Source organism: Hymenobacter translucens (genome assembly GCF_020685205.1).
Taxonomy (GTDB): Bacteria; Bacteroidota; Bacteroidia; order Cytophagales; family Hymenobacteraceae; genus Hymenobacter; species Hymenobacter translucens.
On sequence record NZ_JAJERB010000002.1, the window covers coordinates 57,672 to 113,544 of the forward strand.

The 55,873-nt window shown below is 61.7% G+C and carries 53 protein-coding genes and 1 tRNA gene (1 of these 54 running past the window's edge); 28 read left to right on the forward strand and 26 right to left on the reverse strand.

Features of this window, described 5'->3' with window-relative positions; all coding sequences use genetic code 11:
- From LJY25_RS03930 to LJY25_RS03960, 7 genes are all read right to left on the reverse strand, one after another.
- On the reverse strand, positions 1–796 hold the 5' portion of the coding sequence (locus LJY25_RS03930) for a glycoside hydrolase family 16 protein (protein ID WP_227606934.1). It extends 77 nt beyond the left edge of the window; 796 of the gene's 873 nt are visible here — the first part of the coding sequence; the start codon lies at positions 794–796; the stop codon falls past the left edge of the window.
- A 31-nt stretch (positions 797–827) separates the two neighbouring features.
- Positions 828–2,093: a PKD domain-containing protein gene (locus LJY25_RS03935; RefSeq protein ID WP_227606935.1), complete on the reverse strand. Its 1,266-nt coding sequence runs from the start codon at positions 2,091–2,093 to the stop codon at positions 828–830.
- A 19-nt stretch (positions 2,094–2,112) separates the two neighbouring features.
- Positions 2,113–3,597: a RagB/SusD family nutrient uptake outer membrane protein gene (locus LJY25_RS03940; protein ID WP_227606936.1), complete on the reverse strand. Its 1,485-nt coding sequence runs from the start codon at positions 3,595–3,597 to the stop codon at positions 2,113–2,115.
- A 107-nt stretch (positions 3,598–3,704) separates the two neighbouring features.
- Positions 3,705–6,827, reverse strand: a complete 3,123-nt coding sequence (locus tag LJY25_RS03945) for a SusC/RagA family TonB-linked outer membrane protein (RefSeq protein ID WP_227606937.1) — start codon at positions 6,825–6,827, stop codon at positions 3,705–3,707.
- A gap of 423 nt (positions 6,828–7,250) precedes the next feature.
- Positions 7,251–9,323, reverse strand: a complete 2,073-nt coding sequence (locus tag LJY25_RS03950; protein ID WP_227606938.1) for a 7TM diverse intracellular signaling domain-containing protein — start codon at positions 9,321–9,323, stop codon at positions 7,251–7,253.
- Between the two features lie 124 nt (positions 9,324–9,447).
- Positions 9,448–11,334, reverse strand: coding sequence for a cellulase family glycosylhydrolase (locus LJY25_RS03955; RefSeq protein WP_227606939.1), 1,887 nt, complete (start codon positions 11,332–11,334; stop codon positions 9,448–9,450).
- Between the two features lie 104 nt (positions 11,335–11,438).
- On the reverse strand, positions 11,439–12,347 hold the full coding sequence (locus tag LJY25_RS03960) for a glycoside hydrolase family 16 protein (protein WP_227606940.1): 909 nt from the start codon (positions 12,345–12,347) through the stop codon (positions 11,439–11,441).
- A gap of 485 nt (positions 12,348–12,832) precedes the next feature.
- On the opposite strand from LJY25_RS03960, the gene LJY25_RS03965 reads away from it, so the two are divergent.
- Positions 12,833–13,492 carry a sce7726 family protein gene (locus LJY25_RS03965; protein ID WP_227606941.1) on the forward strand — a complete coding sequence of 220 codons (660 nt, stop codon included), beginning with the start codon at positions 12,833–12,835 and terminating at the stop codon, positions 13,490–13,492.
- An 11-nt stretch (positions 13,493–13,503) separates the two neighbouring features.
- Here LJY25_RS03965 and dinB read toward each other — a convergent pair whose 3' ends face one another.
- Together dinB and LJY25_RS03975 are read right to left on the reverse strand one after the other, a co-directional pair.
- Positions 13,504–14,583: a DNA polymerase IV gene (dinB, locus tag LJY25_RS03970; RefSeq protein WP_227607617.1), complete on the reverse strand. Its 1,080-nt coding sequence runs from the start codon at positions 14,581–14,583 to the stop codon at positions 13,504–13,506.
- A 94-nt stretch (positions 14,584–14,677) separates the two neighbouring features.
- Positions 14,678–14,750 (reverse strand) — tRNA-Met (locus LJY25_RS03975).
- Positions 14,751–14,983: 233 nt separating this feature from the next.
- Between LJY25_RS03975 and LJY25_RS03980 the strand changes: the two genes are divergently transcribed.
- Positions 14,984–15,823 (forward strand): alpha/beta hydrolase, encoded by an 840-nt coding sequence (locus tag LJY25_RS03980; RefSeq protein ID WP_227606942.1) that lies wholly within the window; start codon positions 14,984–14,986, stop codon positions 15,821–15,823.
- Between the two features lie 80 nt (positions 15,824–15,903).
- Here the strand turns inward: LJY25_RS03980 and LJY25_RS03985 are convergent, their stop codons facing one another.
- A complete protein-coding gene (locus LJY25_RS03985; RefSeq protein ID WP_227606943.1) occupies positions 15,904–17,712 on the reverse strand; it encodes a BamA/TamA family outer membrane protein in 1,809 nt (602 codons plus the stop codon).
- A gap of 129 nt (positions 17,713–17,841) precedes the next feature.
- On the opposite strand from LJY25_RS03985, the gene hemW reads away from it, so the two are divergent.
- The 5 genes from hemW (at position 17,842) to LJY25_RS04010 (ending at position 21,952) form a co-directional block, all read left to right on the forward strand.
- Positions 17,842–18,975, forward strand: a complete 1,134-nt coding sequence (gene hemW, locus LJY25_RS03990; RefSeq protein ID WP_227606944.1) for a radical SAM family heme chaperone HemW — start codon at positions 17,842–17,844, stop codon at positions 18,973–18,975.
- A 200-nt stretch (positions 18,976–19,175) separates the two neighbouring features.
- On the forward strand, positions 19,176–19,595 hold the full coding sequence (locus LJY25_RS03995) for a hypothetical protein (RefSeq protein ID WP_227606945.1): 420 nt from the start codon (positions 19,176–19,178) through the stop codon (positions 19,593–19,595).
- Positions 19,596–19,709: 114 nt separating this feature from the next.
- Positions 19,710–20,381, forward strand: coding sequence for an alpha/beta hydrolase (locus LJY25_RS04000; RefSeq protein ID WP_227606946.1), 672 nt, complete (start codon positions 19,710–19,712; stop codon positions 20,379–20,381).
- Between the two features lie 49 nt (positions 20,382–20,430).
- Positions 20,431–21,195 carry a cyclase family protein gene (locus tag LJY25_RS04005; protein ID WP_227606947.1) on the forward strand — a complete coding sequence of 255 codons (765 nt, stop codon included), beginning with the start codon at positions 20,431–20,433 and terminating at the stop codon, positions 21,193–21,195.
- A 73-nt stretch (positions 21,196–21,268) separates the two neighbouring features.
- Positions 21,269–21,952, forward strand: coding sequence for a hypothetical protein (locus LJY25_RS04010; RefSeq protein ID WP_227606948.1), 684 nt, complete (start codon positions 21,269–21,271; stop codon positions 21,950–21,952).
- A 73-nt stretch (positions 21,953–22,025) separates the two neighbouring features.
- Here the strand turns inward: LJY25_RS04010 and rpmA are convergent, their stop codons facing one another.
- Positions 22,026–22,301 (reverse strand): 50S ribosomal protein L27, encoded by a 276-nt coding sequence (gene rpmA, locus LJY25_RS04015; RefSeq protein ID WP_227606949.1) that lies wholly within the window; start codon positions 22,299–22,301, stop codon positions 22,026–22,028.
- Between the two features lie 122 nt (positions 22,302–22,423).
- Entirely contained in the window at positions 22,424–22,729 is a 306-nt protein-coding gene (rplU, locus tag LJY25_RS04020) for a 50S ribosomal protein L21 (RefSeq protein WP_227606950.1), read from the reverse strand.
- A 480-nt stretch (positions 22,730–23,209) separates the two neighbouring features.
- On the opposite strand from rplU, the gene LJY25_RS04025 reads away from it, so the two are divergent.
- Positions 23,210–24,169, forward strand: coding sequence for a ribonucleoside-diphosphate reductase small subunit (locus LJY25_RS04025; protein WP_227606951.1), 960 nt, complete (start codon positions 23,210–23,212; stop codon positions 24,167–24,169).
- Positions 24,170–24,288: 119 nt separating this feature from the next.
- Here LJY25_RS04025 and LJY25_RS04030 read toward each other — a convergent pair whose 3' ends face one another.
- Entirely contained in the window at positions 24,289–24,708 is a 420-nt protein-coding gene (locus tag LJY25_RS04030) for an endonuclease domain-containing protein (RefSeq protein WP_227606952.1), read from the reverse strand.
- A gap of 396 nt (positions 24,709–25,104) precedes the next feature.
- Here LJY25_RS04030 and LJY25_RS04035 point away from each other — a divergent pair, with 396 nt between their 5' ends.
- Together LJY25_RS04035 and LJY25_RS04040 are read left to right on the forward strand one after the other, a co-directional pair.
- Positions 25,105–27,483, forward strand: coding sequence for a ribonucleoside-diphosphate reductase subunit alpha (locus LJY25_RS04035; protein ID WP_227606953.1), 2,379 nt, complete (start codon positions 25,105–25,107; stop codon positions 27,481–27,483).
- Between the two features lie 601 nt (positions 27,484–28,084).
- Complete coding sequence (locus LJY25_RS04040; protein ID WP_227606954.1) at positions 28,085–28,546, forward strand: hypothetical protein; 462 nt, start codon at positions 28,085–28,087, stop codon at positions 28,544–28,546.
- Between the two features lie 97 nt (positions 28,547–28,643).
- Here the strand turns inward: LJY25_RS04040 and LJY25_RS04045 are convergent, their stop codons facing one another.
- On the reverse strand, positions 28,644–29,225 hold the full coding sequence (locus LJY25_RS04045; RefSeq protein ID WP_227606955.1) for a hypothetical protein: 582 nt from the start codon (positions 29,223–29,225) through the stop codon (positions 28,644–28,646).
- Between the two features lie 450 nt (positions 29,226–29,675).
- Here LJY25_RS04045 and LJY25_RS04050 point away from each other — a divergent pair, with 450 nt between their 5' ends.
- Complete coding sequence (locus LJY25_RS04050; protein ID WP_227606956.1) at positions 29,676–30,125, forward strand: hypothetical protein; 450 nt, start codon at positions 29,676–29,678, stop codon at positions 30,123–30,125.
- 420 nt (positions 30,126–30,545) lie between these two features.
- On the opposite strand, the gene LJY25_RS04055 is transcribed toward LJY25_RS04050, so the two are convergent.
- Positions 30,546–30,734: a nuclear transport factor 2-like protein gene (locus LJY25_RS04055; protein WP_227606957.1), complete on the reverse strand. Its 189-nt coding sequence runs from the start codon at positions 30,732–30,734 to the stop codon at positions 30,546–30,548.
- The gene (locus tag LJY25_RS04060; RefSeq protein ID WP_227606958.1) at positions 30,731–30,946 is read right to left on the reverse strand and encodes a hypothetical protein; all 216 of its coding nucleotides are present in this window, start codon (positions 30,944–30,946) and stop codon (positions 30,731–30,733) included. Before LJY25_RS04060 ends, LJY25_RS04055 begins: the two co-directional genes overlap by 4 nt.
- Before the next feature lie 122 nt (positions 30,947–31,068).
- Between LJY25_RS04060 and LJY25_RS04065 the strand changes: the two genes are divergently transcribed.
- Both LJY25_RS04065 and LJY25_RS04070 read left to right on the forward strand, forming a co-directional pair.
- On the forward strand, positions 31,069–31,641 hold the full coding sequence (locus tag LJY25_RS04065; RefSeq protein ID WP_227606959.1) for a GNAT family N-acetyltransferase: 573 nt from the start codon (positions 31,069–31,071) through the stop codon (positions 31,639–31,641).
- A gap of 91 nt (positions 31,642–31,732) precedes the next feature.
- The gene (locus LJY25_RS04070) at positions 31,733–33,082 is read left to right on the forward strand and encodes a TPM domain-containing protein (RefSeq protein WP_227606960.1); all 1,350 of its coding nucleotides are present in this window, start codon (positions 31,733–31,735) and stop codon (positions 33,080–33,082) included.
- A gap of 126 nt (positions 33,083–33,208) precedes the next feature.
- Here LJY25_RS04070 and LJY25_RS04075 read toward each other — a convergent pair whose 3' ends face one another.
- From LJY25_RS04075 to LJY25_RS04095, 5 genes are all read right to left on the reverse strand, one after another.
- Entirely contained in the window at positions 33,209–34,546 is a 1,338-nt protein-coding gene (locus tag LJY25_RS04075; protein WP_394799949.1) for a Gfo/Idh/MocA family protein, read from the reverse strand.
- Positions 34,547–34,838: 292 nt separating this feature from the next.
- Positions 34,839–35,162 (reverse strand): hypothetical protein, encoded by a 324-nt coding sequence (locus LJY25_RS04080; protein WP_227606962.1) that lies wholly within the window; start codon positions 35,160–35,162, stop codon positions 34,839–34,841.
- A gap of 254 nt (positions 35,163–35,416) precedes the next feature.
- Positions 35,417–35,737 carry a hypothetical protein gene (locus LJY25_RS04085; RefSeq protein WP_227606963.1) on the reverse strand — a complete coding sequence of 107 codons (321 nt, stop codon included), beginning with the start codon at positions 35,735–35,737 and terminating at the stop codon, positions 35,417–35,419.
- 507 nt (positions 35,738–36,244) lie between these two features.
- Positions 36,245–36,502, reverse strand: a complete 258-nt coding sequence (locus LJY25_RS04090) for a hypothetical protein (RefSeq protein ID WP_227606964.1) — start codon at positions 36,500–36,502, stop codon at positions 36,245–36,247.
- A gap of 483 nt (positions 36,503–36,985) precedes the next feature.
- The gene (locus LJY25_RS04095; protein WP_227606965.1) at positions 36,986–37,240 is read right to left on the reverse strand and encodes a hypothetical protein; all 255 of its coding nucleotides are present in this window, start codon (positions 37,238–37,240) and stop codon (positions 36,986–36,988) included.
- A 317-nt stretch (positions 37,241–37,557) separates the two neighbouring features.
- Between LJY25_RS04095 and LJY25_RS04100 the strand changes: the two genes are divergently transcribed.
- The gene (locus LJY25_RS04100) at positions 37,558–38,412 is read left to right on the forward strand and encodes a pirin family protein (RefSeq protein ID WP_227606966.1); all 855 of its coding nucleotides are present in this window, start codon (positions 37,558–37,560) and stop codon (positions 38,410–38,412) included.
- A 38-nt stretch (positions 38,413–38,450) separates the two neighbouring features.
- Here the strand turns inward: LJY25_RS04100 and LJY25_RS04105 are convergent, their stop codons facing one another.
- Entirely contained in the window at positions 38,451–39,518 is a 1,068-nt protein-coding gene (locus LJY25_RS04105; protein WP_227606967.1) for an NADH:flavin oxidoreductase/NADH oxidase, read from the reverse strand.
- A 134-nt stretch (positions 39,519–39,652) separates the two neighbouring features.
- On the reverse strand, positions 39,653–40,807 hold the full coding sequence (locus LJY25_RS04110) for an FAD-dependent monooxygenase (protein ID WP_227606968.1): 1,155 nt from the start codon (positions 40,805–40,807) through the stop codon (positions 39,653–39,655).
- 135 nt (positions 40,808–40,942) lie between these two features.
- On the opposite strand from LJY25_RS04110, the gene LJY25_RS04115 reads away from it, so the two are divergent.
- The 5 genes from LJY25_RS04115 to LJY25_RS04135 all read left to right on the forward strand — a co-directional run bounded on the left by LJY25_RS04115 (position 40,943) and on the right by LJY25_RS04135 (position 45,547).
- On the forward strand, positions 40,943–41,572 hold the full coding sequence (locus tag LJY25_RS04115) for a TetR/AcrR family transcriptional regulator (protein WP_227606969.1): 630 nt from the start codon (positions 40,943–40,945) through the stop codon (positions 41,570–41,572).
- Positions 41,573–41,586: 14 nt separating this feature from the next.
- Positions 41,587–41,982 (forward strand): NUDIX hydrolase, encoded by a 396-nt coding sequence (locus LJY25_RS04120; protein WP_227606970.1) that lies wholly within the window; start codon positions 41,587–41,589, stop codon positions 41,980–41,982.
- A 148-nt stretch (positions 41,983–42,130) separates the two neighbouring features.
- Positions 42,131–43,165: a Gfo/Idh/MocA family protein gene (locus tag LJY25_RS04125; RefSeq protein ID WP_227606971.1), complete on the forward strand. Its 1,035-nt coding sequence runs from the start codon at positions 42,131–42,133 to the stop codon at positions 43,163–43,165.
- Positions 43,166–43,295: 130 nt separating this feature from the next.
- Positions 43,296–45,011 (forward strand): serine hydrolase domain-containing protein, encoded by a 1,716-nt coding sequence (locus LJY25_RS04130; protein WP_227606972.1) that lies wholly within the window; start codon positions 43,296–43,298, stop codon positions 45,009–45,011.
- 107 nt (positions 45,012–45,118) lie between these two features.
- Entirely contained in the window at positions 45,119–45,547 is a 429-nt protein-coding gene (locus LJY25_RS04135) for an SUKH-3 domain-containing protein (RefSeq protein ID WP_227606973.1), read from the forward strand.
- 4 nt (positions 45,548–45,551) lie between these two features.
- On the opposite strand, the gene LJY25_RS04140 is transcribed toward LJY25_RS04135, so the two are convergent.
- Positions 45,552–46,085 (reverse strand): GNAT family N-acetyltransferase, encoded by a 534-nt coding sequence (locus tag LJY25_RS04140; RefSeq protein ID WP_227606974.1) that lies wholly within the window; start codon positions 46,083–46,085, stop codon positions 45,552–45,554.
- A 148-nt stretch (positions 46,086–46,233) separates the two neighbouring features.
- Here LJY25_RS04140 and prfA point away from each other — a divergent pair, with 148 nt between their 5' ends.
- The 4 genes from prfA (at position 46,234) to LJY25_RS04160 (ending at position 50,089) form a co-directional block, all read left to right on the forward strand.
- Complete coding sequence (gene prfA, locus LJY25_RS04145) at positions 46,234–47,307, forward strand: peptide chain release factor 1 (protein ID WP_227606975.1); 1,074 nt, start codon at positions 46,234–46,236, stop codon at positions 47,305–47,307.
- A gap of 119 nt (positions 47,308–47,426) precedes the next feature.
- Positions 47,427–48,923: a hypothetical protein gene (locus tag LJY25_RS04150; RefSeq protein WP_227606976.1), complete on the forward strand. Its 1,497-nt coding sequence runs from the start codon at positions 47,427–47,429 to the stop codon at positions 48,921–48,923.
- Between the two features lie 100 nt (positions 48,924–49,023).
- Positions 49,024–49,449 (forward strand): secondary thiamine-phosphate synthase enzyme YjbQ, encoded by a 426-nt coding sequence (locus LJY25_RS04155; RefSeq protein WP_227606977.1) that lies wholly within the window; start codon positions 49,024–49,026, stop codon positions 49,447–49,449.
- 184 nt (positions 49,450–49,633) lie between these two features.
- Positions 49,634–50,089 (forward strand): hypothetical protein, encoded by a 456-nt coding sequence (locus LJY25_RS04160; RefSeq protein WP_227606978.1) that lies wholly within the window; start codon positions 49,634–49,636, stop codon positions 50,087–50,089.
- Positions 50,090–50,122: 33 nt separating this feature from the next.
- Here the strand turns inward: LJY25_RS04160 and LJY25_RS04165 are convergent, their stop codons facing one another.
- The gene (locus LJY25_RS04165; protein WP_227606979.1) at positions 50,123–50,710 is read right to left on the reverse strand and encodes a hypothetical protein; all 588 of its coding nucleotides are present in this window, start codon (positions 50,708–50,710) and stop codon (positions 50,123–50,125) included.
- Positions 50,703–52,256, reverse strand: coding sequence for a 2,3-bisphosphoglycerate-independent phosphoglycerate mutase (gene gpmI / locus LJY25_RS04170; RefSeq protein ID WP_227606980.1), 1,554 nt, complete (start codon positions 52,254–52,256; stop codon positions 50,703–50,705). The genes LJY25_RS04165 and gpmI overlap by 8 nt, the downstream gene beginning before the upstream one ends.
- A 140-nt stretch (positions 52,257–52,396) precedes the next feature.
- On the opposite strand from gpmI, the gene LJY25_RS04175 reads away from it, so the two are divergent.
- From LJY25_RS04175 to LJY25_RS04195, 5 genes are all read left to right on the forward strand, one after another.
- Positions 52,397–52,795, forward strand: coding sequence for a DUF4783 domain-containing protein (locus LJY25_RS04175; protein ID WP_227606981.1), 399 nt, complete (start codon positions 52,397–52,399; stop codon positions 52,793–52,795).
- A 121-nt stretch (positions 52,796–52,916) separates the two neighbouring features.
- The gene (gene nadC, locus LJY25_RS04180; RefSeq protein WP_227606982.1) at positions 52,917–53,777 is read left to right on the forward strand and encodes a carboxylating nicotinate-nucleotide diphosphorylase; all 861 of its coding nucleotides are present in this window, start codon (positions 52,917–52,919) and stop codon (positions 53,775–53,777) included.
- Positions 53,778–53,893: 116 nt separating this feature from the next.
- Positions 53,894–54,520 (forward strand): hypothetical protein, encoded by a 627-nt coding sequence (locus LJY25_RS04185; protein WP_227606983.1) that lies wholly within the window; start codon positions 53,894–53,896, stop codon positions 54,518–54,520.
- A gap of 58 nt (positions 54,521–54,578) precedes the next feature.
- Positions 54,579–54,956, forward strand: coding sequence for a hypothetical protein (locus LJY25_RS04190; protein WP_227606984.1), 378 nt, complete (start codon positions 54,579–54,581; stop codon positions 54,954–54,956).
- A 132-nt stretch (positions 54,957–55,088) separates the two neighbouring features.
- Positions 55,089–55,829 (forward strand): class I SAM-dependent methyltransferase, encoded by a 741-nt coding sequence (locus LJY25_RS04195; protein WP_227606985.1) that lies wholly within the window; start codon positions 55,089–55,091, stop codon positions 55,827–55,829.
- Positions 55,830–55,873: the final 44 nt, after the last annotated feature.

Genomic DNA, 55,873 nt, shown 5'->3' on the forward strand with positions numbered 1-55,873 from the left:
CGTCGAAGTCCCCGCCCACGGCCACGTTCAGAATCAGGTAAAACGGGTTGTTGAACGGGTAAGGCGATGCATCGGCCGGCGTGATGGTGTAGGTCTGCACCCCGTCTACATACCAGCGCAGCTGATTCTGGCTCCGAATCAGCGAGAATGTGTGAAAGTCGCCGGAGAAGTCGCCGGTGGGCAGGTTGTACGTGGTGCCCTTGTACTGCCGGGTAGCGGGCGAAGTGCCGTAGTGCACGGTACTGATGTTCACGTTGGGCGCGCTGCCCCGCAGTTCCATAATGTCGATTTCGCCGCAGGCCGGCCAGCCGACCTGCGTATCGTTGACGCCCAGCATCCAGATGGCCGGCCAGATCCCCTTTCCCTTCGGCAGCTTGGCCCGCACGTCGAGCCGCCCGAAGCCGTAATTGATCTTGTTTTTGGTTACGATGCGGGCCGAAGTGAACTGCTTGTTGCGCAGCTGCTCGCGCCGGGCCTGAATGTGGAGCTGCCCCGAGGTCAGGTACAGGTTGTTGGACGAGTTAGTGGTCGCCTGCTTCTCGTTGTTGAACCAGTCATCCATCACCTCGTAGCTCCACTTCTGGGGATCAAGCCCCCCGCCCTCAAACTCGTCGCTGGCCGTTGCGATGAGCTGCGTGTAGGCCGTATAGTCGCGCGCTTCGGCATTAGGCTCCGGCTTCGTGGGCTGCGGCAGCGGCTTTGGCGTTTCTTGCGTGCAGCCCGCCAGGGCCAGCACCAGCCCGAGGCCGGCACTGGCCCGCAACGGGCGACGCAGGTAATCAAAAATTGTACGCATCAGTTGGGAAAAGGGGAATGTATTCGGCGCTCTACTTTACGCGCAGCTTCATCGTGTGCACTACTGAGCCCGAGGGCGGTCCTACCCGCAGCACCATCGTCTGGTTGTCGATGGAGATAATGCGGTAGATGCGGTTGGCGCCGTCGGTGACGCCAATAAAGGAGCCCGCCTGGGTTAGCTCGAACTGGGCGATGCCGGCACCTGTGGCCGGGCCAAAGGTATAGGCGGTGCTGCCGGAGCGGGGCGCGGCGCAGGCACCCGGGCTGCCGGCCACAAAGGTTTCGGCCTTGGCATTGTAGGTGTACTGGTTGGCCATCGTGAAGGTAAACTCGTCATCCGACTGGCAGGCGGGCAGGGAGTTGGGCGGACCGCCGGGGTAGTAGCCGGTCGGGTCGGCGTCGCCGGGGCCCACTACAATCACGGCATTGGCCGCGTCGTCCAGCACCCAGGTGCGGGTGGAGCCCCCGGTGAGCAGCTGCTTGGCGCGGTCGAGGGCCGAGAGCTGGGGCATTAGCGTTACTTCGGTTTTGGTGCCGTCGGGGTTGGTGCCTTGCAGGCGCAGCTTGGCCGGGGTAGCCTCCACGATGTCGTAGGTCTTGTTTACGACGGAGTCGGGCAGGCCAATGAAGGCGCGCTTGCCCTGCAGCACAATCTGCCCCAGGCTGCCGTTGGGCCGGAAGATAAAGTCGGACGTGGTGTTGCGCGGGGCGCCGCAGGTACCCGAGAAGGTACCGCCGGCGGCATCATACACGTAGGCAAACGAGCTGACGAACGAGAACTGGTCGTCGGCCTGGCAGGCGGGCAGCGGGGCGGCAGAAGACGACAGCACGGCCCCGGTAGAGGAAAGGCGCTTGATGGCCCCGGCCTGGTCGCTGAACGTCCAGGAGGTGGAGCCGCTGGCGCTACAGGCGGTGAGCACGCTGAAGGCGTTGTTTGAGCAGATCGAGGGAATGGTGATGGTCTGGGGGGCCACGTTGGTGCCGCCGCGCCCGCCCACAATCAGCTTCACGGCGTAGGTGCCGGGGCGCTTGTAGGTGTGCCGGGCGTTGGCTCCGCTTTCCAGCGGCGACCCGTCACCGAAGTCCCACTGGTACACGAAGCCGTTGTCGCTCTTATTCGTAAAGGTGGCGACGACCGGGTACTCGGTGGTGTTGAGCTGCACGGTGAACCCGGCCGTGGGCACGGGTCCTTCCAGCTCGGGCTTATCCAGCTCGCAGGCGCCCAGCGTGAGCAGCCCTCCCAGCAGCAAAGCAGCCGACCGGAGGTACTGGGAAGAGGTTGTGGAAAAGAAGGCCATAGTTTTCGGAGAAGAAGGCTTAGTAGCCGGGGTTCTGAGTCAGGTTAGGGTTGGCGTCGCGCTCGGTCTGCGGAATGGGCAGCAGCACGTTGAAGGGCTTGATGCCTTTCGGCTGCAGGGCCGTGAGCAGCTTGCCGGTGCGCTTGAGATCAAACCACCGGTCGTTTTCGAAGGCCAGCTCGTAGCGCCGCTCCCGCAGCACCGCGTCGTCGAAGTTGGGCGTAGAGGCAGTCAGGTCGCGGGGCGAGGCGGTGTTGATGTCGAGCCCGAAAGCGCGGCGCCGCACCTTGTTGATGGCCTCGAGGCCTTCGGGCGTGGGGCCCACGGCTTCGGCCAGGATCAGGTAGATTTCAGCGTAGCGGAGCACGGGAATGTTCAGGCCCGAGTCCCAGATGTTGGTGTTGGTCTTGCCCACAAACCACTTCTTCACGCCGTAGCCGTTGGGCGAGCCGGGCAGGGTGGCGGGCTGGGCCGGCTGGGTGCTGCCGGCCGGATAGGCGTCGCCGGGCTTCCAGATGGTCACGTCGCGGCGCTGGTCGCCGGTTTCGTAGCCGTTCACGAACTCTGCTTCCGGGATGTTGAAGCCGTAGCCGCCCTGGGGCGTGAGGCCCTGGCCCCGGGGGCCGAAGAACTCGTTGCCTACGAAGCCCAGCCCGTCGAACGTGTAGCCGTTCAGGCCCGACACGTACTGCACCTCAAACAGCGACTCTTTGCCGTTCTCGTTGGCAATCTTGAAGTTGTCGCCGTAGCTGGCCCACAGGCTGAAGCGGCCGGAGGCAATAACTTCCTTGGCGCGCTGGGCGGCGCCGGCCTTGTTGCCGCGGGTAAGCTGCACCTTGGCCAGCAGGCCGGTGGCGGCCCACTTGGTCGCCCGGCCCAGGTCGGCCCCGCTGTACGATTCGGGCAGGTTGCCGATGGCTGCTACCAGGTCCTGCTCGATCTGGTTGTAGACCTGATCGGCCGGCGTGCGCGGAATGTTCACCTGCGCCAGGCTGGTGGGCGGCACCGTTATCAGCGGCACGTCGCCGAAGGCCCGCACCAGATCGAAGTAGTACTTGGCCCGCAGAAACTGGGCTTCGCCGATGCTGCGCTTCCGGATGGCCTCGCTCATGTCGGTGATACCGGGCACCCGCTGAATCACGGTGTTGGCGCGGCCGATGCCCACGTAGCAGCCGCCCCAGAGGCGGGAAGTCAGCGGGTTAGTGGCCGGGATGTTGAAGTTGTCGAGCTGCTGCTGCTCGATGCCGTCGCCCCCGCCCCCGCCGCCGGTGGTGGAGTTGTCCGACATGATGTCGCCGATGCCCCAGAGGGCGTAGTTGTACTGCCCGCCCTTGCCCAGCTCGCTGTACACGGCGTTGGTGGCCTGGATGGCGTCGGTTTCGGTTTTGTAGAAGTTTTCTTCGGTCACCGAGTCGTTCGGCGACACGTCCAGGAATTGTTCGCCGCAGCCCGCCAGCAGGCCGGTAAGCAGAAAAGCACCCAGGGTTTTCTTTGCTGATATCATCGTTAAAGAGAAAGTAGAGGTGGGGTTTGGAGGGCTTAGGTCTTAGGACCTTAGGGCTTAGCCGGTTCTGGCTTCAGTCGTGTTACTAAGACCTGAGTTCCTAAGACCTAAAAGCCGAAGTTCACGCCGGCCAGAAACACGCGGGGCTGGGGGTAGATGCCCCGGTCCACGCCGCTGGCGCCCACTTCGGGGTCGTAGCCGGTGTACTTGGTCAGGGTCAGCAGATTCTGGGCACTCACGTACAGGCGGATCTGGGAAGCGGCGGCCCGGCTGATCAGGGTCTGGGGCAGGCTGTATCCCAAAGTCAGCAGCTTAACGCGCATGTAGGAGCCGTCTTCCACGAAGTAGCTGCTCACGCGAAGGTTCTGGTTCGGGTCGCCAGCAATGGCGCGGGGCACGTCGTTGCTGGTTCCCGGACCGGTCCAGCGGTCCAGCACCCGCGAGATGGCGCTGCCGTTGCCGTAGAGGCCACCCTCGGTGTAGAAGCGGTTCAGGTTGTAGATTTCATTGCCCTGGGAGCCCTGCAGGAAGATGTTCAGGTCGAAGCCGCGGTAGTTGAAGGTGTTGGTCAGGCCGTAGGTGAAGTCAGGCACCGGGCTGCCGATGTAGGTGCGGTCGTCGGCGTTGATAAGCCCGTCCGGAACCTTGTTCGGGCCGCTGATGTCGCGGAAGCGCAGGTCGCCGGGGGCCGCGCTGGCCTGGGTGGCGTGGGCTTTCACTTCTTCGGGCGTCTGGAACAGGCCGTCGGCCTGGAAGCCGTAGAACGCACCGAAGGGCTGGCCTTCGTTGTAGCGGACAATCACGCCGCTGCGGGAGCTGTAGCCGTCGTAGGGCAGGCCGGCACCCAGCTCCTCCAGCTCCGACTTGTAGGCCGACACGTTCAGGGTGGTGGTCCAGCTCAGGGAGTTGCCCAAGCCGCGGAAGTTGTGCGAGGTCAGGGCAAAGTCGACGCCGCGGTTATAGGCGGAGGCGGCATTGGTGTTGATCTGCTCGTAGGTGCCCGATACCAGCGACACCGGCACCGGCGCAATCAGGTTCGGCGACTTCCGGTTGTAGAGGTCGAGGGAGGCCTCGATGCGGTTGTCGAGCAAGCCCAGGTCGATGCCCACGTTCACCTGGGTGTTGTTTTCCCAGTTCAGGTCGGTGTTAGCCAGGCGGGTGGGCGCAGCGCCGATGTTAACCGCGCCGGTAGGTCCGAAGGGATACTGAATGCCCGAGTTGATGACGAACAGGTACTGAAAGGCACCGGCGTTGAGGGCGTTGCCCACCCGACCGTAGCCGGCCCGCACCTTGAGGTTGCTCACCACGCGGCTGTCCTTCAGAAACTCTTCTTCCGACACGCGCCAGCCGGCCGATACGCCGGGGAAGAAGCCGAACTTCTTGCCCTGGTCAAAAGCCGAGGTGCCGTCGTAGCGGGCAATGGCTTGGAACAGGTACTTGCCGGCAAACTCGTAGTTAACCCGGCCGAAGTAGCTGGCCAGCCGGGCGGGCGGGTTCTGGTAGCCGTTGGCCGACCGGAACTCGTTGATAGGCCCGCTGCTCACGTTCTGCAGGTCGTTGCGCAGGTAACCCGAGCGGACTGCTTCCACAAACGTCCGGTCAAACTGCTGAGCCGACTGGCCCGCCAGCACCGTTACCTGGTGCTTGTCGGCGAACAAGTGCTCATAGGTGGCCGTGTTTTCAATCAGGAAGCTGGGCGCATACGTCATGTTCGACGTGGCTCCGGCCAGGGTGTAGCGCTGGGAGTTGGCTACCAGGGGCCGGAAGGCGTTGTAGCTGTCGAAGATCAGGTCGGCACCCACGTTGGTGCGGAACTTCAGGCCTTTGAGCGGCTCCAGCTCGGCGAAGAAGGTGGTAATGGCCCGGTTGCGGGTAAACTTCTTGTTGTCGAGCAAAGCCACGGCCAGCGGATTCTCCTCCACGAAGTTGTCGACGTTGCCCTGGGGCTCGTACCAGGAGCCGTCGGCGCGGTAAGGCGCGATGGTCGCCGAAATCTGGGAGGCAAAACTGATGACGCCGTACTCCCCGCCGCCGGCATCCACGCGCCGGTCGTTGAGGTGAGTCAGGGCAATGTTGTTGCCCAGCTTCAGCATCCGGCCCAGCTGCACGTCGCCGTTGGCCCGCAGCGTGAACCGCTCAAAGTTCGACCCGACGATGGTGCCGTCCTGCTGAAAATAGCCGGCTGATACGGAGTAGCGCGCTTTCTCACTGCCGCCCGAGGCCGACAGGTTGTAGTTCTGGATGGCGGCCCGGCGGAAAATCAAATCCTGCCAGTTCGTACCCTCGCCCAGACTTTTGGGGTCGCGTAGCTTGTCCACCACGATGGGCTGGCCGGCGGCGAGGCGGTTTTCGTTGTTGATGACGGCGTATTCCTCAGCGTTGAGGAAGTCGAGCTTGCGCCACACCTGCTGCACGCCGCGGTAGGCATCGAGGGTCACGGTCGCCTTGCCGGCCTTACCGCGCTTGGTGGTGATGATAACGACGCCATTGGCAGCCCGCAGGCCGTAGATGGCTGTAGCCGAGGCATCCTTCAGCACGTCAATGCTTTCGATGTCGTTGGGACTGATGGCGTTCAGCTGGTTTTCGTCGCCGGAAGGCAGCGGGTAGCCGTCGAGCACGTAGAGGGGCGCGTTGTTGCCGGCCGAGGTTAAGCCCCGGATACGTACCGACGTTCCGGCAGCACCGCCCGGGTCGCCCCCGTTGGAAGTAACCGTGACGCCCGCTACCCGGCCCTGCAGCGCCTGGGTGGCATCAGCCAGAGGCTGCGCCTTGATTTCCTGGGCCGAAACCGACGACACGGCACTGGTTACGTTGCCGCGCTCCTGCGTGCCATAGCCTACTACTACCACTTCGCTGAGCTTCTGCAGGTCGTCCTGGAGCTGTACGCTCAGGTTGGTGGTGGGGCCGGTGATGGCAATTTCCTGACGCACGAAACCAACCGAGCTGATGACCAGTGTGCTGCCTTCCGGCACATTTAGAAAGAACGTGCCGTCGCTGTTGGTGCTGGTACCGATGGTGGTTCCTTTGACCAGCACGGTAGCACCCGGCAGCGGGGAGCCGTTGCTTTGCGTGACGCGCCCCGATACGCTGATGTCGGCGGCCGTGCGCAGGCCGGCGGCCGGACCGGCCGGATGGGCAACCACGACAGGGGCGGCCAGCGTCAGTAGCCCACAGGCCACAAACGGTACCGCGCGCCGGAGTGCCAGGTACGAGTAATGGTTTCGGATCATTGGCTGAAAGGAATTGATTGTGGGAGATTGAGAATGCCCGACCAAAGCCGGACAAGAAGAAGCGGTAGATGGCGGCGCCCACCCGGGACCGGTTGAGCTGCGGGCCCCGGAGCACCAGGCGTCAGTGGGCGTTGTTACCAATAGATGCGGAGGGCTGGCTTCCCGAAGAAGTGGAGAAGCCAATAGAGGACCGGACCAACCGGCTAGGGAACGGCCAAATATAGGCGTCCTTTTTTCGTAAAATCAAGTGCAAAACCGCGCTCAACAGCGCCCAAACGGCGATTTTCGCTTACATCGCACGTTTTTCTGTACGCTTAGATCACCCACTTCTCGGCGGTAATTCACGCCCACTGCAATCGTTTGCAGGTTTGCCGGTCAGCTGGGCTGACGGGTAAGAAACACTCGAAAAAATGGGCTTTCTGCCTACTTTTTTTCAAGATTTTTTGCTTTGCCTGATCCGGCCTCCACTTTCCGTCCCGCGGCCGACTCCATCACTGCCTCTTCGCCCTCAACTTCTTCTGCTTCAGCCCCCGTATCGTCAAGCAAAAGCCGGGTCCAGCTGTCCTCTTCGCTGGCTTCTGCCGCCTGCCGACGCATGGCTTCCAGCACTTTCTGACTAAAGCTCCAGCACGTGGCCCGGCGCAGATCCAGCACCCGGGAAAGCTCCTGGGCCGAGTAGCTGCCCTTATGCGTATGCAGCAGGAACACGGCGTAGAAGGCCTTCACGATGGAGAACTTGCACTTCTGCAGCAGGGTGTACGCCGTGGCCGACTCCACGTACCGGCAGCGGGTACAGCGCCGGGAAAGCGGCTCCCGGCCTTCGCAGTAGTTGTCGTGCCCGCACTTGCGGCAGGTGTAGCCCCGGGCCCACTTCAGGTCAGCCAGGTAGGTGAGGCAAGCTTCCTTGTCGGGGTAGATCTGGCTGAACTCGCCGAAATCCACTTCCTGCGACAAGACCCGGGCCGTCTGGGCGCGCTGCAGATCCTGCTGCAGGTCCGTGTTCAGCTTTTCGATGGCCGCCGACTGCAACGCCAGCAGTCCGTTGGCCTGCAGCAGCTCCCGGTTCTGGGCGGCAATGGTTTCGCCCTGGCGGCGCAGCTCCTCGGTGCGCTGGGCGACCAAGCCTTCCAGCTCGGTATTGAGCTGGTCTTTCAGCTCGTCGTTCTGGCGCAGCTGCTCGACGAGCTGTTCCTGCACCTGGTGCTTTTTGCGAAGCTGCTTCACCAGGCGCTCCTGGGCTTTCAGCGTGGCGTCCTGGATACCCTTGATTTTCTCGCCCAGGGCATAGGACAGCACGACTACTTCCATCACGAAGGCGGCATTCATGCTGTACACCGTGAAGGTGTTGGTAAACGTATCAATGCCAAGCTTGCGCAAGATCAGGAAGCCCACGCTCACCACGACCAGGGTGTGCGAAAACACAAAGAACCGGGCCGGCCGGAAGCCCTGCTGCCACACCCGCAACGCTGCGTAGAACAGCATGCCATAGGGCAGCAGATACAGCCAAAAGCTTAGGTCCGACTGCCACCACAGGGCATCAATCAGCAGGGCGGCGGCGCTGAAAAGCACCACGTTCCGCACCCAGGGGTCGTAGCGGGGCAGGCGCTGCGGGGCATCGAGAAACTGGCGGGCGTAGTAGCTGAACGTGAGCAGCAGCAGCGGGGCTGAGCTGATAATAACCAGCTGATTAAACCACGGATAATCCGGCCACAGATACTGAAAGCCCAGTCCGTCTTCCGACAAAAACACGAGGCTGCAGCTGAGCACGTAGAGCACGTAGCGCAGGTAGGTCTGCTCGTGGGTGAAGAAGAACAGGCAGAGGTTGTACACCACCATGATCAGCAGAATCCCATAGAAGCCGCCGAGCAGGCCATATTCCTGCTGAAACCGCTCTACCAGGCCCTGTTCAGTGCGCAGCCGGCACAGAAAGCTGGTTTTGGAATTGGCCTCCAGCCGCAGGTAGAACACCGCGCTCTGGTCGGCCTGCAGGGGCAGGCGGAGCAGAAAGTTCTTGTAGCCGTAGGGCCGGGAGCCGAAGGGCCGGTCAGCGCCGGTGTGCACCAGCCCCCGGGTGGTCTGCGGGTTAGGATAGAAAAGTACGTCGCTCAGGTGGGAATCGTACAGTTCCAGGTACCAGTGCTGGGGCTGCGGCCCCTTCGGCTGCACCACCAGCCGCAGCCAGTACGCCGCGCCCGGGTGCTGCATGTTCGAGGAGATGGTGGAGCCCGCCACGAACCGCCCGGCATGCGCTGGCTGCTGCACATCCTGAAGCGTGAGCTTGCCCGAAGGGTCTTCGAGCACGCTGTAGTTGCGGGGCTCAATAAACAACTCTTCCATATCGGCCCGTACCGTCAGGGGCTGCTCGGGCCCGGCGGCTGGAGCAGCGGGGGCGGCCGACCAGAAGAGCAACGCGAGCAGTAAGCTGATGAGCCCGGCGCCAAAGCGGCCCGGGACGGCACAAACGGAAACGGTGGGCAGGGTCGGGAATGGGCGCATGGTAGCCTACAAGGTAAATAAACTACCCGCAACTGGGCTAACCTGGGCTCCGGCCCTTACTGCGGGCAAATGGAAGAATAGGCAGGCAGAAACAGCTGGTCATAACGCCGGCCAGCACCGGAGGCTACTGCCCGCTACCACTGCCGGCTGTAACCGACTCGAAGCGCAGCCAGCTAAGCACGGCCCCGGGCTGCTCGATATGCAGCCGCAGGGTATGCGTGCCCGCGGCCAGAGTTACCGGCTGACCATCTACCGTCTGCCAGCCGGGAAACCCGGCCGGGATGGGGAAGGCACTTACTGTTCTTTCGTTCAGCTTCAGCAGTACCCGGGCGGGGGCATTTGCTTCATTGCTCGCCCGCAGCTGCACGGCATAGGTTCCGGCTTTCGGCACCGTCACGGTATAGCTCAGCCACTCGCCGGCAGTAGTGTTCCCGACCCCGAAGCCATTGGAGCCCGGGTCGGTGACGGGCTGCACGTCGACGCCGTCGTTGCGGTAGGCCCCGCCGCTGTTGGTGGGTTTCAGCTCCCGGTAGTCGGTGCGAACCGAGTAGTCATCCTGGTAGGCTACCCCGCTGCGGCCCAGGTCGTAGTTGGCAGCAAAGATGGTTCCGGGCAGGGCATTGGCGGCAAACGGCTGGCGGGCACCGGCGGGCTGCGTTAAAGCAAATACCGCGTCCCGGTTTACGATGCAGTTACGAAACTGACTGTTGCGTAGCAGGGCAGCCCGTCCTTCCGCCGTCAGGATGCTGCCATAGGAGGGCACCCGCAGCAGACTGCTGGTGGCATCCACGCGCTTCAGGTTCCAGTGGCACCACCCAATGCTTTGGGCGTTGAGGCCCTGTACCGCGGCGGCAAACCACTCGTTGGAATTTTCCCCCGTCTCCCCCACCCACACCGGCACCTGCCACCGGTCCCGAAAGGCCGCCAGGTTACTTATCAGGTTGATCTGGTTCGGGTTCGGGTCGGTAGCCCCGGGGTCATTCGGGCACCAGTAGCGGTGGGCATTGTAAACGAGGTTGGTTTTGTCGGGTATCCGGAGCTGGTCAGGCGTCAGGCTGGTGTACTCGTTGCCGTAGCCGTTGCCTTCCAGCAAAATCAAATGCCGGTCCTGCTGGGCTCGCACCGCGTTTATCAGTCTGGCATAGAGAGCACTCAGCTCCGTGTTATTGGCCGACAGGCCGTGCGCCGGGTTCAGGTTGTGGGGCTCGTTGATCAGGTCGTATAGGGCCACCCGGGCATCCCGGCGGTAGCGGCGGGCCAGCTGCTCCCACAGCCGCACCGTAATGTCCTGGTAGATCAGCCGGCCTTGGTCGTCGCGGCGCTTCCAGAGGTCCAGCGGCACGAAGCTGTCATTGATGTTGGCGTCGGTACCCTGCCCCCCGGGGGCCGCGTGCAGGTCCAGAACCACGTACAGGCCATTGGCCCCGCACCAGTCGAGCACGTTGTCGATATAGCGGAAACCGTCGAGCCGGGGGTCGGTGAAGAGCGTATTGGCGTCGTACCAGCGGCTGAGCGAGGCCACGTACGCCTGCTGAGCACTGGCGCTGTTCGGGCGCTGCAAGGCGGTTGTCCGGGCCCGGCGCTGCTCCCGGGTCAGAAACAGGTCGTAGTGAAACGGCAGGCGCACGCAGTTAAAGCCCTGCCGGGCAATAAAGTCGATGTCGGCTTTGGTCACGAAACCCGCCCGGTAGTTTTGGTAGAACTCCTCGACCTGCGCTTCCGGCAGTACCCGCAGCAGCCCCTGCTGAATCCGGCGCTGAGCGCCCAGCGTGTCGGTTTTCAGGATGTAGCTTTCCTGCAGCAGCCACCCGCCCACGTTCACACCCCGCAGCACGACCGCCTTTCCCTGTGTGGTCACAATGGCCGATCCTTTGGCCTGGAGCAGGCTTAGCTGCTGCGCCGAAGCCGGCAGCAGCCCGGCAGCCCAGCTCAGCAGCGCAGCCGCCCACATCCGGCGGACGAGGCCACGGAGACCGGGGCGGAAGGCAGTTGGTGGGGATACGTTTTTCATACAGGCCGGCATTGGGAGCTGCTTTCCCTTCCAGGATGACGCGAGAAACAGGATGGGGAAGCCCCACCCTGTTATCTCACATTCACTTCACTCACTTCAAATGCTTATTTCTTGCTGCTTTTTCGGGCGGGTTTGATTGCCGTGGCCGGAGCTCGATCGGCAGGCCCCTGGTACACGCGCACGTAATCCACCTGGGTGGCCACGGGATAGTCGGCCGGGCTGGGATTGTTGCCTTTGCCAGTGAACTCCGTGTCGGGGCCGCCCACGGCGACATTCAGAATCAGGTAGAAGTTACCGTCGTTGAACGGCCAGGCCCCGCCGGTCGTGGTTTTGGGCGTCACGGTATGGTAGAGCGTGTCGTCGATATACCAGCGGATCTGCTCGGGCCCCCATTCCACGGCGTACACGTGAAAGTCGGCCGACAGATCAGCTTTGCCGACGTACTGCTTGGTGGTGTAGTGCCAGCCGGCTGCGTCGTAATGCACGGTGCCCCCAAACCCGGTGGGGTTGCGGTGCTTGGCTTCCATAATATCGATTTCGCCGGTGCGGGGCCAGGTGCTAGGGTCGGGCAGCATCCAGAACGCGGGCCAGATGCCCTGGGCCGAGGGCAGCTTCATACGGGCCTCCATTCGTCCGTACCGGAACGTCTGCAGGGCCCCGGACGCTGTTTTGGAAAGCAGCTTGGCCGAGGTGTAGTTGTAAGAGCGGCTGCCTACGGTCGAGGGCTCGTAGCGCGTGTTAATGGTGAGCAGCCCCCCGGCTACGCTGGCATTGGCCGGGCGGTAGACCTGCAGCTCGTTATTGCCGAAGTTGCAAAGATTGGTTTCGCACCCGTCGCCTTCGTACACCCGCCAGCGGCTCAGGTCGCCGGGCGTAGTGAACTCATCTGCCCACACCAGCTTTCGGTCCTGTTTCTGGGCGTGCGCGGCACCCGGGGCCAGCAGTCCGAGCAGGCCGCTCACTACTGCTACAGTACGGCAACGTCGCCAGCCGGCGGAAAGCCTGGTTTTCATTCTGGTTGTGGTAGGGTGAGCAGTAGGGCGGAGGCCGTCGGTCCGGAAACCGGGTAGTAGCTGTCAGGCTGACTGGCGAGGCACCTCCTGTATCCGAAAGCTGCCATCAGCGCCTGTTGCTTTGTTTAAACGAGCAGCAGGTGTGACCAAAACTAGAGTCGTTGTCAGCTAAAAGCAAGCCCTGAAAACCTTGCAGACGAGGCAGAATTGCGGTTTCCGGCTGCGGTTGTACGCTTATAGCACACGCTAAAAGGCCGGCAACAAGCTGCGCATCGTTGGTGAGCGGCTGCCCGCTCACGCTGCCTGGGCGGATAACAAACAATAAAAAAATTCACAAAGAGGTCGGTTATTTTTCGTTGCCCGCCCCTGGGGTAGCTATCAGCGTCGTTTGCCTGGCCGTTCAAAGCAGAACGGGGGTTTGTTCCTGGGCCCTGCTCCAGAAAAAACGTCAGTGAAAATCCGATTTCCCGGGCGTTTTTTGCAGGATGAATGACCCGGCAATCCGCGCCCTGCTTTACCCCCGGCTTACCGGCGGTGTCTTCGTGGATGAGCTGCCCACCGGCACCACCCGTGCCGACGTCGTCCACATCACCCCCGACTTCATGCACGGCTACGAGGTAAAGGGTGACCACGACACGCTCGTGCGGGTCCCGAACCAGCTGCAGTGCTACCGCGAGGTGTACGACTTTGTCACGTTTATCGTCACGGCCCGGCACTTGCCCAAGCTGCTGCCCTTGCTGCCGGAGTGGGTAGGCATTCTGATTGCCTCGGAGCATGGGCTGGCGGAGCACCGCCCGGCGCTGTACAATTCTTCCGTCGAAAAGGCCCCGCTGGCGGCTTTGCTGCTGCAGGAGGAGGTCAAGCAGTTTCTGATGAGCTGCGGACTACCCGGCGTGAGCCGCCTGCGCAACGCCGACATCGCCAAGTTTCTGCGCAATGCCCACTTTCTTCCCCTCTCCCAGCTGGCCCGGTACGTACGCGAACAGCTGACGCTGCGGCTGCCTACCCGCCTGCAGATACGGGCCGAGCGCAAGGCGGAGCGCCAGAGCCGCCTACCCCGGGCCCGCAAGCCCCGCCGCAAAGCCAAAGCCGCGAAACGGGCAAAAGCGCCCGTTCGGGGCGCCCAATCCCGGGCAGCTGCCTGAGCGGGCGGTTTTTAGAAAGGCAGCGCCAGCTGCCGGCCGGCCGACTCTTCCGCGCTGTCGAGGCTGGACAGGGACACGCCCAGCAGGCGCACCCCCTTTGGTACAGGCAGCACGGAGGCAACAAGCTCCTGGGCAATAGCGTCGAGCCAGGGACGGTGGGTGATAAGCGCCAGACAGGTGCGGCTGCGGGTAATCTGCTGGAAGTCGTTGTACTTGATTTTCACCGTCACGCTCCGTCCCCACACCCCGGCCCGCAGGCAGTACTCCCACACGGTGTCCAGGGCCGGCTGCAGCGCATCGGTCAGTTCCTCGGGCGTCGACAGATCGTGTTCGAAGGTGGTTTCGGAGCCGATGCTCTTGCGCAGGCGGTCCGCTACCACAGGCCGGTGGTCGATGGCGCGGGCAATGGTGTAGTAGTAGCTCCCGGCCTTGCCGAAGTGCTGCCGCAGCCACTCCTCCGGTTGCTGCCGCAGGTCGAGCCCCGTGAAGATGCCCATTTGGTTGAGCCGGGTCGCCGTTACGGGGCCGATACCGTGGAACGCGCCTACCGGCAGGGGTTCCACGAAAGCCGGCCCCTGCCCCGGCGCAATTAAGTACTGCCCGTTGGGCTTGCGAAAATCAGAGGCCAGCTTGGCCAGAAACTTATTGTAGGAGATGCCCGCCGAGGCGGTAAGCCGGGTTTGCTCGAAAATGGCCGCCCTGATTTCCTGGGCAATCCGGGTGGCGGACGGCATCTGCTTCAGGTTGGTCGTCACATCCAGGTAGGCCTCGTCGAGCGAGACCGGCTCGATAAGCGGGGTATATTCAGCGAAGATGGCGCGGATCTGCCGGGAAACGGCCTTGTACACGTCGAAGCGGGGCTTCACGAAGATCAGGTCGGGGCATCGGCGCAGGGCGGTGGTGGAAGCCATGGCAGAGCGCACGCCAAACTCCCGGGCTTCGTAGCTGGCGGCGGCCACCACGCCCCGCTGCCGGGGGCTGCCCACCGCTACCGGCCGCCCGCGCAGCTCGGGGTTGTCGCGCTGCTCGACGGAAGCGTAGAACGCGTCCATGTCGAGGTGTATGATCTTTCGATTCGCGTCCTGCTCCACCAGCTTGCCGACCAACGCCCACGGGCGGATTTGCTTATCACCCGGAAAACAAAAAAGCGGACTAACTGCCTGCTTGGCAACTAGTCCGCTTAGGTAGCGGGGACAGGACTCGAACCTGTGACCTTTGGGTTATGAGCCCAACGAGCTACCAACTGCTCCACCCCGCACTGTTTGGTTCTGCAAATGTACGAGGGTTTTTCATATTTCAGTGCTTCTGGCCTGCAAAACGGACCGCTCACTGGCTTTGCCTCTGATAATCAGCCTGTTTTTTTCGTTTACCTGCGTTCTTCGCTTCTTCCGGCGGCTGCCCAAAGCAGAAACGACCCCTATGCTACCTTTATCCAGCGCCTGCCAGCCTTAGCTGGGCGGCGGAATGCTCAGCCTGGTAATCCCTATCCCTATGCCGATCGGTCGCACAATTTTCGTTACGATGCTCGCCTGCCTGTTGCTGCTGAGCGCCCAGGCTCAGCCGTCCGGCGCCAGACAGGCCCCGCTTGTCATCGGGCAAACCTTCACCATCGATTCCAAGGCCCTTGGAGAAACGCGGCGCATCAACGTGTATCTGCCGGCGGGCTACGTTGAGTCCAAGACCCTGCAGCTGCCGGTGCTGTACATGCCCGATGGCGGCATGGCCGAGGACTTCCTGCACGTGGCCGGGCTGGTTCAGGTTTCGGTGGGCAACGGCACGATGCGGCCGTTTATCCTGGTCGGCATCGAGAACACCCAGCGCCGCCGCGACCTGACCGGACCAACCACCAATGCCGAGGACAAGAAGATTGCACCCAAGGTGGGCGGATCGGCAGCCTTCCGGCAGTTTATCCGGCAGGAGCTGATGCCGGAGGTGAAAAAGCGGTACCGCACCACCCCCGAAACGGCTATTGTGGGCGAGTCGCTGGCGGGGCTGTTCGTGGTCGAAACGCTGCTGCTTGAGCCCGACCTGTTCACCAGCTACCTGGCCTTCGACCCCAGCCTGTGGTGGAACAACGAGCAGCTCGTCAACGACGCCGGAGCATTGGTGAAAAAGAATGCCGGTAAGCCGAAAACCCTGTTCGTGGCTACCAGCAACCAGAAAGAGCTGGAAGCCGCCATGCAGCGCCTGACGAAAAGCCTCGGCGGCGCGGGCATTACCCTGCACTACGAGCCCATGCCCCAGGAAACCCACGCTACCATCTACCACCCCGCAGCGCTGAAAGCCTTCCGCACGGTGTTTAAGCCCGAGCCAGCTGCCGGAACCCGCTGAGACTAGTTGCTCGTTGTTAGTTGTCCGTTGTTAGTATCGTTCTGACAACTAACAACGGACAACTGACAATTCACAAATACCTAAAACCGGCTGGTGATGCCGAAGTGAATCTTGGAGGCGTTCAGGGAAAAGTTCTGCTCCCGGGTGCGGCCCACCGAGTACACAAACTGAAACATACCGGCCCCGGTCCGGAAGCTAAGGCCGGCCCCCAGCCCGGTGGGCAGGTCCTCGAACGGGTCCTGGGGCAGGCTGCGCCGCAGGTAGGCCTGATCGGCAAACAGGAACACATAGGCGTCGGAGCCGGTGAACTGCCGGAACTCCACCGTGCCGATGGCGTAGCTGCTGGCGTAGAATTCCAGCTCGTTGAAGCCCCGTAAGGTGCTCAGCCCACCCACCCGGAACAGGTCGTTCAGAAACAGCCGCTCATTAAGCAACGCCTCGCCCCGCACCCGGGCAAACAGCACCCCGTTCTTGCCCACTTTGAAATACTGCTCGACCCGCCCGCCCAGGCTGATCTGGGTGGAGCGCAACGCCACTTTGTTGTAGAGCGAATCGACTATTTCGGGGTTTTTGGTAATCTGCTTGGTGCCAATGCCCGCCTGGGTCAGCACCAGCAGGCCCCGGCGCGGAAAGGCGGCATCGTCGAGCGTATTCCAGGCGTAGTCGAAGCCGTAAGAATTGTAGGTGTAGTCGATGTTGTCGGGCAGGGCTTGCAGGCGGTAGCGGGTGGTATCGGACAACAGGCGGGAACTGCGCCGCTCGGTGAAAAAGGTGACGCGCCCGGCCCGGGCCGTGGGGTAGGTTACCTGCAGCCGGGGCCGGATGGTCAGAAAGTCGTTGCCTTCCTTATATAAGTTGAAGCTGCCGCCCAGCTCCAGCGGGGTGCCAAAGAAGTTGGGATGCAGGTAGTGAGCATCCAGGAGCTGAGAAGCTACGTCGGTTTTGCGCCATTGCAGCCCAACCTGTTTGCCACCCCCGCTCAGGTTGCGCAGGTTGATGGTGACGTCGCCCGTTAGCTGCACCTTGTTTTCCCCGGCCAGCGGGTTCGGGTTGGGCAGTACGCCCACGATGGCGTCGAACTGGTTGGCGGAGCGGTCTTCCACCAGCAGGTACACCCGGGCCCGGCCCAGGGAAAAGCGCACTTCGGGCTCGGCTTTGAGGTGGAGGTAGGGCAGCTGGCGCAGGAGCTGCGCCGCCGCGTCCACCCGCTGCTGGCTGTAGGGCTGGCCGGGCGTAATCTGCAGAAACTTGGTCAGAAACCGCTTCTTCGTTTTGGTGCGGCCTACCAGCTCCAGGGAGTCGAATACGATGACGGGGCCCCGGTCCAGCACGACCCGGCCCTCCACGCCCCCGCTACGCAGGGCTACCGAGTCGAGGCGGACGGTAGCGAAGGGGTAGCCCTGGTTTTCGGCTTCGGCCAGTACCCGCTGCTGCAGACGGGCCCATTCGGTGGGCTGGAACGGCGCGCCCCGAAACAGCTTTTCGCGGAAGCCCGCCCGCTGCAGCAGGTCGTCGCCGAGGTTACCGTTGCGCAGCCGGGCCCAGCGGAACTGCTCCCCCACGTACAGCCCTACCTTCAGCGTGTCGCGGCCCCAGCGCAGCGTGTCGGCGGAGGCGGTCAGGTAGGCATCGGCCTGCAGCGCCAGCACCAGGTCGCGCACGTTGCGCAGAGCAGTAAGCGAATCAGGAGCCGAAGCCGGGGTGCGGTAGCGGCGCAGCACGGCCCGGTCCGCGGCTTCGGCGACGAGCTGAATAACCTTGGGCCGCCCGGAAACCGGGGCCGGCCGGGGCCCCGGGGGCGGAGAAGGGCTGGACTGGGCCCACACCAGAACCGGGCTGCCGGGCAGCAGCAGGGTCAGCCAAAAGAAAACGAGGGTGCGGGCGTACATTTGGGAACAGAAACGCAAAAAAGCGTTTTTAATTTCCAACGGTGCCGCTTCCGGCTTTTCGGCCGTCCGGCAGCGTCCGGCGGCGGCCTGCTTTTACGTTAGCCGGCTTCCTGGCACCCGTTTTTCCTTATGCCCGGCCTCTACCTTCACATTCCCTTCTGCAAGCAGGCCTGCCACTACTGCGACTTCCACTTCAGCACGTCCATGGCCCTGAAAAGCCGACTGGTAGACGCGCTGGTCCGGGAGCTGGAGCTGCGCCGCGACTACCTCGGTTCCCGGCCCACGCTGCAAACCATCTACTTTGGCGGGGGCACGCCGTCTTTGCTGACCGGGCCTGAGCTAAGCCAGCTGTTTGAGGCCATCCTCCTCCACTTCGATGTAGCACCCGACGCGGAAATCACCCTCGAAGCCAACCCCGACGACCTCACCGCCGATAAGCTGCGGGAGCTGGCCGCCTCACCGGTAAACCGCCTGAGCATCGGCCTGCAAAGCTTCCATGAGCCCCACCTGCGCCTGATGAACCGCGCCCACTCGGCGGAAGAGTCGCGGCGGGCGGTGCTGCTGGCCCAGGACGCCGGGTTCGAGAATATTTCCATCGACCTGATCTACGGGGTGCCCGCGCCCGACCACGGTATCTGGGAAGAGGACATGGCCCGGGCCTTTGCCCTGCGGGTGCCGCACCTGTCGTGCTATGCCCTCACGGTGGAGCCGGCCACGGTATTCGGGCGCCGCCAGCAGAAGGGCACCTTCCTGGCCCCGCCCGACGAGTTCGTGGCCGGGCAGTTCGAGCGGCTACTTGACCAGACCCGGGCCCAGGGCTACGAGCAGTACGAGATATCCAACTTCAGTCGGCCCGGCCGGGAGTCGCGCCACAATGCCAACTACTGGCGCGGCGTGCCCTACCTGGGCCTGGGCCCCAGCGCCCACTCCTTTGACGGGCAGAGCCGTCAGTACACGGTTCCCAACAACCATCAGTACGTACGCGCGGTGCTCGACGAGCAGCAGGTGCCCGCTACCCGCGAAACCCTGAGCCCAATGGACCAGGCCAACGAGTACCTGATGACCAGCCTGCGCACCAGCTGGGGCTGCGACCTGGCGCGGCTGCAAACCCAGTACGGTGTGCCCCTGCTTTCTTCCCGCGCCGACTACCTGCGCTACCTCCAAACCCAGGGCTGGGCTACGCTCGACCAGAGCGTGCTGCGCCTCACCGATGCCGGCAAGCTTCTGGCCGACCAGATTACCCTGGAGCTGTTCCAGGAATAGCTCAGTTAGTGCGCTAGCCATTTCAGCCGGTCCACGGGTAGCCAGGACCGCGCGCCAGCCTGGCACCAACGGTAAGTTATTCTCGGACCGCCGGTTAGCTGCCTGGGGCTGGCCAGGGACGGCACCGGCGCCCGATCCTGCGTAGGAAGGAAAACCGGTGGAGTGCCACCAACTCAGATTAAACCGTTAAATCTGCGGTTATGAAACGCCTGATAGACATCCTCGCCGACGACACCGATTTTTTCGTCGAGCACGTGCAGATTACGGCCATCGTCTTCGACAATACCAACGACGTGACCATCTGGGCCACGACGTTTATGGACGAGGAGCTGCACTTCTTTCACCTAGGCCTGGAGTTTCAGTCGCTCGACCTGCTGCTGCGCATGGCCGGGGACCGGGCCGGGGAGCTGCAGGAAGAAGTGGCCGACGCGCTGGCCAACGTCACGGAGTGGCCCTGCCTGCTTGAATACACTACCGAAGACGACCCGCCCGTGCTGCTGCCCGGCGTGGCCCTGAAGCTGTCGTGCACCTACTCCGTCGAGGAAGACGAGGAGGAGGACGACCCCACGCCCCAGAACGTGTTCTACCTGGAAAGCGTGTTTCTGCGCATCGAGCCGTAGCCCTGACCAGCCCAATCCCGAAGGCAGCAGCTACGCCCGCTAAACGTGAACCGGCTGCCAGCAACAAGTGGCCCTGCCCCTATCCAAAGTTCAGCCTCTTACCATTTTACTTCTTTGCCCAAGCCCGTCTTCTACCTGATTCCCGGCCTCGGGGCCGATGGCCGCCGTCTGTTCCGGAACCTGGAGCTGGACGGGGAAGTGCACATCCTGGAGTGGCTGACGCCCGAGCCGGACGAAAGCCTGCTCCACTACGTGGCCCGCATGGCCGAGCCCATTCCCCTGGATCAGCCCTGCCTGGTCGTAGGTATTTCGTTTGGGGGGACGGTGGCCCTCGAAATCTGCCGGATCCGCCCCCGCGGGTTTGCCGTGCTGGCCTCCAGCATTCCCGACGCCGATTCGCTCCCCCCGCTGCTCCGGGTCGTGCGGGCTACGAAAGCCTATAAGCTCACGCACCCGACGCTGTTTAAGCTGTTCCCCTGGGCCGGCAAGTGGTATTTCGGGGTGAAGAGCGGAGAGGAATACCGCGTATTCAAGGAAATTCTGGCCGACATGGAACCCACCTACACGCGCTGGGCCGTGGACCGCCTCCTGCACTGGGACAGCACCGACATCGGCTCCTGCGTGCAGATCCTGGGCAGTCACGACCGGGTATTCCCGCCCGGTCCCGCCCGCGTCGACTACCTGATTCGCGGCGGCACCCACTTCATGATCTACACCCACGGCCCGGAAATCAGCAAAATCCTAAACAAGCTGGCCGCCGAAAAGCTCAGCGGTGCCAATACCTGAGGTTTTTCGCTTCAATTCTTAATTACTAATTATCAATTACTAATTCACAATGCCCGCTACCTACTCCTACCTCGGCCGCACCTATTCCTTCGACCCGGCGGCCCCGCTCGACATCTCCCTGCCGCTCGCCCCCGGGTCCGACCAAGTAAACTGCTTCTGGGCCGAGCCGGTGCAGTTCGACGTGATTCGGGTGGGCTCATTCGTGGGCAGCGTGGCCCAGGGCGGCAGCACCAACTACCAGCGCGTGCACGTCACGCCCCACGGCAACGGCACCCACACCGAGTGCTACGGCCACATCTCCCCCGACCCCACCGCTACGCTCAACCGGCACCTGCGCCGCTTTCTGTTCGTGGCCCGGCTCGTGTCGGTTGCGCCCCGCCCCCAGCTCAACGGCGACCTGGTGGTGATGCTGGCCGACGTTGAGCCCCTGTTGACTGCTGCGGCTGTTGCGCCCGAAGCCCTGGTGCTACGTACCCTGCCCAACCAAGACGCCAAGCGGAGCCGGCAGTACTCGGGCACCAACCCGACCTATCTCGAGCCGGCGCTGGCGCATTTCCTAGTGGCCCGGGGGATTCAGCACCTGCTGCTCGACCTGCCCAGCGTCGACCGGGAAGAAGACAACGGGGAGCTGCTGGCCCACCACGCCTTCTGGCAGTACCCCGAAGCCACTCGCCAGGACTGCACCATCACCGAGCTGATTTTCGTACCCGACGAGGTAGCGGACGGCCTGTACCTGCTCAACCTGCAGGTTACCAGCCTGGAGCTGGATGCCAGCCCCAGCAAGCCGGTGCTGTACGAACTGACTGAAAATTAAACCGAGCACGGGGTGCAACTCAAGCAGGCAGGCGGGTATCTACCTCCTGTTCCACTTCAACTCTATCCACCGTATGCGCTTTCCCCAATTTTTACTGCCCGGCTTATTGTTACTGGCGGCCTCGACCAGTGCCCTGAGCCAGTCGACTTCCTCTCCTGCTCCCGAGCTATCGGCCCTGCCGGATACCCCGCCCCGTAAGGTGCTGGTAAAGCTGGGCCTGAATGTGGCCCGCGGTCTATCCTACGGAGGCTATGAGGGCCTTCGGGCCAGCATACCGGTTGTGACGGGTATAGAGTACTCGGTTTCTCCCGGCTTTACCCTGTACAGCCAGCTGGGCGTTGATGTGAGCGTGCCGACCTACCGCTCCTTTTACCGCCAGAACGCCGTGACGCCCAGCGCTTCGCTGAGTCTGGGCGGGCGCTACTACTACAACCAGGCCGCCCGGGCACGGAACAACAAGCCCCACGGACCTTTTGTGGGCAACTACCTGGCCTTCCAGGCTAACCTGGACCGGTTCCGCAGCCCACTGTCTGCTACTTTTCGCCCCGAAGGCCGCTGGCCGATGCGCACTACCTACGCCCCGGGCGTAACTATGCTGTGGGGCATGCAGCGCCGCCTGGGTTCAAACTTTCTGTTCGATCTGAGTACGGGCCTGGGCGTCAGCGGCAACGTGAGCGGCACCGCTATGCCCGGGTATACGACGGTCAACATCAACTTTACGCCCCAGGTGAACCTGGGCTTCTACCTGGCCCGGTAGCCTTACCTGTGGGTCCAACGCGAAAAAGGCTGCCTCTTGCGGGGCAGCCTTTTTCGGTGCTGAAGGGGTTTAACTAAGCGGCTACAGCTTCGTCGGTTACCGGTACTACCGATACAAACGAGCGGTCCTTGCGGCCCTTGCGGAACTGCACGGTGCCATCGACCATAGCGAACAGCGTGTGGTCCTTGCCGATACCCACGTTCTGGCCGGGGTGGTGCTTGGTGCCGCGCTGACGCACGATGATGTTGCCGGCAATGATGTCCTGCCCGCCGAAGATTTTCACGCCGAGACGCTTAGAATGCGATTCGCGGCCGTTGTTGGAAGAGCCTACGCCTTTCTTGTGTGCCATGTTGGTTTTATGCTACAAGCTTCCAGCAGCAAGCTGCAAGCTTCGTTCTTGAATAAAACATGAGACAGTGCAGAAGCTAAAAAGCTGGCAGCTTGGGGCTTGCCGCTTGTAGCTCCAAATCACTACCCGATGCTGTTGATCATTACTTTGGTGTAGTCCTGACGGTGGCCGTTGAGCTTCTTGTAGCCCTTACGGCGCTTCTTTTTGAAGACCAGAACTTTGTCACCCTTCACGTGGCTCAGGATAGTGCCTTTCACGGTCACGTCCAGGAAGGGAGCACCCACGCTCAGCGAACCGTTGTTGTCGGTCAGCAATACGTTGCCCAGCTCGACAACATCGCCGACGTTGCCGGCCAGCTTGTGGGTGTAAACAAATTTATCGGCTTCGACCTTGGTCTGCTTGCCAGCTATGGTGACGATTGCGTACATCGGCTTCTCGCGTGTTTTGAAAATGGGAAGGCAAAAGTAGGAGTACTATTTCGAAAAACCAAACCTAACTCACTAATCATCATTTAGTCTCCCCTACTTAACCACTGTACGCATCCCCAGAAACCCGCCTTATAAGCACGTGCGCTGGGTGCACGAATAGCAATTTTGTGGATAAAACGAATTGTCCACACGCGTTTTGTGGATAACTCACCCGAAAAACCCGGTTTTATGGGCATTTGCCCAATTTTCGGGGCCCGACTGCCGGGCTGGTTATCCACAGCCAATCAGATTCATACAGAAAAATTAACGGAAGAAAAATCTGTTTTCGCCGGAATCTTCCCGGGGGTCGGGTTTATATTTGATGCTGAATCCGGGCCGGCTCCCGGCATAAACCGCTCAAAACTTTCTCCGCTACTGTCGGGTTGGCAAGAGCAACTGCCCCGGCCCGGCTGATCTTTCGCCAACACTTTTTCTTCTGCTATGGAACCGCTGCTCGTCGAAAACCCCAACCGCTTCGTTCTCTTCCCCATCCAGAACAACGACGTCTGGCAGATGTACAAGAAGGCCGAAGCCTCCTTCTGGACGGCCGAGGAAATCGACCTTTCCCAGGACCAGAAAGACTGGGAAAACCTCAACGACAACGAGAAGCACTTCATCTCCCACGTGCTGGCTTTCTTCGCGGCCTCCGACGGCATCGTAAACGAGAACCTGGCCGTGAACTTCATGCAGGAAGTGCAGATGCCCGAGGCGCGCTGCTTCTACGGCTTCCAGATCATGATGGAAAACATTCACTCGGAGACGTACTCCCTGCTGATTGACACCTACATCAAGAATCCCCAGGAAAAGGACCGCCTCTTCAACGCCCTCGAAACCGTGCCCTGCGTGAAGAAGAAGGGCGAGTGGGCCCTGAAGTGGATCAACTCCGAGAACTTCGCCGAGCGCATCATCGCCTTTGCCGCCGTGGAAGGCATCTTCTTCTCCGGCTCGTTCTGCTCGATCTTCTGGCTGAAAAAGCGCGGCCTGATGCCCGGCCTGACGTTCTCCAACGAGCTCATCAGCCGCGACGAGGGCCTGCACTGCGACTTCGCCTGCCTGCTCTACAGCTACCTGCAAAGCAAGCTCTCCGAGGAGCGCGTGCACAGCATCATCCGCGACGCTGTGAGCATCGAGCAGGAGTTTGTGACCGACGCGCTGCCCGTGAACCTGATCGGCATGAACGCCAAGAGCATGAGCCAGTACATCGAGTTCGTGGCCGACCGCCTGCTCCAGAGCCTGGGCTACAGCAAGATCTACAACGCCACCAACCCCTTCGACTTCATGGAAATGATTTCGCTGCAGGGCAAAACCAACTTCTTCGAGAAGCGCGTCGCCGAGTACCAGAAAGCCGGCGTAATGAGCGAAAGAACCGAAAACGCCTTCTCCCTCGACGAGGACTTTTAATCGTCACTCAGAAGCCAATCACAAAAAGAGGCCTGCAACCAGTGTTGCAGGCCTCTTTGTTATGCAGAAGAGGTCGTTGCGGTTAGAAAAAGCGGGAAACAGGGGCTAGAGCTAGAAAGCTAGTTCCCCTCCTCAGATGAGGAGGGGCCAGGGGTGGTTGACAATCGTTGATCATCCCGAAACTCTGCCTCAATCCCCGCCAGCACCCCATCCAGCTGCCTAAGCACCTGTTCGTTTTCGAACCGCAGCACCCGCAGCCCCAGTTCGGCCAGATACGCCGACCGCTCGGCATCCCGGGCCTCTCCACTCACCGTGAAATGCCCGGCCCCATCGAGCTCAACGACCAGCTTTTCCTGCGGGCAGTAGAAGTCAACAATGTAAGAACCAATGCCATGCTGACGGCGGAACTTACGACCCGCCAGCTGACTGCTCTTTAAAGCCCGCCAGAGAACGACTTCAGCGAGGGTAAGGTGGTTACGCAGCTCCCGGCGGATGGGCTTCTGATAGCCCAGGTTATGCACGTGGTTGGTATCAGGCATAGCGGATAAAAGGTTAGTTGCCCAAAGTAAACAACGACGACCAACCACCCCGCCCTTCGGGCACCCCTCCTTATCCAAGGAGGGGAACTGGGTTCTGCCTGCTGCTTAGCTCCCCGGGACCTTTACCAATTCCCCACGAATCCGCCAACCTGAAATACGGGGAGGCGATGGTGCTATATAGTGGCCTTTCGATTCCCAAAAACGGCCTGAACTGTACCGTTTTAGCGCTATGTGGAAAACTTCTAAAGTTTCCGTTTGTCCTACCCGGCAGAAGCGAATATCTTCCGCATCAAGAACGCCGGAACAGCCGCCGGCTCCCCCTTTTCCCGCTTAGTGTCCCCGCCCTTTCAAGGCGTGGTGTATCCATACCAAAAACCAACGCAACCGCACACGCTTATGCTGGTAATCAAACGCGACGGCCGCCGCGAATCCGTGAAGTTCGATAAAGTTACGGCGCGCATCGAGAAGCTCTGCTACGGGCTCAACATGGTGTATGTCTCCCCGATCGAAGTGGCCAAGAAGGTCATCGACGGTATCTACGACGGCGTGACGACCGTGGAGCTCGACAACCTGGCGGCCGAAACCGCCGCCTCGCTCACCACCAAGCACCCCGACTACGCCATCCTGGCCGCCCGCATTGCCGTCAGCAACCTGCACAAGGTGACCTCCAAGTCGTTTAGCAGCACGATGAAGCGGCTCTACACCTACGAGGACCCCAAGACCGGCGAAAACGCGTCCCTCATTGCCAAGGACGTGTGGGAGGTGATTCACAAGCACGCCGCCACCCTCGACTCGGCCATTCTCTACGACCGCGACTACAGCTACGACTACTTCGGCTTCAAAACCCTGGAGCGCAGCTACCTGCTCCGCGTCGACGGCAAAGTCATTGAGCGGCCCCAGCACATGCTGATGCGCGTGGCCATCGGCATTCACAAGCACGACATCGAGTCGGCGCTGGAAACCTACGATCTGATGAGCGAGCGGTGGTTTACCCACGCCACGCCCACCCTGTTCAACGCCGGCTCGCCCAAGCCCCAGCTGAGCTCTTGCTTCCTGCTCACGATGAAGGACGACTCCATCACGGGCATCTACGACACGCTCAAGAACTGCGCGCAGATTTCGCAGAGCGCCGGCGGCATCGGCCTGAGCATCCACAACGTGCGGGCCACCGGCTCCTACATCAAGGGCACCAACGGCACGTCCAACGGCATCATCCCGATGCTGAAGGTGTTCAACGACACGGCCCGCTACGTGGACCAGGGCGGCGGCAAGCGCAAAGGCGCCTTCGCCATCTACATCGAGCCCTGGCACGCCGACATCTTCGACTTCCTGGACCTGAAGAAAAACCACGGCAAAGAGGAAAACCGCGCCCGCGACCTGTTCTACGCCCTCTGGACGCCCGACCTGTTCATGAAGCGGGTCGAGGAGAACGGCGACTGGACGCTGATGTGCCCCAACGAGTGCCCCGGCCTGGGCGAAAGCTGGGGCGAGGAGTTTGAACGCCTCTACCGCAAGTACGAGAAGGAAGGCCGCGGCCGCCGCACCGTGAAAGCGCAGGACCTCTGGTTCGCCATCCTGGAGAGCCAGACCGAGACCGGCACGCCCTACATGCTGTTTAAGGACGCCGCCAACCGCAAGAGCAACCAGCAGAACCTCGGCACCATCAAGAGCTCCAACCTCTGCACCGAGATTATGGAGTACACCGACGAGAACGAGATTGCCGTCTGCAACCTCGCCTCGCTGGCGCTGCCCCGCTACGTGAAAGAGGAGAACGGCAAGATCTTCTTCGACCACCAGAAGCTGTACGACGTGACCTATCACGCCACCAAGAACCTGAACAAGGTGATTGACATCAACTTCTACCCGGTGCCCGAAGCCGAGCGTAGCAACCGCCGCCACCGCCCCATCGGGCTGGGCGTGCAGGGCCTGGCCGATACCTTCATTGCCCTGCGCATGCCCTTCGAGAGCGACGAAGCCACGGGCCTGAACAAGGACATCTTCGAGACGATCTACTTCGCGGCCATGACGGCCTCCAAGGACCTGGCCATCAAGGACGGCGCCTACGAAACCTTCCCCGGCTCGCCCCTGAGCAAGGGCCAGTTCCAGTTCGACCTCTGGAACGTGACGCCCGACTCGGGCCGCTGGGACTGGGAAACCCTGCGCCACCAGGTGATGGAGCACGGCGTGCGCAACTCCCTGCTCGTAGCGCCCATGCCGACCGCCTCGACCGCGCAGATCCTGGGCAACAACGAGTCGTTTGAGCCCTACACCTCCAACATCTACGTGCGGCGCGTGCTGAGCGGGGAGTTCATGGTGGTAAACAAGCACCTGCTCAAGGACCTCATCAAGCTCGGCATCTGGAACGAGCAGATGAAGAACGACATCATCGCCGCCAACGGCTCGGTGCAGAACATCGACCGGATTCCCCAGCACATCAAGGACCTCTACAAGACGGTGTGGGAGATTTCGCAGCGCCGCATCATCGACATGTCGGCCGACCGGGGCGCGTACATCTGCCAGAGCCAGAGCCTGAACCTGCACGTGATGAACGTGAACTTCGGTAAGCTCACCTCCATGCACTTCCACTCCTGGAAGAAGGGCCTGAAGACCGGCATGTACTACCTGCGCACCAAAGCCGCCGCCGACGCCATCAAGTTCACGGTGCAGAAACAGGCCGCCGAGACCCTGGAGCCGCTCACCGTATCGGCCCAGAACCAGTCCGACATGGCCTGCTCCCTGGATAACCCGGACGCCTGCGAGGCCTGCGGGTCGTAAGAGTAGCCTGTATTAGCTAAAAGCCGCCGTTTCTTCCTGAAACGGCGGCTTTTTTACATCTCAGCCGAGTCGGCACTGCTAGTCGATTAATAGCCTGACCGGTGCGGAATAGAACCGCCGCCTGGCGCGGTCTGGGCGGCGCTGTTGTTCTAACGGAGAGGATAATTGGTGGTAACAATTCCTATCTTCAGTGATGCTAATACCACTTCTACTAGGGCTTCAGCTGTGGGGAGGCTCAGTTGCCCCGAAACCAACGCTTGAACTGACGGTGAAGTACATGTTCTATGCCTGCGAGCCGTGCCCCTCTGCCTATCACGTAATCAGTAGCACTACTCTACAAGGACAATCCTTGATAGGCCATGATATTGCCATTAGTTACCAAGGCAAGCCCTTTGCTGAAAGCCCTTCATTCCCGGCCATCAGTAAAACGAGAAACCGGTTTCTGGTCCAGGGTTATCTGCAGCCGCGCACCATCAGCGACTACCTGCTTTTCAACGACCGAACAGTAGAAGCAGCGAGTATTCGTTGGTTGCCGTAGGCCCGCAGCTCACGCGTTTTTGAGTTTCCTGCGTTTGCTCTTACCTCTCCTCTATTCCTTCCAATGCACTCAGTCCTTATTGCTTGCCGCCTGTTATTCCTATCCCCGAACGCATTGTCAGGGGCTGAACCTTCAGGATTTGCTACAGCAGTGCTGCAGGTAACTCCTGAAAGGGCATTTACCACCCTTTGTAACGATGCGGCCGAGGTACTGCGGCGCGCGTTGGCCGAACCAAACGATGCGAAAGCACTGGCCTTATTGCAGAGCGGGAGCACTCCTATTCTGAAACGCAAGCAGCAGCTTGCCCCAGCGTTCAGCAAGTGGATTAAGACTTTGTCGCCCCCTCAGCGGCAGAGCTTCGCGCAACGCATAATGGTGAACAATGGCATGATCAAGTACCTCCAGTTGATGGAACACGATAAGAAGCTCAATGCTCGTATTGAGCGCAATCCTAAGCTGATGGCTGCTGTGACCAACTTAACTGCAGTAATGCAGATGGAGGTAGAGACTCCCGCGCTTCCTTGATCTTGGTTACTCCAGTGATGCTCTAGCACCCCGCGTCCCTCCCGCAGCTCAGGAACTTAGGTGTTGTCCCACGAGGTACCTATGCGCGGGAAACGAGCTACTGTGCTGGAGTCTCCCTTTCCGCCAGCAACGCATCAATAGCCGCAGCTTCTGCTTCCAGGGCTTCGGCCCGCAGGCGGAGCAGGTGGTAGTCGGCGGCGTGCTGGGGGCGGAACCGGTTGGGCAGGCGCTCCAGCCAGGGGCGCAGGTCTTCCAGCCAGGCTTTGTCGGTGCCGCTGTCGGGGGCGAGCAGCTCGGCCAGCACGGTGGGCAGGGCCTGCTGCCAGCGGGCGGCGTACACGGCCCGGGCTACCAGCGGCTCCATATCCCAGCGCAGCAGCACGGCCTGCCGGCGGCACTGGTCGCGGCGGGCCTCCAGCGGGCCGGGCGCCGGAACGGGGGCCGTAGCGGGCAGCGCCAGGCTTCCGCCCCGCTCCGGGGGCGTGGCGGGCAGGTGGCGGAGCAAAGGCAGCAGGCGGTGGTGCAGAGTCAAACTCAGGTCGCGCCGCCCGGACTCGACGTGGCCGATGATGGCCTTGCCCACGTCCAGAAACAACGACAGCTCTGTCTGGCTCAGGCCAAAGAAGCGGCGCACGGCGCCAACGGGAGTAGAATCGGAGATAAACCGGCGGACTGTCATAATGGAGTTTGTAGACTTACTATCTAAAATAAGCAAAAGGTCTACAAGCTTGTAGACTTCTCATCGGCTTTTCTCTGAATCGTCTACATCGCGGTTAAAGCCAGCGGGAGCTGGCTGAAGCCTCATTTTGCCCGGAAATAAATATCCGATTCTGGTCGGGCAATACGCCTGTTACGCCGGATTTTCACGGTTCTGGCGCGGTAGATCGGTGAAAGCAAAAAGTCTGATTATCGCGTGATTTCGTTTTTCAGCCGGATGGTGATTGAGTAGCTTTCTCAGGAATTCAGGCTCTTGCCACCTACTGCAATGCTTACCGCTCCTGTTCCCTCGCCTCCGGGGAATTCCCGCCCGCTGCCTGCCGAAAAGGCAACCCGGAAGACAAGGCCGTCCCGCCTGACCGGCTTTCCAGCTAGAGACAGTTTTTAAGTTTACCCCCCTTTTCCTCTCGCCATGACTATCCTACGATGCGTGTTCCTGCTGGCGCTGCTTAGCCTGGGCAGTGTATCCTGCAGTTTTGCCCAGTCGGTGCCCGCCTCACCGACGCCAGTGGCCCGCCCCGCTCTGCTCACCCGAGCCGATACGGTGGCCGCCCTGCACGAGCTGTTTCAGACCAAGCGCCAGGCAAATAAATCCTACCTGGTGGCCGTGCCGATAACCATCGGCCTGACGGTGGTAGCCATTGGCGTATCGGCCGTCAATGCCCTGAGCAGCTCCAAGCCGAGCGCTGTACCGGCAGTAGCCAGCCTCGGGGTAGGTGTCGGCGTCACCTCGACCGTACTAGCCGGCTACCTGCGCTATACCAAAGGCCGGGAGCGGGAGGTAATCGAGAAGTATGAGCAGAAAAAGAAGCTGCCTGGCTGGGTCTGGCGGAAGCTGGCCGAGCAGCAGGCCAAGCGCTAACGCGGCTGCCCGGCCGGGGCCGGGTTGTCTCGGGCCCGGAGCGACCAGGCCCTGGCCAGCTGTTCTGTTTGCTTTTCAATCGGCACGTTTCCCACGCGCAGGGCATCCTGCAACAAGGCTTTCCGGCGTTTCCGGTGCCTCTTCCCGTTGGAATCTACTGGGACACCCTTAGCCTACTCGTCGGCCGCGGCACTGGTCTGCCTCCGCCCCGGATAGGCACTCCACTAGCGGCGGGCATTATGGCAACCGACGCAGGCAATACTGCTGCCTGCTACCTGAGCAAATTTTTCGGGCCTATCGTGCCAAACATGGCTCCGCTAGTCCTGTTGCTGCAGCCGCTGTTCGCAATCTTTGGCTTGGTTACGGCGCCGGGCTTGTACCGGTCGGGAGCCGACTGCTGCCTGCTTTGCCAGATTGGGCCTAGGCCCGCTCGTAGCAGGGGTAGCGGCGCTGCCGGTAGATCTTTCCGTCTTTCAGCTCAAAGATTACGCACAGCTGCGCGGCCATCCGCTCCCCGCTGAGCAGGGGCCCGATGTTACGAATAGCCGTAGCCTCCCACCGGCCTTCTACCAGGATGCTGCCGTCGGGGCAGACCTGGGTGTGGCTCACGGCGAACTGGGGTCTGCCAGAATCTCACGGGCCAGCCGGATGTTTTCCAGTATCTCCGTGAAGTTGCGCCGCTGAATGGTCGCGTTCAGGATGCTGGGGTACTCCGTCTGCTCAACGTCGGGATGCAGCACGGCGGCGTAGGCTTCCGGGTTAGTGTCGAATGTATCAACCAAGTCGATATACGCGCTGATAACTGCAAGTTGCTGGTTCATGCTGGGCAGTACGGAAAAAATGTCGGGCAAGATAAGCCAAGCGGCGGAAATAGCCCCGAATTCTCCTAACGCAAATTCGCGTCTATATTGCTGTCCGGGTTGTTTTCCCGTATACGCCTCCCATGATTCCGCTTATCACCCATACTCCCCGCCTCACCTTGCTGGCGGCCAGCCGGGCCCTGCTTACTGCCGAACTGCACAAGCCCCACTACTTTCCCGTGCTGCTGGGAGCCGTCCTGCCGGCGGAGTGGCCGACCGGCGAGTACGACCGCGACGCTATGGAGTTTTTCCTGGAAAAACTCACCACCGGGGGGCGCACCGCCGCTGGCTGGTACGCCTGGTACGCGATTCACAAAGCTACGCCCACTACGCCGGCCACGCTCGTGGGCGCGGGGGGCTTTATGGGGCCGCCCGACGCGCAGGGAACCGCGGAAATCGGCTATTCGGTGGCCCCGGACTGGCAGCGGCAGGGCGTCGCCACCGAGCTGGTGGCCGGGCTGGTGCAGCAGGCGGCGCATACCGGGCAGGTTCGGCGCCTTGTTGCCCACACCGATCCGGATAACCTGCCTTCCCAGGGCGTGCTGCTCCGCAACGGATTTGAGCCCAATGGGCACAACGCCGAAGGGCAGCTGCGCTTCGAGCGGGCCGTGGAGCCAAAGGAGCCCGAACCCGCCGGCAGCTTCCCGCTGCGCTAAACGGCCCGGCGCTGCGCAGGCCACCCCAGCCATAGCCGGCACTGCCCCGTAGAAGGCAAGCGAAACAACCTTTCCACCTTACTTTTCCGCCATGCCACGCTTTCTGTTTCTCGCGTTTCTGTTCGTGTCGGCCTCACTTGGCTGGCCTGCCCTGGGCGCTCCTGCCGACGAGTTGCCCGCCCGGCCTTCGCCCTTCCGGTTTGTCACCGACGAAGCCAAGCTGCTGACTTCGGCCAACGCCCAAACCCTGGAAGGCGGCCTGCGTCGCTACGCCGACAACACGGGCACCCAGATTGTCGTCGTGACGGTGCCCAGCCTGGGGGGCCGCGAAGTGGCCGACTATGGCCGGGCGCTGGGAGAAGCCTGGGGCGTGGGGCAGAAAGACAAAGACAACGGCATCGTGGTGCTGCTCAGCGGGCAGGAGCGCAAAGTCACGATTCAGGCCGGCTCGGGTTTGCGCAGTGCCATCACCCCCGAGCTGACGAGCCGCATTATCAACCAGGAGATGACGCCTAGCTTTAAGCAGGGCAACTACTTCGCCGGCCTGCGCGCCGGGCTCAATTCCCTGATGCTGGCGGCTAACCCCGACTCCAACCCCAACAAAAACCAGCCCGCGGCCACTGCCCCGGCCTCAGCCGATGCAACGGGTTCCGCGGGCCTCGGGGCCACCGCCGGCGCTGCCGGCACCGACCTGGGCGGCAACCAGGCCACCCCGCCCCCCGCGTACGACCCGGTAGCCTCCACGCCGGTCGACACTGAGCCTTCGGGCCCGGGCATGGGTACGCTGCTCATCGGCGCCCTGGGCGTCGGAGGTCTTATTTGGCTTTTGATGCGCATGTTTCGTCGCCGCTCGGCCCCGGCCGCCCCGGTTATGGGTGCCGGCCCCGCCCCTGGCCCTGCTCCGGGTGGCACTCCCAACTTTTACCCGAACCAACCAAACCAGCCCAACCAGCCGAACTTCTATCCCAACCAGGCAAACCAGCCGGGACCCAACAACGGCCGCGGACAAGCGCCCAACTTCTACCCCAACCAGGGCGGTGGCATGGGTGGCGGTATGGGCAGCGGCGTCGGTGGCATGCTGATGACCGGGGCCGCGGCCGCCGCCGGGGCCTATATCGGCAACCGGATGGCCAATGGCAACGACAGCCACGACGGCAGCCAGCTGGGCGCCGGCAACCCGCTGCCTCAGCCCGGCCACGATGCCGGGGCCGGCGCGGCCCTCGGGGGTGCCGCCGGGGGAGCAGCCGGGGGCGGGTTCCCGGCCCTGGGCGGTACAGAGTCGGCGGAGTCGGCGCCCGACTACTTTTCCGAAGAAGCCGGCACCAATAGCTCACCCGACTATTTTTCCACCGACGACAACTCTTCCTACGACGACCTTTCCTCGGGCGACACCGGTGGAGGAGGCTTCGACGACACCAGTGACAACAGCGGCTCCTGGTAAGTACCGGCTCGTCTGAAAGTAAAAGCGCCACCTCTCCCAAGAGGTGGCGCTTTCGTTTGGTGGCTTCGGTGATGAGCTGTTCGTCCGCTACAGGGGCCTGGACCGGTCGAAGCAGCGCCCGTTTCGTTAGGTGCGCTGGGCCTTGGGTTTCAGCGACGTCAGGTCCGCTATCTTGACGGGCTTGCCGCTGTCGATGCTTTTGCGGGCGGCAATGCCGACAAGTACAGCCAGGGCGCCGTCGCGGCTGCGGGCGGCCTGCCGGAACGGGTCCTTGCCGTCGGGGCTGAAAATCTGCTTGCGCAGGCGCACGTCCCCGCCCCCGTGGCCTTCTTCAGTGTTCGGAATGCGGATCAGCTCCCGCTTGCCAAAGTTCGTGGTGACCTGAATCTCGTCGAACTTTTCCATCTCCCAGGTCTGCTTTTCGTGAATCCAAGCGTCGATCTTGCCCTTCGTGCCATTAAAGGAGATGCGGTAGCCCTCGTAGGGCGAGTACGTGGTCAGCGAGTAGCTGACCTGCACATCGTTGGCATACTTGATCTGCACTGCCATCTTGTCGAAGATGTCCACGTCCTCGCGCCACACGCAGCCGTCGCGGTAGTAGCCGTCGTGCTTCTCGTTGTCGACGTAGATTTTCGTCAGGCGCTCGTCTTTGGTAATGTCCCAGTAGAACTGACACTTGTCCTTGTGCGGGCAGGGGCGGCAATGGGTGTGCCGGAAGGGATTGTTTTTGCCGTAGAAGTTGAGCTGCCCGTTGCCATATACCTCTTCCGGGTCGGAGTCGAGCCACCAGTTGAGCAGGTCGAAGTGGTGGGAGGCCTTGTGCACCAGCAGGGTCCCGCTGTTTTCGCGCCGCCGGTGCCAGCGCCGGAAGTAGTCGGCCCCGTGGTGCACGTCGAGGTACCAGTGGAAGTCGGCCGAGGTGACGGTGCCAATGACGCCGCTGCGCAGCAGCTCGTAGATCTTCTGGCGGTGGGGCGAGTACCGGTAGTTGAAGGTCACCATCACCGTCTTGCCGGTCCGCCGCTCGGCATCCAGAATGGCCTGGCACTTCTTCTCGTCGGTGGTCATGGGCTTTTCGGTGACGATGTTCGCCCCGTACTCCATGCCTTTGATGATAAATTCGTTGTGCGTCGAGTCCACCGTGGTCACGATGAGCAGCTCCGGCTTGGTCTGCTTCATCATCTGGTCGAAGTCGGTGAAGGTGGGGCAGCTTACGCCGAGCATCTTCTTGCCGGTAGCGACCCGGCCCGGGTTGCTGTCGCACAAGCCGACGAACTCGATCTGGCTGCCAAACTCCTTCAGGACTTCCTTGCCCCACATGCCCAGGCCGCGGTGGCCGGTGCCCACCATGGCCACCCGCTGCCTGGGGCTGGCCAGGGCGGAGGCCAGAACGTTTTCGGTGAGCAGGGTGCCGGCCAGAGCCGTGCCGGTGGCGTGTAAAAATGTTCTGCGCTGCATAGCCATCTACGAGTTACGAAGGTCAAGGAAACCGCTCCAGGCCAGTCCCGGAACCGGGGCGCACTGCCGGGCCGCCGCCTCATTGCCACGTTAAGCTGTGCTTATTGGCTATGACTTTGAAGCCAAGCGCCTTATTTAATTATGCAAACGTTACCGGGAACGTTGTCAACCGCCGGCTCCAGAACATAACCGCTACGGCTCCTGGGCCAGCTTCCTGGTTTAAAACAAGTCAGCCGCGCCTCCCCGGGGTTGGGAAAGCGCGGCTGAAAGCGGAATGAGCGGCTTTTGAAAAGAAAGCTTATTCCTTGGGCTTGGGAGGCATTACGCCCGTAGGCTTGTCCACCGAAATCACGCCCTGACGCGGGGCTGCTTTCGCGGGCCGGGACTGTATCTTCCGCTTGGCGGCGCGGCGGGCCTTCCAGCGACGGAAGAGGCCCATTTTGCGGTGTCGGCTGCGGCTATTGCCCCGGTAGGGTTTGTAATTGGGGCGGTGTACCCGCGGCCCTGGTGCCAGGGCCATATCAGTCAGGGCCTCAGAACTGACGGCCGCCGTCGCGTCCACTTCGCCCGGAGCAAAGATCAGCAGAGCGGAGAGGAACAGAAGTACGAAGATCTTAAGCATAGCGAGCAGAGAAAAGCAGCAGATGGGTGCTGCTCGGGTGGAAAGGAAGTAGCGCAGGGCAAATTCGGGGCCAGCATGGCCGGCAACGACGGGGTGGTTGACAGAAAACGGAAGAGTGACACCCGTGGTTGCTCCTGCCCGCCGTTGCTACCAGTGCTATTCCAGATTAGTCTCTGACGCAAACAGGCCCCCGGCCCCGGTGTTCCTGTAGCAGGAAACCGGGCCGGGGGCCTGTTTGCGTTTTCGGGCGCGGTCTAAAGCGCGGACGTGCGGCTGTTGCGGCTGCTGCGCTGACTGCGGCGGATCTGCTGCTTCTCGTTACGCTTGGCAAGCAGGCGGGCGTGCCGGCGAGCTTTACGACGCAGGGCCCAGCGGCGGAATACCCCAGCCTTTTTAGCGCGCACCCGGCCCTGGCCACCGTAGGCTTTGTAGCTCGGCCGGTGCTTGTACAATACGCCTTTTACACGGGAGCGTACATACGGTGTGATGGGAGCCGCTGCCGACTCTGCCTGTACGCTCTGAACATCGACCATCGTGAAGAGGGCAAAAACCAGCATTAGTAGAATTTTGGACATAAAGAGGCTTTAAAAGGTTGAGAAAAGGGTTCGTTGGTACTGATCCAAGAGCATACGACAATTGGAGGTGTTTATCGCTCAGCTAAGCTAAGGGATTGTTATCAGAAATATGCTATAAATATTAAAAAAATATTAATCAGATAAACCAAATACCAAATTGCATTTATTTAATATCGTAAATCTTATATAATGAGCTCGTTCGTAGGCTTGAAAATCCAACCTAGTGGGGCGCCAGGGCACTATTTTATTCGGCTGGTCTACGGTCAAGCTGAGCTGTACCTGCCGTTGCTCGTTCCGGCCGGCGCCCGAACCACGGGCCGGCCATACACGGGTGACGGGGTTACTCCCTGCCGAGTTTAAGCCTGACAGTCTACCTCAGTTCGCAAAGGGTGGGCAATCCTGAGATCCGGCAGCTGCAGACCTGGTCTGACAGGAAACAACGAGCAAGTAAAAAGCCACCCGGCGAAGGCGGCTTTTTACTTGCTTGCAGGGCGCTCAGGCTGCTGCCTAGAACGTGCTGTGAATGGATCGGGAGCGGGAAGCCCCGGCCGGCACCGAGCTTTTCTTTTTGGTTTTCTTGAACAGGCCATTGTACCAGTGGTAGGTGTGGCGGCTGTTGCCCTTGTAGGCCTTGTAGTAAGGGCGATGCACAAAAACCTTTCCTTTGGCCTTGGCCCGGGCGTAAGGGCTGGCGGCACCGGCCGAAGCCGACTGCAGGCTCACTAGGGTGAGCAAAGCGCAAATGAGGAGAAGGGCTTTGTACATGTCCGGAGGAGGTTAGTTTCGCAGCACAACGCAACTATGGCGCCAAACCATATAAAACTCCTGCTCCGGGAACTTTTCTATAGAAATCTGCAACCTCAACCAGAATAAGTGCTGATCAGAGGCCAGTAGCTATAGAGTATGGATGGAACAACAGATCAGCCGGGCGCCCCTACTGCTTGGCCGTAATAAGAAGTATCTGGGCATATCCTCGTCCTGCTGCTTGGCTTTCTCGTCTTTTAACAGTTCTCTTTACCAATATGCTCTGCCCGCACCGGATCCGCTACCTCCGCTGACATCCTGCGATAATCACCAGGCTCATGGCTGGGAGCGGCGCAGTTGCTCAAGGCTCTTTACTAGGTGCTTGGTTGGAATAGCGGCCGGGCGTACCGTCAGTATATACCCGGGTCCGGCCATACCGGTCAGGCAAAAAAACACCCGACATCAGATGCCGGGTGTTTTGCTCATTTGTTCTATGCAGAAATGCTACTTGGGCTCCTCGTCCTGCTGAGGGGCTTTCTCCTGCTCGTCAGGGCCACCTTCCAGACCGTTGGTCTGACTGCTGTCCCCGTAGTTGCCCCGGATTCCGGCGCCGTCCCCGAGGTTGCCCTGGGTGCTGGTAGTATGAGCCGGGGCCGCTGCCTGGCCGTCGGCCGGCTTGGCAGGGGAAGATTGGGTTTGCGCCTGGGCTTCGTCGTTTTCGTTCGGAATGCTGGCGGGTTGGTTCTGGTCGGTCGTCATAGGAAGTCAGATTGGGAGCGGCGGGCGGGGTGCCCGCTGCCACCTGCTATACGCCGGGGCGGGGGCATGGTTAGCCGAACTGCCCCAGCTGCGCTTTCATGGTTTCCGCTACCGCCTCCGGCTTATCGGACAGGGAAGTGACCGGCCAGGCTTTGGGAAGGATGCCTGTATTGACATCTGCTAAGCATACCCCGCTGGCCCAGACCGACGTAAGCGCAAACAAAGTTCCGGCCGGACGGATTGGTAGTAGCCCGGCTCCGCAGCTGGGGCCGGCCATCACCCTCTTTTCTGCTCATCTACCCCTATTTCTTTTGCTTATGCGCACCATCAAACAGCAGCACCAGGCCATCAGCTCCCCCATTGCCGATCTGGTTACTTACCGGGCCCTGCCTACGCGCACCGTCGAGCACCTCGACCCCTTTCTGTTTCTGAATCACCACGGTCCGCAGGTGTACAAGCCCCGCAACAACGGCCTGCCCTTTGGCCCCCACCCCCACCGCGGCTTTGAAACGGTAACCTTTATCCTGGATGGCGACATTCTGCACCAGGACAGCAGCGGGCACGAAAGCGTGATTGGTCCGGGCGGCATCCAGTGGATGACGGCCGGCAGCGGCCTGATTCACAGCGAAACATCGTCCCGGGAATTCAAGCAGACCGGTGGCCCCCTCGAAATCCTGCAGCTGTGGGTGAACCTGCCGGCCAAAGACAAGATGGTGGCACCCAAGTACCTCGGCCTGCAGCAGCAGGACATTCCGACGGTGGTGCTCGACGAAGGCCGGGTGACGCTCCACGCCGTATCAGGCATCTGGGCAGGCACTGCCGGCGCCGTGCAGCCCCTGGCCGACGTGGCCCTGGCCACGATTGAACTTAAGGCCGGCGGGCAGCTTACCCTGCCGGTGCCCGCCCCGCACACGGTGTTTTTCTACACCATCCGGGGGCAGCTTCAGGTGAATGGTACCAAAACGGAAGCCCGCCGCCTGGTCGAGTTCAACTACGACGGCGACGAGCTGCAGATACAGGCGCTGACCGATGCGGTGCTGCTTGTGGGCCATGCCGAGCCTTTCCGGGAGCCGGTTGTCTCCTACGGCCCCTTCGTGATGAACACCGAGGCCCAGATCCGCGAAGCCTACCAGGACTACCAGAGCGGCAAGTTCGGCACCTGGCACGAGTAGGGCTTTAAGCTATTAGCTACTAGCTGATAGCTTAAATTTTATCCGCGTTTGGCCCGTGCGTACTGGTTGGGCCAGGCCACGTCCACGCCCAGCGCCTGCGCGGCGTGCAGGGGGAAGTTGGGGTCACGCAGCATTTCCCGGGCCAGCAGCACCAGGTCGGCCTGCCCGCTGGCAATAATTTCCTCGGCCTGGGGGGCGCTGACGATAATGCCTACTGCCCCGGTCAGGATACCGGCTTCCTTTTTCACCTGCTCGGCAAACGGCACCTGGTAGCCGAGGCCGACCGGAATCTTGGCTACGGGCACATTGCCGCCGGTAGAGCAATCAATCAGGTCTACGCCCCGGTTACGCAGCAGACGCGCCAGAGCCACGGAATCGGTGCCGGTCCAGCCGCCTTCAGTCCAGTCGGAGGCGGAGATGCGCACCAGCAGGGGGAAGTCGGCGGGCCAGACCTGACGGGTAACCTCCACGATTTCGAGCAGCAGACGGACGCGGTTCTCAAAAGAGCCGCCGTAGGCATCGGTGCGCTGGTTGCTGAGCGGGGAAAGAAACTCGTGGAGCAGGTAGCCGTGGGCCGCGTGCAGCTCAATAACCTGAAAGCCCGCCTCCAGGGCCCGGACCGCAGCGGCGCGGAAGTCGGCAATCACCTTTTCGATGCCCGCCGCCGACAATGCTTCCGGAACCGAGTCTTCCGCTGAAAACGGCAGGGCGCTGGGGGCTACCGTGGGCCAGCCGCCTTCAGCAGCCGACAAGAGAGCTCCACTTTTCCACGGACTGGCATGGCTGGCTTTGCGGCCGGCGTGCGCCAGCTGGATGCCAGGCACGGCACCCTGGGCGTTCAGAAACTCCGTGATGCGGCGCAGGCCGGGGATGTGCTCATCCTGCCAGATGCCCAGATCATCGGGGGTGATGCGCCCCTCGGGGGCCACGGCCGTTGCCTCGGTGATAATCAGTCCGGCCCCGCCCACGGCCCGGGCGCCAAGGTGGACCAGGTGCCAGTCGTTGGCAAAGCCATCCTGACTGCTGTACATGCACATGGGCGAAACGGCAATCCGGTTTTTCAGCGTAATCCCGCGTAGCTGCAGGGGAGTGAACAGGCTTGGCATAGAAACAGCGTCGGTATGAATAAGGAGTGAGGCGGCTGGCTTGGCAACCGGCGCATCGTCAATCCGGACAGAAAGAGGGTAGCTTAACTCTGCCCGCTGCCCAAGGGTTATCAGGCTGCCACGACGGGCCGAACCTAGCCCTGAAAATCGACATTATAAAGGAAGGCCTGCTGCTGCTCGCCCATCCGGGCGGGCAGGCGGCGCAGCACGGCATTGCGGAGCCGGACCAGCAGCGGGTTTTCGAGCTGGGCGACCTGCCCCAGCCGCCAGCTCTGGTTGACGACGGCCGTGGTCCGTGCCACCCGCCGCTGCTCATATGCCCGCAGGCCGGCCTCCATTTCCGGATACCGGGCCATACTATGTGCCAGCACCACTGCGTCTTCAATAGCCTGGCAGGCGCCCTGTCCCAGGTTGGGTGTGGTGGCGTGGGCGGCGTCGCCAAGCAGGGCTACCCAGTCGTAGGCAAAGCGGCGGATAGGCGCAAAGTCCAGGATGTCGTGGTGCAGCACCTGAGCGACGGGCGTCGCGGCCAGCAGCTCGGCCACGGGCTGGTGGTAGTGGCCGAAGCGGCCGGCCAGCTGTTTCGGGGTGAGGGCGCTGAGTTCGGCATTTCGCGGGCCAGCGTTGAGGCAAGCGTACCAGTACACCTGCCCTCCTGCCAGCGGCACCAGCCCAACCCGGCCGGCCGGACCCCAGGTTTCGGTGGCCCGGGCGAAGTCGAAGCCGACGGGGACGGAGGAGGCCAGTGCCCGCCAGCAGGTATAGCCCGCGTAGCGCAACGGTACATCGGGCAAAAGCTGCCGGCGAACTGCGGAATGAAGGCCATCGGCGGCTATCAGCGCATCGGCCTGGCTGCTGCTGCCATCCGCAAAATGCAGCCTGACGCCCTGCTTGTCCTGGGTGAAGCAGGTTAAGGCTTTGCCGGTTTGGACGATGCCAGCCGGCAGCTGGCTTAGCAGGAGCTCGTGCAGGACGGGGCGGGCAATGGTCACGCCGACGGGCACGCCGTAGCGCTTGCTCACGCTGCGGCTGTCAATCCGCCGCAGCTCCTGACCGTCGGCCGTAAGAATCCCGAACTCGCTCAGCTGCAGCCCCCGGGCCACTACCTGGTCCTGAAGGCCAAGCGCCGCTAAAGCCTTCAGGGCGTTGGCGGCCAGCACGATGCCTGCTCCTACCGCCCGCACCGCCGGTGCGGCCTCGTATACCAGCACGGTAAAGCCTTGCTGACGTAGGGCAATGGCCGCGCACAGTCCACCGATACCGGCTCCTGTAATGGCAATGGTTTTCATGAGAGTTGATTGTTGGCTGTTGAATGCTGAGTGACATTGATCAACCATTATCAACCAACAATCAGCATCGATTTAGAACAAACGTACTAGAATAACCTGAATAGAACAAATGGTCTAAACCAGGTAGCTTTGGGCATGCGTACTTCCGACCGGATTCTGGCTACGGCTCTGCACCTGTTCAACCTTCATGGCACGGATTCCATGACCGTGCGCCATATTGCCCGGGAAATGGGGATTAGTCACGGCAACCTCTGCTACCACTTTCCACGCACCGAGGACATCATTCAGCAGCTTTACCTGAATCTGGTAGCCGAGCTCAACGACGTATTCGGCCAGCTGCAGCACCAGCCCCCGGGCATTCCAACCCTGCTCGACAGCCTGCGCCTCACCTTTGCCGCCCAGTACCGCTACCGGTTTCTGCTGCTTGACTTTGTGCGTATCATGCGGCGGCTTCCGGCGGTGCAGGCGCACTTTCGTCAGCTTTATACCCAGCGCCGTGAGCAGCTCCGGGGCGCCCTGAACGGTCTGCGCGAGGCGGGCATCCTGCTGCCGGAGCAGTACCCCGGGCAGCACGACCAGCTCATTGCCCAGTTCTACCTGCTCGGTGACTTCTGGATTGCCGAAGCCGAAATCCTGTTCGAAGGCTCCGAAACCGATAAGCTGGCGTACTATGCCCGGGTGGCCGCTGGTTTGATTTATCCCCACCTCACCGACCGGGGCCGGCAGGAGCTACTTCCTTTTCTGACGTCCGCCGCCCCGCAGTAACTTTTCTTTTCCGTATGACCTTCATTGACAAAGTAGCCTGGCTGCACCTGGACAACGGCCGGGTACTGAGTACCCGCAGCCACGGCAAGGACCGCTACTACTTCCCGGGCGGCAAGCGGGAAGCCGGCGAAACCGACGCGCAGACCCTGATCCGGGAAATCCGGGAGGAGCTGACGGTGGAGCTTGACCCGGCCTCGCTGCGGTATGCGGGCTCGTTCGAGGCCCAGGCCCATGGCCACCCGGACGGCCTGCTGGTGCGCATGCTCTGCTACGAAGCCAGCTACCAGGGCCAGCTGCAGCCGGCGGCCGAAATTGCCGAGGTTGTCTGGCTCACGTATGCCGACCGGCCCCGGGTTTCGCCCGTCGACCAGCTTATCTTCGACTGGCTCCGGGCGCAGGGCCGGTTTTAGATCCGGCCCCACGAAACCGCGCTCTGCTTCTATCTTCGTCCGGGGTGCTGCTGACTTCATCCCAGCAGAAGGGTGCCGGGCACTGCGTTGCCGTACCGCACCCGCTCCGCCAGCAGCTCCTGGCTTTAACAACTAAGCACTACTATCTATGTCGTCTCCCATCCAAGCCGGTTTACTTGCCTACGGCATGTCGGGCCAGATCTTTCAGGCTCCGTTTCTGGCCGCCCACCCCGGCTTCACGCTCCGGGCCGTAACCGAGCGGCACCAGCAGCGGGCCGCCAACGACTACCCGGGCATCATCAGCTACCCGAGCGTGGAGGCCCTGCTGGCCGACGAGGAAATTGAGCTGGTGGTGGTAAACACACCCAGCAACACCCACGTGGAGCTGGCCACCCAGGCACTACGGGCCGGCAAGCACGTGCTCATTGAAAAGCCGGTAGCCGCCACCGTAGCCGAACTGCAAGGCCTCTATGACCTGGGCCGAACGCAGAACCGACAAGTGCTGGCCTACCAGAACCGGCGCTGGGACTCCGACTTCCAGGCCGTCCGCGCCGTGGTGGAAAGCGGGCAGCTGGGCCAGCTCATCGAGGTTCACTTCCGCTACGACCGGTACCGGCCGGTGCTCAACCCGAAGCCGTTCAAGGAAACGCCCGGCCCCGGCAGCGGCCTGCTCTACGACCTGGGTCCTCATCTCATCGACCAGGTCATCAGCCTGTTTGGCCGCCCCCTGGCCGTGCACAAGGTGCAGGGCGCCTACCGCCCCGAGACCCGGGTCGATGACTTCTTCACGCTCCACCTGCGCTACCCCGGGGCGCTCAACGTGTTTGTCAGCAGCAGTCTGCTAGTAGCCCAGCCCCTGCCGGCCTTCGTGCTCCACGGCACCCGGGGCAGCTTCGTCAAGGCGCGGGCGGATGTGCAGGAAGGCCAGCTTCAGCAGGGTCTGGCCCCCACTGCCGCCGAATACGGCCACGAAGACCCGGCCCACGCCGGCTCCCTCACCCTGGCCGATGCCGGGGGGCAGTTGCACACGCAGCCGGTGCCGGGCCGCCGGGGCGACTACCAGGGGCTGTTCGAGGCCGTGTACCAGGCCATCCGCCACCAGCAGCCATACCCGATCCGGGAAGAGGAGCTGCGCTGGCAGCTGGAGCTGCTGGAACAACCGGCTGACCACTTCCGGGAGTAAAAATTCCAGCTGAAATTTTCCTTCCGGCCCCTTCTTTATTTCTCGCTCTTTCGATAAACTTGTAGGTAAGTCGGACGTGTGCGCTGACCGGAACGAGCCGGGTCAGCATCTCTTTGGTCTGGTTGAGTAAGTGAGAAAATTTCTGGCCCTGGTCGTGGGCCTGCTGAGCTTTGCGTCGGCCTTCGGTCAGACGGGAATTTCGGTGCCGCAGCTGGCTACGTGCGACACCATCCTTCAGGACTTTATTCGCCGCTGGAAGATTCCGGGGGCGTCCGTGGCCATCAGCCGGCACGGACAGCTTGTGTATGCCCGGGGCTTCGGCTACGCCGACCTCAGCCGCCGCGTGCCCATGCAGCCCCACAACCTGCTGCGCGTCGCCAGCGTGTCGAAGCCCGTGACGGCCATTGCTATCATGAAGCTGGCCGAAGACAGCGTGCTGGACCTTGACCACCCCGTGTTCGGCCCTGGCGGCTACCTCGACGACCCGTACTATACCAGCGTCATCACCGACGAGCGGATCTATTCGATTACTTCCCGCCAGCTGCTGGAACACAGCGCCGGCTGGAACCGGAGCAGCAGCTACGGCGAGTTTGCCTCGTCTGACCCCATCGACTTCCCGCTGCACGTTGCCGAAACCCTGCACGCCCCCAACCCGGTGGGCGACTCCACGCTGGTGCGCTTCCTGCTGCAGAAAGGGCTGGACTTTGCCCCGGGGGCCCGCTATGCCTATTCCAACGTCGGCTACCTGGTACTGGGCAAGGTGCTGGAACGTCTGACCGGCCAGCGCTACGAGGACTGGGTGCGCAACCACATCTTGGTGCCCAGCGGGGTGCAGGAAGCCCGGCTGGGCCGTAACCTCCTGACTGACCGGCAGGAGCGGGAAGCTGCGTACTTCAGCCGGTCCCAGCGAGAATCGAGCTACGGCACCGGAAAAACGGTACCGGGCGCCTACGGGGGCTGGAACTTCGAGGCCATGAACGCCCACGGCGGCTGGGTGTTCTCAGCCCGCGACCTGGTTCGCCTGCTGCTGGCCGTAGACGGCGACTCTGCCCAGCCCGACGTGCTCAGCGCCGCCAGCGCCGCTTCGATGCGGGAGCCATCCGACAACAACCGCCGCTACGGCAAGGGCTGGATGCTGAACCGCCAGGGCGTGTGGTGGCACACCGGCAGCCTTGATGGCACGGCCAGCTGCGTATTTCACACTCCGGACGGCTTCACCTGGGCTATTCTGCTCAATGCCCGGGCTACGTCTAACCGATTCTGGAACGAGCTGGAAAACCTGGGGTGGACCTGCCTGCGGGACCAGGAAAGCTGGCCAACCCTGAACCTGTTTCCTCCCACCCAAAGCGCCGCCGGCCTGCGGGCTGCTCCCGCGGCGGCCGGGGCTGTGCGCCTTACGTGGGCGAACGGCAACGGCTCCCACCGGCTGGTTTTGCTCCGGGAAGGCAGCCCCATCGACGCTTTTCCGCTGGAAGGAATACAATACCCCGCCAACCCTACGCTGGACCCGCGCCTTTCCCTGGGCCGGGGCACCTCCGTAGTGGCGCAGGGCACCGACAGTACCGCGCTGCTGGCCCACCTGACTCCGGGCAAAACCTATTACGCCCGGGTGGTCGAATATTATCAGAATGAAGCCACCGGCCAGCAGCCCGTGTATGCGCTCGACACCAATCCTATTATCCAGTTCCGCACGCCGGCACCAGTGGCTTCCAAACCGCCGGTCAAGGCAGCCGGCTCCCGCCGGGCGTCGAAGCGGCCCGCCAGCAAAGCGCCGGCCCGCCCCGCAGCCCCGGACCGGTACTCGTATCTAAGCAAGCTTCGGGCGATGAGCCGGGGCTGGTTCTAGGAGCGGGTTAGAGCTGCCCGCGGCACTATATTTCCTGGAATGAGGTTGTTAGCGGTTTCTATTCAGGATTTATTCAATATATTGTAGTCTCCCTTTCAGGCGCGGCTATGTATCTCTTTGCTGATGACGTTCAACAGTCCCTGATTGAGGCCGGCTGGTTTAGAGGTCGGCAGGCAGGCATCCAGTTGCGGGAGGACGGCCTGGAGCTGCCTGCCGTTCGACGCTTTTTAAACGAGTTCGGCGGCCTGCGGATTTCCTTTCACCGCAACGACGGCAGCGTTGGCGTCATGGTGCTGCAGGCTCCGCACCTGCCGCTCAGCACCGAGGCCCGGGAGCTGCAGGAGTACTACAGCCGGCAGCTGGGCTGCCCGACGCTATCCTTTATCGGGAAGGCCTACCGGGACATGATGGCCCTGCTCATGGACGAAACCGGCGCGGTGTACGGCGCGCACGACGAGCTGCTGTACCGAATTGGCTTGTCCGGGGAGCAGGCCATCGAAACCATCTGCCTCGATCGGCAATTTCAGCCTGTGTAGCTGCTCAACGAGGGTCGAGCAGGCGCTTCTCGTAGCAGAAGAACCGCAGGCCGGGCCGGTAGTGCAGCGTAATTTCACCCGCAAACCGGTAGCCAAGCTTCGGAAACAACTGCTGCGTCGCCTTATTCTCGGAATTGGTATCGACGCGGACCATAGACAGGCCCTGCTCCACCGCTACCTGCTCGGCCTGCTGCAGCAGCGCTATGGCCACTCCTCTGCCTTGCGCGGACGGGTCCACTGCCAGGCGGTGGGTGATGATGGCCGGCACGCTCAGGTCCCAGTCGGCCTGGACGTAGTCAGGCTCCTGGTCGGTGGTGAGGGCTGCCATGCCGGCTACCCGACCATCGAGCTCGGCAACCCATAACTGCCGGCGGGCAATGTCGTCGGTGAAGACCTCCTCATTCGGGTAAGTGGTTTCCCACTGGAAGTTGCCGGCCGCGTGCATCAGGGGCACGACGGCCCGGACAATGGTCAGAATAGAGGGAAGGTCGGCAGCCGTGGCACGGCGGATGGTGAGCATAGCAGTGGCGTTAGACAAAGTTCCGGGCCGGCAAGATACGGGCGCCGGCCCTGAAGACAGGGACGGAATTCTCTTATTCGGTTGCCGCCGGGACGGAACAACGCAGTGGGGCAGTCGTGTTAGTTTCTGTACCTTTGCATTGTAAATACAATTCCCTGAAGGCAAGATGCTAGACAAACTGGAGGCTATTCGCCAGCGCTACGAAGACGTAAACGAGCAGCTCATGCAGCCCGAGGTAATGAGCGACATGAAGCGCTACAAGGCCCTCAATAAAGAGTACAAGGACCTCGGAAAAATCGTGACCGAGTACCGCAACTACCAGCACGTGCTGTCCAACATCGAAGGCGCCCGCGAGGTTATTGCCAACGAGAAGGACGAGGAATTCCGGGAAATGGCGAAGATGGAGCTCGACGACCTGCTGCCCGAGCAGGAGCGCCTCGAGACGGTTATCAAAGACCTGCTCATCCCCAAGGACCCCAACGACTCCAAGGACGTTATCATGGAAATCCGGGGCGGTGCCGGTGGCGACGAAGCCGCGCTGTTTGCCGGTGACCTCCAGCGCATGTACATGCGCTACGCCGAAAAGCAGGGTTGGAAGATGGAACTCATCGACGCCATGGAAGGCACTGCCGGCGGCTACAAGGAAATCATCCTGTCGGTCCGGGGCGAGGACGTGTACGCCAAGCTCAAGTTTGAGTCGGGAGTGCACCGCGTGCAGCGCGTGCCGGCCACCGAAACCCAGGGCCGCATTCACACCTCGGTAGCGTCGGTAGTCGTTATGCCGGAAGTGGAAGAGCTGGACATCGAGTTGGATATGAACGACATCCGCAAGGATCTGTTCATGTCGTCGGGCCCGGGCGGACAGTCGGTAAACACGACCTATTCGGCTGTGCGCCTCACGCACCTGCCCACCGGCATCGTGGCGCAGTGCCAGGACCAGAAGTCCCAGCTCAAGAACTTTGACAAGGCGTTGCAGGTGCTTCGCTCCCGCATCTACGAAATCGAGCTGGCCAAGAAGAACGAGGCCGAAGGCGCCGCCCGCAAGAGCATGATTGGCGGCGGGGACCGGTCCGACAAAATCCGCACCTACAACTACCCCCAGGGCCGCGTGACCGACCACCGCATCGGCTTCACGGTGTATAACCTGACCAGCGTGATGGACGGCAACATCGACGACTTCGTGGAGCAGCTCCGCATTGCCGAAAGCGCCGAGCGTCTGCGCGAAGGCACCACGGCGTAGAATATTCGTTTTTGGTAACTGGTTTTTGGTTTTCGGTCGTTGGCAGCAGCAGCTCCGACGGGCTAATACGCTCTTGACCAAGCTCCAGAAACCAATAACCAGTACCCAACACTCAATCCATGCGTCTTCTCCTCCCCCTGCTGCTCATTCTGTCCTGCCTGGCTATGCTGCTGCCGGGCTGTGAGCCCAAGGAGGAGCTGCTGACCCGGGACCCCTCAGCCACGCTGGAGTTTTCGACCGACACGGTGCTGTTCGACACCGTGTTCGTGCAGACCGGCTCGGTGACGAAGCGGCTCTGGGTGTATAACCGCAACGCCCGGGCCGTGCGCGTGGAGCAGATCAGCCTGGCGAATCCCGGGAGCACGACCTACACCGTGACGGTGGGAGGCGATGTTGGTACGACGGCCCGCAACGTTACCATCCGGGGCAAGGACAGCCTGCTGGTCCTGGTGAAAGCCTTTATCGACCCGAGCCCGAGCGAGACCAAGCCTTTTCTGGTAGAAGAGGAACTGCGCTTTGAAACCAATGGCAACGACCAGCGCGTGAAGCTGGTCGCCTACGGGCAGAACGCTTATTTCCACAACGCCCAGCGCCTGTGCACCCAGACCTGGCGCTCCGACAAGCCCCACGTTATCTACAACTCGGTGCTGGTCAGCCGGGGCTGCGTGCTTACCATTGAGGCTGGCACCCGCATTTACTCCCACGCCGGCTCCGCCATCATCGTGCAGGGTACGCTGCTGGTAAATCCCGTCTTCCAGCCCGGCACGACGGAGGTCAAGCCCGATGACCGCAACATCGTTCGCTTCGCAGCCGACCGGCGGGAACGTTTCTACGACGAAATTCCGGGGCAGTGGCAGGGCATTCAGTTCGACTCGACCAGCTCCCGCAATAACGTGGTGCGCTATACCGAGCTGAAGAATGCGGCCTTTGGCCTGCTCGTCTACAACCCCGGCAACGTGACGCCCCATCCGCGGGTGACGGTCGAAAACTGCGTAATCAAGAACATTTCCGGGGCCCTGCTCTCCTTTGCCAGCGGCGGGCAAACCTTTGAGGGGGCCGGCATTTTCAGTTTTTCGGGGGACTTCGACGTCACCAACACCCTGTTCACCAACTGTGGTGAGTACGCCGTGCGCGGCATTGGGGGGGCCTTCGACCTGGACTTCTGCACCGTTGCCAACTATACCCCTCGCTTTAACCGCAAGACGGCCTCGCTCTGGTTTACCAATGAGCCGGCAGTACGCCGGGTCCCGGCCCCACTGCCGCTAAGCATTTCCGTCACCAACTCTATCGTGTGGGGCTCGGTGGCGGATGAGCTGTTTTTCAAGAACATCGGCACCTCCTACCAGCCCAGCATCCGCAACAGCCTGCTCCGAACCGACGAGTTTAAAAGCGTGTTCGGCGGCAACAGCAACCTGCTGAACATCTATCCGAAGTTTAGGCGCGCCCCCGAAACCCCGGCCGCCGACAAGTTTGACTTCCGGCTCGACACGCTGTCCCCGGCCAGCAACCGGCCGCTCCTGCGCCCCCTGGCTCCCAACGTGCAGCGCGACCTGCGCAACAACCTGCGGAGCGCTACTGCCCCCGACCTAGGCGCTTACGAGCGACTGAATCCGTAGCGCTTAGTTGTGCGTTGTTGGGTATTCGTTGCAAGCTCGTTCTGATAAAGCTGCATCCGGAACAAGGCGGACAACGGACAACTATCAACCGACAATTAAAATGTGGACTCAGAAACGGCTGCGGCTGCCGGCGGTACGCCGGGGCTTTCACCTCATCACCGACCTGCTGGTAGCGGAGTTGCCGGAGCTCGAGCAGATCCGGGTGGGCACCGCGCACTTCTTTATTCAGCATACCTCGGCCAGCCTGAGCATCAATGAAAACGCGGACCCTACTGTGCGCCAGGATTTTGAAGCGTACTTCAACCGCACGGTGCCCGAAAATGCTCCTTATTTCCGCCATACCCAGGAAGGCCCCGACGACATGCCGGCCCACCTGAAGGCAGCTATGCTCGGCACCTCCGTCACGATTCCCATCACCGACGGGCAGCTTGCCCTGGGTACCTGGCAGGGCATCTATCTCGGGGAACACCGGGACCAGGGCGGCCGGCGCTGGGTGGTGGCGACGCTGATGGGCGAGCAGCAGTAAAATCCTTGCAGGGGCTCATTATTTTTATAAATAAACCAAGCCGCCCCGGCTGATTCTGCGTATCAGGCTACACGTGTTGTTGTTCTCCTGATGTATGCTTTCGGCTGGTTACCTCTTCCTTGTTAGCTCCCTGCTGGGTTTTCAGCTGCTTCTGCCTCCAGTCGATGATGCAGCCGGTCGCGCTGTGGTACGCAAAGAGCGGAAAGCAGCTGCCCAGCCACCTCAGACGCCGAAGCCTACCTGCACGCTTACCAACGATACCCTTGCCGGTCAGCCTTTCGGAACGGAGCCTACCGTGGCCGAGCTGTTGAGCGTGGGCGGGCGGGTAATAGCCCGCAAAGCTTACCGCAATGTGCACGAAGCCGGCCAGATGGATACCATCCTGACGGTGCGGCACCAGGGCAACGTCTTTGAGTTTTACCGGACTCCGGAACAGGACCTGCTCCGTCAGGCCATTATCACCAACTTCCGCCCGGCTTACGGGCAGCGCCTGCGGGTAAACCTAAAAGCGTCGGCCCGGCAGAACGGCGGAATCTGCAGCCAGCTCCGCATCCGCGACACTGAGCGGGCCAACAACGTGTCGGTCACTTTTGCGAACGGCCAGCCCAGCCAGGCCCGGGTGCAGCCTTATCTGGACTAGCCACCGGCAGCAAGTCTGTGTAGTTAGCTAAACCTAGCGCAGCACCCTTGTGGACACTGAGTACCGGACCGAGTCGAACAGTACAAGCTTCTGCACTCCCTTCACTTCATAGGCGTAAATCCGGCCCTGCCGGGCGTGCAGGGTCAGCGTCTTCTGGGCGTAGTACAGCGGGTTGTCCTGCTTGATAACGGCTGTAAGCAGCTCAATAGGGCCCCGCAGGGTATCGGCGCCGCTGGGCACCACCGTCAGCCTTTCGACGGGGGCATCTACGTCCGCTTTGCGCTGCCAGTAAAACCACGGCGTCTCAGGCCGGCTCTGGTTGCCCAGCTCGTACGAGCCCCGCAACGCCGGCTTGTTGATATCGGCCTGGTAGAACAGCTGCAACTCTTTGTCCCAGGCGACCGGCGCTACTTTCACAGTTTCCGTCTGCCCGTCGCGGAGGGTTACTTTCTTCTCCGCCGTGGCGCGCTCCGCCAACAGCGTTTTAACCTCAGCGTCGAGGAAGCCCTTCACGTCGTAGTACAGCGGCCGGCGTGCCGCCGGTGCCGCCGGACCCACGCCAGCGCCAAAGTCGCAGGAAGCCAATAGGCTCAGCACCGGCAGCAGCCAGACCCTACGCATTCGCTAGGGTAGAAGTGGCTATCGGGCGCAGCAGACTCTCGCCGCTCATGGCGGCCGGCTGAGGCACGCCCATCAGCGCCAGCACCGTGGGGGCAATGTCGCCCAGTTTACCATCGGCCAGGCTGCCCCGGTAGTCGTTGTCGGCCAGAATGCAGGGCACCAGGTTGGTGGTATGGGCCGTGTTGGGGGTGCCGTCCGGGTTAATCATCATGTCGGCATTGCCGTGGTCAGCAATGACGATGCAGGCGTAGTTGCTGGTCAGCGCGGCCGTTACCACATCCTGGGCGCAGCGGTCTACCGTTTCCACGGCTTTCACGGCTGCTTCGAACACGCCGGTGTGACCGACCATGTCGGGGTTGGCGAAGTTGAGAATCACAAAGTCCGCCGACCTGGCCTGCAGCTCGGGCACCAGGGCGTCGCGCAGTTCGTAGGCACTCATCTCCGGCTTCAGATCGTAGGTAGCCACTTTGGGCGATGGGCACATCAGGCGCTTTTCGCCGGCAAACTCCACTTCCCGGCCACCCGAGAAAAAGAAGGTGACGTGGGGGTACTTCTCCGTTTCGGCAATCCGGATCTGGGTTTTGCCGTGCGCTGCCAGCACCTCACCCAGTGTATCCTCGAGGTTGTCCTTGTCAAAAATCGGCGTCACCCCGGCAAAGGTGGCGTCGTAGTTGGTCATGGTCAGGTAGTGCAGGTTCAGCCGGTGCATGTTGAAGGCGTGAAAGTCCTGCTGGGTCAGCGCCTGGGTTATTTCCCGGCCCCGGTCGGTGCGGAAGTTAAAGCAGATGACCACGTCGCCTTCCTGGATCGTGGCCAGGGGCTGCCCATCGTCGCCCACCTTTACAATGGGCTTCAGGAACTCGTCGGTCACGCCCTCCTTGTAGGAGTCGAGCATGCTCTGAATCAGGTTTTTCGACGGTGCGCCGACGCCGTTTACCAGCAGATCATACGCCAGGCGCACCCGCTCCCAGCGGTTGTCGCGGTCCATGGCGTAGTAGCGGCCCACGATAGAGGCAATCTTGGCCCCGTTGCGCTCCAGGTGCTGCTCCAGGTCATTTACATAGCCTACTCCGCCTTTGGGGTCGGTGTCGCGGCCATCGGTGAAGGCATGCACAAACACCTTGTGCACGTCGGCGTCATGCGCCAGGGTACACAGGGCTTTCAGGTGGTCGATGTGGGAATGAACGCCGCCATCGGAGAGCAGACCCATCAGGTGCAGGCTTTTGCCGGTGGTGCGGGCGTACTCAAAGGCCTTCTGCAGGGCCGGCGTGGTGCCCAGCTTCCGCTCCCGGATGGCCTTATTGATGCGCACCAGATCCTGGTAGACTACCCGGCCGGCGCCGATGTTCATGTGCCCAACTTCGGAGTTGCCCATCTGCCCGTCGGGGAGGCCCACTGCTTCGCCCGAAGCCTGCAGCCGACTGTGCGCGTAACGCTGAAACAGGGAATCGACGAACGGCGTATCGGCTCTGTCGATGGCCGAGACCTCCTTGTTTTGTGCAATGCCCCAACCGTCAAGAATGACCAGCAATACCTGTTTGTTCATGCCGGCAAAGATAGGGGCATAGCGTGGAACGCCCGCATTTTGTTACTTTGTCTGCCTGACCTTACCGGTCGGGATTATTCTATTCCTGAATCTCTATTGGCATCATTTTAGCAAGTGGTCAGGGGTATTCTTCTCTGCGTATGAAAACGAACGTATTTCGGGTCCTGGCCATTGTGTGGCTCACCTTGCTCTCGGTAGTTACGTATGCCCAGGCCGACGCCGTCGGGGGCATCAAGGGCGCTATCCGAAGCGGCTCCTCCCGGGAGCTATCCCAGTATTTTGGCGCCAACGTAGACCTGAGCTTTGACGGCGACAGCCAGAGCTATAGCGCTACCCAGGCCGAGTTTGTCATGAAAGACTTCTTCGCCAAGAACCCGCCCAGTGAATGCCAGTTCAACCACCAGGGCGCCAGCGACGGTGGCATCCAGTACGTCGCCGGCAAGTACAAGGGCAAAGGCGGCTCCTACGAGGTCTTCGTCAAGATGAAACCGGCCCACGGCTCCCTGTTGATTGACACCATCAGCTTTAAGAAGGAGTAACCAGCTCCTATCCGGCATAAAAAGCCCCGCTACCGTATCGGCAGCGGGGCTTTTGCATTTATAATGGGTTGGATGAGCCGCGAGGCAAGGGCGTATCGGGGCGTTTTTCTATTTTTGCACTGTGCAAAACCCTCCTTACCTCACTACGGAAGCCATTTCCGAATTCATCCGCACGGCCCTGGCCGAGGACATTGGCGACGGCGACCACTCTTCCCTGGCTGCCATTCCGGCCGATGCCCACAACCGCGCCCACCTGCTCGTCAAGGGCGAAGGCGTGCTGGCCGGCGTGGCCCTCGCTCACCACATTTTCCGGGCGGTAGACCCCAGCCTGCAGGTAAAAGAGCTGCTTTCGGACGGTACTCAGGTCAAGTATGGCGACATTGCACTAACCGTAGCCGGTCCGGCCCGCAGTATTCTTACGGCCGAGCGCTTGGTGCTTAACTGCATGCAGCGCATGAGCGCCATTGCTACCTACACGGCGTCGCTGAACCGTTTGCTGGCCGGCACCAAGGCCCGCCTGCTTGACACCCGCAAGACCACGCCCAACTTCCGGCTTTGTGAGAAATGGGCCGTTCTGATTGGCGGAGGCGTGAACCACCGTTACGGCCTGTTCGACATGATTATCCTCAAGGATAACCATGTGGACTATGCCGGCGGCATCCGTCAGGCCATCGAGGGCACCCACACCTACCTGAAGGAGCTGGGTCGGCAGCTGCCCATCGAAGTAGAAACCCGTAACCTGGCCGAAGTACAGCAGGTACTCGACGCCGGCGGCGTAGACCGGATCATGCTCGACAACATGAGCCCGGCCCAGCTGCGCGAAGCCGTGGCCCTGATTGGTGGGCGCTTCCCCACCGAGGCCAGCGGCGGCATCACCGAGCAAACCATTGCCGAGGTAGCCGCCACCGGCGTTGACTTCATCTCGGTTGGCGCCCTGACCCATTCGGTCAAAAGCCTGGACCTGAGTCTGAAAGCCTATTAATTAATGTGCTAATGCGTTTGAATGTGCTGATGTGCTAATGCATAGTTACTCATTGGATTCCGGCACGACACTCAGCCCATCAGCACATTTCTCACATCCGCACCTTTACAAGTAGCATGCAACAACCCAATCAACGTGGTGGCTACCGGCAGGCCTCGGGCCCTTCGCCGCTGGCTATCCGCACCAAAAAGCACCAGCTCGACACGAATACCTACACCCGCATTGCCATGCTGCAGGTATGGCGCAAAGAGTGGTGGTATGCCCTTATTCCCTTGGCCATTGGCCTGCTGCCCGCCCTGATCTGGCCCTCGTGGTGGTGGATCGGGCTGGCCGTGCTGCTGGTGGTGCTGTTTGTGCTCCTGCGCTCGGCCCAGATTACCGGCGTTACGCAGATGGAGCAAAGCAAGCCACTGTTCGAGCGGATGAACTACGAAATCGACCAGCGCCAGATTCTGCTCCGCCTTAATGAAAAGCAGGGTATGAACGTGACCTGGGACAACATCGGGGCGGTGCGCCGCGACCCGGAAGCCTTTCTGCTCTGGCTTCGCACGCCGGAAGCCCCGGCCGAGCTGGCCGGCTGGCGCCGCTGGGTGGCCCGCACCTTCGACGTGCCCGTGTTCCTGCATATTCCGACGCGCATCTTCAACTCTCCCAACGACTTGAAACTGTTCGAATCCCTGCTGCGGCGCAAGAATCTGTTGCCGGCCGTTCCGGCAGCAACAGGAACCGCTTCGGCAGCGTAACTTTGACCCGGCTCCGACGCCTCGGCCCGGGCCCGCATACTTATCAACCTTTACTCTGATGACCAAGAACCTTCTGCTTTCCGGGCTGGCCGTAGCCGCCCTCGCCCTGAGCTCCTGCAGCAGCGAGCCGTCGGACTGGCGCCCCGAAGCCAAAGTTTCACTTGACCAGGTGGCCCCCGGTACCCGCTCGTCCGACAATTTCGACCTGGGCACCGTGAATGACCCGCACCAGGCGAAAGGCGGTGCTATTGCCGAGCCGGTGAGTTCGAACGTGCCGTTTGAGGCTCACAAGGAGCACCATACCAATGCCGAAGCTTCGATTTCGGCCAACGGCGAAGAAAACGAGCGGACCGAAGGCAAGACCAACAAGTCGAACCTGCAGGCCAAGCCCAGCCAGGAAGACACGACGGCCAACGGCCACGAAGTACAGCGCTAAGCGCCCCGGGTCGTTTCGGCTACTACCTGCTAGCCGCCGCTGGTTTGTGCCGGCGGCGGCTACTGCTTTTGAAACTGCCGGAGCCGGCTCAACCAGCCATACGCTCCGTTCCGCGTTTAATCCGACGTTCTAATGTCCCAGCCCGAAGCTGAATGGTTCAGCACCTGGTTTGACTCGCCTTACTACCACCTGCTGTACAGGGACCGGGACCAGCGGGAAGCGGAAAGCTTCATCGACGCGCTCATTACGCACCTGCACCCCAAGCCTCATACCCGCCTGCTGGATCTGGCCTGCGGCAAGGGCCGGCACGCAGTGTACCTAAGCGCCAAGGGCTACGACGTGACGGGCGTAGACTTATCGGCCGAAAGCATTGCCCACGCCCGGCAGTTTGAGCACGAGCACCTGCACTTCTTTGAGCATGACATGCGGGAGCACCTGCCTCACGGCCCGTTCGACTTTATCTTCAACCTGTTCACCAGCTTTGGCTACTTCACTCACGAAACCGAGAACGTGGTGGCCTTGCGCTCGGCTACGGCGGCCCTGCGGCCCGGGGGCAAGATGGTCATCGACTTCATGAACACGGAGCGCACCATGCGTGAGCTGGTGGCGCACGAGGTAAAGGAAACAGCCGGCATCCGGTTCGAGCTGACCCGTCATATCGACCACGACTTCATCGTGAAGGACATCCGCTTCCGGGACGAGCAGGGGCAGCCCCGGTACTACCAGGAGCGCGTCCGGGCCCTGAGCCGGGAGCGGTTCGAGGAGTACTTCCGGATGGCGGGCCTGCGCCTGGCTGAAATTCTGGGTGACTACCGCCTGGGGCCCTTCGACGAGCAGACCAGCCCCCGCATGATTTTCGTGCTGAAAAAATAAGACCTTCTTTCTACGATACGGCTATCCACCCTCCCGTATTGTCA

What these genes read in the sequence shown, in the direction of transcription:
- LJY25_RS03935 (WP_227606935.1), bottom strand. Translation starts at nt 2,093, where the DNA reads ATGGCCTTCTTTTCCACAACCTCTTCCCAGTACCTCCGGTCGGCTGCT.
- LJY25_RS03940 (WP_227606936.1), bottom strand. Translation starts at nt 3,597, where the DNA reads ATGATATCAGCAAAGAAAACCCTGGGTGCTTTTCTGCTTACCGGCCTG.
- LJY25_RS03945 (WP_227606937.1), bottom strand. Translation starts at nt 6,827, where the DNA reads ATGATCCGAAACCATTACTCGTACCTGGCACTCCGGCGCGCGGTACCG.
- LJY25_RS03950 (WP_227606938.1), bottom strand. Translation starts at nt 9,323, where the DNA reads ATGCGCCCATTCCCGACCCTGCCCACCGTTTCCGTTTGTGCCGTCCCG.
- LJY25_RS03955 (WP_227606939.1), bottom strand. Translation starts at nt 11,334, where the DNA reads ATGAAAAACGTATCCCCACCAACTGCCTTCCGCCCCGGTCTCCGTGGC.
- LJY25_RS03960 (WP_227606940.1), bottom strand. Translation starts at nt 12,347, where the DNA reads ATGAAAACCAGGCTTTCCGCCGGCTGGCGACGTTGCCGTACTGTAGCA.
- LJY25_RS03965 (WP_227606941.1), top strand. Translation starts at nt 12,833, where the DNA reads ATGAATGACCCGGCAATCCGCGCCCTGCTTTACCCCCGGCTTACCGGC.
- LJY25_RS03980 (WP_227606942.1), top strand. Translation starts at nt 14,984, where the DNA reads ATGCCGATCGGTCGCACAATTTTCGTTACGATGCTCGCCTGCCTGTTG.
- LJY25_RS03985 (WP_227606943.1), bottom strand. Translation starts at nt 17,712, where the DNA reads ATGTACGCCCGCACCCTCGTTTTCTTTTGGCTGACCCTGCTGCTGCCC.
- hemW (WP_227606944.1), top strand. Translation starts at nt 17,842, where the DNA reads ATGCCCGGCCTCTACCTTCACATTCCCTTCTGCAAGCAGGCCTGCCAC.
- LJY25_RS03995 (WP_227606945.1), top strand. Translation starts at nt 19,176, where the DNA reads ATGAAACGCCTGATAGACATCCTCGCCGACGACACCGATTTTTTCGTC.
- LJY25_RS04005 (WP_227606947.1), top strand. Translation starts at nt 20,431, where the DNA reads ATGCCCGCTACCTACTCCTACCTCGGCCGCACCTATTCCTTCGACCCG.
- LJY25_RS04010 (WP_227606948.1), top strand. Translation starts at nt 21,269, where the DNA reads ATGCGCTTTCCCCAATTTTTACTGCCCGGCTTATTGTTACTGGCGGCC.
- rpmA (WP_227606949.1), bottom strand. Translation starts at nt 22,301, where the DNA reads ATGGCACACAAGAAAGGCGTAGGCTCTTCCAACAACGGCCGCGAATCG.
- rplU (WP_227606950.1), bottom strand. Translation starts at nt 22,729, where the DNA reads ATGTACGCAATCGTCACCATAGCTGGCAAGCAGACCAAGGTCGAAGCC.
- LJY25_RS04025 (WP_227606951.1), top strand. Translation starts at nt 23,210, where the DNA reads ATGGAACCGCTGCTCGTCGAAAACCCCAACCGCTTCGTTCTCTTCCCC.
- LJY25_RS04030 (WP_227606952.1), bottom strand. Translation starts at nt 24,708, where the DNA reads ATGCCTGATACCAACCACGTGCATAACCTGGGCTATCAGAAGCCCATC.
- LJY25_RS04035 (WP_227606953.1), top strand. Translation starts at nt 25,105, where the DNA reads ATGCTGGTAATCAAACGCGACGGCCGCCGCGAATCCGTGAAGTTCGAT.
- LJY25_RS04040 (WP_227606954.1), top strand. Translation starts at nt 28,085, where the DNA reads ATGCACTCAGTCCTTATTGCTTGCCGCCTGTTATTCCTATCCCCGAAC.
- LJY25_RS04045 (WP_227606955.1), bottom strand. Translation starts at nt 29,225, where the DNA reads ATGACAGTCCGCCGGTTTATCTCCGATTCTACTCCCGTTGGCGCCGTG.
- LJY25_RS04050 (WP_227606956.1), top strand. Translation starts at nt 29,676, where the DNA reads ATGACTATCCTACGATGCGTGTTCCTGCTGGCGCTGCTTAGCCTGGGC.
- LJY25_RS04060 (WP_227606958.1), bottom strand. Translation starts at nt 30,946, where the DNA reads ATGAACCAGCAACTTGCAGTTATCAGCGCGTATATCGACTTGGTTGAT.
- LJY25_RS04065 (WP_227606959.1), top strand. Translation starts at nt 31,069, where the DNA reads ATGATTCCGCTTATCACCCATACTCCCCGCCTCACCTTGCTGGCGGCC.
- LJY25_RS04070 (WP_227606960.1), top strand. Translation starts at nt 31,733, where the DNA reads ATGCCACGCTTTCTGTTTCTCGCGTTTCTGTTCGTGTCGGCCTCACTT.
- LJY25_RS04075 (WP_394799949.1), bottom strand. Translation starts at nt 34,546, where the DNA reads ATGGCTATGCAGCGCAGAACATTTTTACACGCCACCGGCACGGCTCTG.
- LJY25_RS04080 (WP_227606962.1), bottom strand. Translation starts at nt 35,162, where the DNA reads ATGCTTAAGATCTTCGTACTTCTGTTCCTCTCCGCTCTGCTGATCTTT.
- LJY25_RS04085 (WP_227606963.1), bottom strand. Translation starts at nt 35,737, where the DNA reads ATGTCCAAAATTCTACTAATGCTGGTTTTTGCCCTCTTCACGATGGTC.
- LJY25_RS04090 (WP_227606964.1), bottom strand. Translation starts at nt 36,502, where the DNA reads ATGTACAAAGCCCTTCTCCTCATTTGCGCTTTGCTCACCCTAGTGAGC.
- LJY25_RS04095 (WP_227606965.1), bottom strand. Translation starts at nt 37,240, where the DNA reads ATGACGACCGACCAGAACCAACCCGCCAGCATTCCGAACGAAAACGAC.
- LJY25_RS04100 (WP_227606966.1), top strand. Translation starts at nt 37,558, where the DNA reads ATGCGCACCATCAAACAGCAGCACCAGGCCATCAGCTCCCCCATTGCC.
- LJY25_RS04105 (WP_227606967.1), bottom strand. Translation starts at nt 39,518, where the DNA reads ATGCCAAGCCTGTTCACTCCCCTGCAGCTACGCGGGATTACGCTGAAA.
- LJY25_RS04110 (WP_227606968.1), bottom strand. Translation starts at nt 40,807, where the DNA reads ATGAAAACCATTGCCATTACAGGAGCCGGTATCGGTGGACTGTGCGCG.
- LJY25_RS04115 (WP_227606969.1), top strand. Translation starts at nt 40,943, where the DNA reads ATGCGTACTTCCGACCGGATTCTGGCTACGGCTCTGCACCTGTTCAAC.
- LJY25_RS04120 (WP_227606970.1), top strand. Translation starts at nt 41,587, where the DNA reads ATGACCTTCATTGACAAAGTAGCCTGGCTGCACCTGGACAACGGCCGG.
- LJY25_RS04125 (WP_227606971.1), top strand. Translation starts at nt 42,131, where the DNA reads ATGTCGTCTCCCATCCAAGCCGGTTTACTTGCCTACGGCATGTCGGGC.
- LJY25_RS04135 (WP_227606973.1), top strand. Translation starts at nt 45,119, where the DNA reads ATGTATCTCTTTGCTGATGACGTTCAACAGTCCCTGATTGAGGCCGGC.
- prfA (WP_227606975.1), top strand. Translation starts at nt 46,234, where the DNA reads ATGCTAGACAAACTGGAGGCTATTCGCCAGCGCTACGAAGACGTAAAC.
- LJY25_RS04150 (WP_227606976.1), top strand. Translation starts at nt 47,427, where the DNA reads ATGCGTCTTCTCCTCCCCCTGCTGCTCATTCTGTCCTGCCTGGCTATG.
- LJY25_RS04155 (WP_227606977.1), top strand. Translation starts at nt 49,024, where the DNA reads ATGTGGACTCAGAAACGGCTGCGGCTGCCGGCGGTACGCCGGGGCTTT.
- LJY25_RS04165 (WP_227606979.1), bottom strand. Translation starts at nt 50,710, where the DNA reads ATGCGTAGGGTCTGGCTGCTGCCGGTGCTGAGCCTATTGGCTTCCTGC.
- gpmI (WP_227606980.1), bottom strand. Translation starts at nt 52,256, where the DNA reads ATGAACAAACAGGTATTGCTGGTCATTCTTGACGGTTGGGGCATTGCA.
- LJY25_RS04175 (WP_227606981.1), top strand. Translation starts at nt 52,397, where the DNA reads ATGAAAACGAACGTATTTCGGGTCCTGGCCATTGTGTGGCTCACCTTG.
- LJY25_RS04185 (WP_227606983.1), top strand. Translation starts at nt 53,894, where the DNA reads ATGCAACAACCCAATCAACGTGGTGGCTACCGGCAGGCCTCGGGCCCT.
- LJY25_RS04190 (WP_227606984.1), top strand. Translation starts at nt 54,579, where the DNA reads ATGACCAAGAACCTTCTGCTTTCCGGGCTGGCCGTAGCCGCCCTCGCC.
- LJY25_RS04195 (WP_227606985.1), top strand. Translation starts at nt 55,089, where the DNA reads ATGTCCCAGCCCGAAGCTGAATGGTTCAGCACCTGGTTTGACTCGCCT.